The 51,533-nt window shown below is 30.7% G+C and carries 61 protein-coding genes, 1 rRNA gene and 2 pseudogenes; 46 read left to right on the top strand and 18 right to left on the bottom strand.

Annotation, left to right across the window (positions count from 1 at the left end; all coding sequences use genetic code 11):
• The first annotated feature begins 85 nt into the window (after positions 1 to 85).
• Together rrf and J3477_RS19160 are read left to right on the top strand one after the other, a co-directional pair.
• Positions 86 to 203 (top strand): 5S ribosomal RNA (gene rrf, locus J3477_RS19165).
• Positions 204 to 358: 155 nt separating this feature from the next.
• The gene (locus J3477_RS19160; protein WP_228731315.1) at positions 359 to 1,768 is read left to right on the top strand and encodes an MFS transporter; all 1,410 of its coding nucleotides are present in this window, start codon (positions 359 to 361) and stop codon (positions 1,766 to 1,768) included.
• A gap of 330 nt (positions 1,769 to 2,098) precedes the next feature.
• Here the strand turns inward: J3477_RS19160 and J3477_RS19155 are convergent, their stop codons facing one another.
• Positions 2,099 to 2,983 carry an AraC family transcriptional regulator gene (locus J3477_RS19155; RefSeq protein ID WP_206871541.1) on the bottom strand — a complete coding sequence of 295 codons (885 nt, stop codon included), beginning with the start codon at positions 2,981 to 2,983 and terminating at the stop codon, positions 2,099 to 2,101.
• Between the two features lie 523 nt (positions 2,984 to 3,506).
• On the opposite strand from J3477_RS19155, the gene ccpM reads away from it, so the two are divergent.
• The 8 genes from ccpM to J3477_RS19115 all read left to right on the top strand — a co-directional run bounded on the left by ccpM (position 3,507) and on the right by J3477_RS19115 (position 11,821).
• Complete coding sequence (gene ccpM, locus J3477_RS19150; RefSeq protein ID WP_206871540.1) at positions 3,507 to 4,937, top strand: Cys-rich peptide radical SAM maturase CcpM; 1,431 nt, start codon at positions 3,507 to 3,509, stop codon at positions 4,935 to 4,937.
• A 123-nt stretch (positions 4,938 to 5,060) separates the two neighbouring features.
• Positions 5,061 to 6,203, top strand: coding sequence for a TIGR04066 family peptide maturation system protein (locus tag J3477_RS19145; protein WP_206871539.1), 1,143 nt, complete (start codon positions 5,061 to 5,063; stop codon positions 6,201 to 6,203).
• Positions 6,203 to 6,496 (top strand): peptide maturation system acyl carrier-related protein, encoded by a 294-nt coding sequence (locus tag J3477_RS19140; RefSeq protein WP_206871538.1) that lies wholly within the window; start codon positions 6,203 to 6,205, stop codon positions 6,494 to 6,496. The genes J3477_RS19145 and J3477_RS19140 overlap by 1 nt, the downstream gene beginning before the upstream one ends.
• A 114-nt stretch (positions 6,497 to 6,610) precedes the next feature.
• Positions 6,611 to 6,808, top strand: a complete 198-nt coding sequence (locus J3477_RS19135) for a CLI_3235 family bacteriocin precursor (protein WP_206871537.1) — start codon at positions 6,611 to 6,613, stop codon at positions 6,806 to 6,808.
• Positions 6,809 to 7,073: 265 nt separating this feature from the next.
• Positions 7,074 to 7,271: a CLI_3235 family bacteriocin precursor gene (locus tag J3477_RS19130; protein WP_206871536.1), complete on the top strand. Its 198-nt coding sequence runs from the start codon at positions 7,074 to 7,076 to the stop codon at positions 7,269 to 7,271.
• A 131-nt stretch (positions 7,272 to 7,402) separates the two neighbouring features.
• Positions 7,403 to 9,217 (top strand): ABC transporter ATP-binding protein, encoded by a 1,815-nt coding sequence (locus J3477_RS19125; protein ID WP_206871535.1) that lies wholly within the window; start codon positions 7,403 to 7,405, stop codon positions 9,215 to 9,217.
• Positions 9,218 to 9,321: 104 nt separating this feature from the next.
• Positions 9,322 to 10,887, top strand: coding sequence for a S8 family serine peptidase (locus J3477_RS19120; protein WP_206871534.1), 1,566 nt, complete (start codon positions 9,322 to 9,324; stop codon positions 10,885 to 10,887).
• A 166-nt stretch (positions 10,888 to 11,053) separates the two neighbouring features.
• The gene (locus J3477_RS19115; protein ID WP_206871533.1) at positions 11,054 to 11,821 is read left to right on the top strand and encodes a nucleoside phosphorylase; all 768 of its coding nucleotides are present in this window, start codon (positions 11,054 to 11,056) and stop codon (positions 11,819 to 11,821) included.
• 478 nt (positions 11,822 to 12,299) lie between these two features.
• Here the strand turns inward: J3477_RS19115 and J3477_RS19110 are convergent, their stop codons facing one another.
• The 7 genes and pseudogenes from J3477_RS19110 to J3477_RS19080 form a co-directional block, all read right to left on the bottom strand.
• On the bottom strand, positions 12,300 to 12,863 hold the full coding sequence (locus J3477_RS19110) for a GNAT family N-acetyltransferase (RefSeq protein WP_206871532.1): 564 nt from the start codon (positions 12,861 to 12,863) through the stop codon (positions 12,300 to 12,302).
• Between the two features lie 83 nt (positions 12,864 to 12,946).
• Positions 12,947 to 13,372: pseudogene (locus J3477_RS19105) on the bottom strand (IS1595 family transposase); the annotation flags it as partial.
• 288 nt (positions 13,373 to 13,660) lie between these two features.
• Entirely contained in the window at positions 13,661 to 13,993 is a 333-nt protein-coding gene (locus J3477_RS19100; RefSeq protein ID WP_206871530.1) for a hypothetical protein, read from the bottom strand.
• Between the two features lie 120 nt (positions 13,994 to 14,113).
• The gene (locus J3477_RS19095) at positions 14,114 to 14,353 is read right to left on the bottom strand and encodes a hypothetical protein (protein ID WP_206871529.1); all 240 of its coding nucleotides are present in this window, start codon (positions 14,351 to 14,353) and stop codon (positions 14,114 to 14,116) included.
• A gap of 59 nt (positions 14,354 to 14,412) precedes the next feature.
• Complete coding sequence (locus J3477_RS19090; RefSeq protein ID WP_206871528.1) at positions 14,413 to 14,937, bottom strand: hypothetical protein; 525 nt, start codon at positions 14,935 to 14,937, stop codon at positions 14,413 to 14,415.
• A gap of 273 nt (positions 14,938 to 15,210) precedes the next feature.
• The gene (locus J3477_RS19085) at positions 15,211 to 15,582 is read right to left on the bottom strand and encodes a VOC family protein (protein WP_206871527.1); all 372 of its coding nucleotides are present in this window, start codon (positions 15,580 to 15,582) and stop codon (positions 15,211 to 15,213) included.
• Between the two features lie 223 nt (positions 15,583 to 15,805).
• Positions 15,806 to 15,988, bottom strand: a pseudogene (locus tag J3477_RS19080) (IS1595 family transposase); the annotation flags it as partial.
• A gap of 216 nt (positions 15,989 to 16,204) precedes the next feature.
• Here J3477_RS19080 and J3477_RS19075 point away from each other — a divergent pair.
• From J3477_RS19075 to J3477_RS19060, 4 genes are all read left to right on the top strand, one after another.
• Positions 16,205 to 16,402 carry a DUF5808 domain-containing protein gene (locus J3477_RS19075; RefSeq protein WP_228731314.1) on the top strand — a complete coding sequence of 66 codons (198 nt, stop codon included), beginning with the start codon at positions 16,205 to 16,207 and terminating at the stop codon, positions 16,400 to 16,402.
• A gap of 181 nt (positions 16,403 to 16,583) precedes the next feature.
• Entirely contained in the window at positions 16,584 to 17,072 is a 489-nt protein-coding gene (locus J3477_RS19070) for an RNA polymerase sigma factor (RefSeq protein WP_228731313.1), read from the top strand.
• Positions 17,069 to 18,001, top strand: a complete 933-nt coding sequence (locus J3477_RS19065; RefSeq protein WP_206871556.1) for a hypothetical protein — start codon at positions 17,069 to 17,071, stop codon at positions 17,999 to 18,001. Before J3477_RS19070 ends, J3477_RS19065 begins: the two co-directional genes overlap by 4 nt.
• 338 nt (positions 18,002 to 18,339) lie before the next feature.
• Entirely contained in the window at positions 18,340 to 18,807 is a 468-nt protein-coding gene (locus J3477_RS19060) for an NUDIX hydrolase (RefSeq protein ID WP_206871525.1), read from the top strand.
• Between the two features lie 75 nt (positions 18,808 to 18,882).
• Here J3477_RS19060 and J3477_RS19055 read toward each other — a convergent pair whose 3' ends face one another.
• From J3477_RS19055 to J3477_RS19045, 3 genes are all read right to left on the bottom strand, one after another.
• Entirely contained in the window at positions 18,883 to 19,164 is a 282-nt protein-coding gene (locus J3477_RS19055; protein WP_206871524.1) for a hypothetical protein, read from the bottom strand.
• A 371-nt stretch (positions 19,165 to 19,535) separates the two neighbouring features.
• Positions 19,536 to 19,874, bottom strand: coding sequence for a hypothetical protein (locus tag J3477_RS19050; protein WP_206871523.1), 339 nt, complete (start codon positions 19,872 to 19,874; stop codon positions 19,536 to 19,538).
• A 1-nt stretch (position 19,875) separates the two neighbouring features.
• Positions 19,876 to 20,391 (bottom strand): HTH domain-containing protein, encoded by a 516-nt coding sequence (locus tag J3477_RS19045; protein WP_206871522.1) that lies wholly within the window; start codon positions 20,389 to 20,391, stop codon positions 19,876 to 19,878.
• Between the two features lie 268 nt (positions 20,392 to 20,659).
• On the opposite strand from J3477_RS19045, the gene J3477_RS19040 reads away from it, so the two are divergent.
• The 3 genes from J3477_RS19040 (at position 20,660) to J3477_RS19030 (ending at position 21,993) form a co-directional block, all read left to right on the top strand.
• Entirely contained in the window at positions 20,660 to 20,809 is a 150-nt protein-coding gene (locus J3477_RS19040; RefSeq protein ID WP_206871521.1) for a hypothetical protein, read from the top strand.
• Positions 20,790 to 21,065: a conserved phage C-terminal domain-containing protein gene (locus J3477_RS19035; RefSeq protein WP_206871520.1), complete on the top strand. Its 276-nt coding sequence runs from the start codon at positions 20,790 to 20,792 to the stop codon at positions 21,063 to 21,065. Before J3477_RS19040 ends, J3477_RS19035 begins: the two co-directional genes overlap by 20 nt.
• 97 nt (positions 21,066 to 21,162) lie before the next feature.
• Positions 21,163 to 21,993, top strand: a complete 831-nt coding sequence (locus J3477_RS19030) for a DnaB-like helicase C-terminal domain-containing protein (protein WP_206871552.1) — start codon at positions 21,163 to 21,165, stop codon at positions 21,991 to 21,993.
• A gap of 284 nt (positions 21,994 to 22,277) precedes the next feature.
• Here J3477_RS19030 and J3477_RS19025 read toward each other — a convergent pair whose 3' ends face one another.
• Positions 22,278 to 22,859, bottom strand: a complete 582-nt coding sequence (locus tag J3477_RS19025) for a TetR/AcrR family transcriptional regulator (RefSeq protein ID WP_206871519.1) — start codon at positions 22,857 to 22,859, stop codon at positions 22,278 to 22,280.
• 40 nt (positions 22,860 to 22,899) lie between these two features.
• A complete protein-coding gene (locus J3477_RS19020) occupies positions 22,900 to 23,670 on the bottom strand; it encodes a flavodoxin family protein (protein WP_206871518.1) in 771 nt (256 codons plus the stop codon).
• A gap of 428 nt (positions 23,671 to 24,098) precedes the next feature.
• Here J3477_RS19020 and J3477_RS19015 point away from each other — a divergent pair, with 428 nt between their 5' ends.
• Positions 24,099 to 24,524: a GNAT family N-acetyltransferase gene (locus tag J3477_RS19015; RefSeq protein WP_206871517.1), complete on the top strand. Its 426-nt coding sequence runs from the start codon at positions 24,099 to 24,101 to the stop codon at positions 24,522 to 24,524.
• A gap of 72 nt (positions 24,525 to 24,596) precedes the next feature.
• Here the strand turns inward: J3477_RS19015 and J3477_RS26450 are convergent, their stop codons facing one another.
• On the bottom strand, positions 24,597 to 24,764 hold the full coding sequence (locus tag J3477_RS26450; protein WP_443092731.1) for a hypothetical protein: 168 nt from the start codon (positions 24,762 to 24,764) through the stop codon (positions 24,597 to 24,599).
• A gap of 13 nt (positions 24,765 to 24,777) precedes the next feature.
• Complete coding sequence (locus J3477_RS26445; protein ID WP_443092730.1) at positions 24,778 to 25,077, bottom strand: VOC family protein; 300 nt, start codon at positions 25,075 to 25,077, stop codon at positions 24,778 to 24,780.
• A gap of 274 nt (positions 25,078 to 25,351) precedes the next feature.
• Here J3477_RS26445 and J3477_RS19005 point away from each other — a divergent pair, with 274 nt between their 5' ends.
• From J3477_RS19005 to J3477_RS18960, 10 genes are all read left to right on the top strand, one after another.
• Complete coding sequence (locus tag J3477_RS19005) at positions 25,352 to 25,924, top strand: GNAT family N-acetyltransferase (protein WP_206871516.1); 573 nt, start codon at positions 25,352 to 25,354, stop codon at positions 25,922 to 25,924.
• Positions 25,925 to 25,968: 44 nt separating this feature from the next.
• Positions 25,969 to 26,694, top strand: coding sequence for a CPBP family glutamic-type intramembrane protease (locus J3477_RS19000; protein WP_206871515.1), 726 nt, complete (start codon positions 25,969 to 25,971; stop codon positions 26,692 to 26,694).
• 224 nt (positions 26,695 to 26,918) lie between these two features.
• Positions 26,919 to 27,785, top strand: a complete 867-nt coding sequence (locus J3477_RS18995) for a DUF4261 domain-containing protein (protein WP_206871514.1) — start codon at positions 26,919 to 26,921, stop codon at positions 27,783 to 27,785.
• 41 nt (positions 27,786 to 27,826) lie between these two features.
• The gene (locus J3477_RS18990) at positions 27,827 to 28,291 is read left to right on the top strand and encodes a hypothetical protein (protein ID WP_206871513.1); all 465 of its coding nucleotides are present in this window, start codon (positions 27,827 to 27,829) and stop codon (positions 28,289 to 28,291) included.
• A gap of 166 nt (positions 28,292 to 28,457) precedes the next feature.
• Positions 28,458 to 29,153: a tyrosine-protein phosphatase gene (locus J3477_RS18985; protein ID WP_206871512.1), complete on the top strand. Its 696-nt coding sequence runs from the start codon at positions 28,458 to 28,460 to the stop codon at positions 29,151 to 29,153.
• Between the two features lies 1 nt (position 29,154).
• A complete protein-coding gene (locus J3477_RS18980) occupies positions 29,155 to 29,682 on the top strand; it encodes an O-acetyl-ADP-ribose deacetylase (protein ID WP_206871511.1) in 528 nt (175 codons plus the stop codon).
• Between the two features lie 87 nt (positions 29,683 to 29,769).
• Entirely contained in the window at positions 29,770 to 30,231 is a 462-nt protein-coding gene (locus J3477_RS18975) for a DUF6882 domain-containing protein (RefSeq protein WP_206871510.1), read from the top strand.
• A 9-nt stretch (positions 30,232 to 30,240) separates the two neighbouring features.
• Entirely contained in the window at positions 30,241 to 31,335 is a 1,095-nt protein-coding gene (locus J3477_RS18970) for an alkaline phosphatase family protein (RefSeq protein ID WP_206871509.1), read from the top strand.
• A gap of 127 nt (positions 31,336 to 31,462) precedes the next feature.
• Positions 31,463 to 31,843 carry a nuclear transport factor 2 family protein gene (locus J3477_RS18965; protein ID WP_206871508.1) on the top strand — a complete coding sequence of 127 codons (381 nt, stop codon included), beginning with the start codon at positions 31,463 to 31,465 and terminating at the stop codon, positions 31,841 to 31,843.
• A gap of 105 nt (positions 31,844 to 31,948) precedes the next feature.
• The gene (locus tag J3477_RS18960) at positions 31,949 to 32,797 is read left to right on the top strand and encodes a cell division protein (RefSeq protein ID WP_206871507.1); all 849 of its coding nucleotides are present in this window, start codon (positions 31,949 to 31,951) and stop codon (positions 32,795 to 32,797) included.
• Between the two features lie 134 nt (positions 32,798 to 32,931).
• Here J3477_RS18960 and J3477_RS18955 read toward each other — a convergent pair whose 3' ends face one another.
• The 3 genes from J3477_RS18955 to J3477_RS18945 form a co-directional block, all read right to left on the bottom strand.
• On the bottom strand, positions 32,932 to 34,179 hold the full coding sequence (locus tag J3477_RS18955; protein WP_206871506.1) for a UTP--glucose-1-phosphate uridylyltransferase: 1,248 nt from the start codon (positions 34,177 to 34,179) through the stop codon (positions 32,932 to 32,934).
• Between the two features lie 473 nt (positions 34,180 to 34,652).
• Entirely contained in the window at positions 34,653 to 35,762 is a 1,110-nt protein-coding gene (locus J3477_RS18950; RefSeq protein WP_206871505.1) for an alpha/beta hydrolase, read from the bottom strand.
• A 650-nt stretch (positions 35,763 to 36,412) separates the two neighbouring features.
• The gene (locus J3477_RS18945) at positions 36,413 to 36,709 is read right to left on the bottom strand and encodes a hypothetical protein (RefSeq protein WP_206871504.1); all 297 of its coding nucleotides are present in this window, start codon (positions 36,707 to 36,709) and stop codon (positions 36,413 to 36,415) included.
• An 834-nt stretch (positions 36,710 to 37,543) separates the two neighbouring features.
• On the opposite strand from J3477_RS18945, the gene J3477_RS18940 reads away from it, so the two are divergent.
• From J3477_RS18940 to J3477_RS18850, 18 genes are all read left to right on the top strand, one after another.
• Positions 37,544 to 37,705, top strand: a complete 162-nt coding sequence (locus J3477_RS18940) for a polynucleotide phosphorylase (RefSeq protein WP_206871503.1) — start codon at positions 37,544 to 37,546, stop codon at positions 37,703 to 37,705.
• Positions 37,706 to 37,838: 133 nt separating this feature from the next.
• Positions 37,839 to 38,771, top strand: coding sequence for an ABC transporter ATP-binding protein (locus J3477_RS18935; RefSeq protein WP_206871502.1), 933 nt, complete (start codon positions 37,839 to 37,841; stop codon positions 38,769 to 38,771).
• Between the two features lie 9 nt (positions 38,772 to 38,780).
• A complete protein-coding gene (locus J3477_RS18930; protein ID WP_206871501.1) occupies positions 38,781 to 39,941 on the top strand; it encodes an ABC transporter permease in 1,161 nt (386 codons plus the stop codon).
• Complete coding sequence (locus J3477_RS18925) at positions 39,938 to 41,047, top strand: ABC transporter permease (RefSeq protein ID WP_206871500.1); 1,110 nt, start codon at positions 39,938 to 39,940, stop codon at positions 41,045 to 41,047. The genes J3477_RS18930 and J3477_RS18925 overlap by 4 nt, the downstream gene beginning before the upstream one ends.
• 284 nt (positions 41,048 to 41,331) lie before the next feature.
• A complete protein-coding gene (locus tag J3477_RS18920) occupies positions 41,332 to 41,838 on the top strand; it encodes a GNAT family N-acetyltransferase (protein ID WP_206871499.1) in 507 nt (168 codons plus the stop codon).
• A 38-nt stretch (positions 41,839 to 41,876) separates the two neighbouring features.
• The gene (locus tag J3477_RS18915) at positions 41,877 to 42,362 is read left to right on the top strand and encodes a GNAT family N-acetyltransferase (protein WP_206871498.1); all 486 of its coding nucleotides are present in this window, start codon (positions 41,877 to 41,879) and stop codon (positions 42,360 to 42,362) included.
• 125 nt (positions 42,363 to 42,487) lie between these two features.
• Positions 42,488 to 43,588 carry a sensor histidine kinase gene (locus J3477_RS18910; RefSeq protein ID WP_206871497.1) on the top strand — a complete coding sequence of 367 codons (1,101 nt, stop codon included), beginning with the start codon at positions 42,488 to 42,490 and terminating at the stop codon, positions 43,586 to 43,588.
• A complete protein-coding gene (locus J3477_RS18905) occupies positions 43,569 to 44,192 on the top strand; it encodes a response regulator transcription factor (RefSeq protein ID WP_206871496.1) in 624 nt (207 codons plus the stop codon). Before J3477_RS18910 ends, J3477_RS18905 begins: the two co-directional genes overlap by 20 nt.
• A gap of 219 nt (positions 44,193 to 44,411) precedes the next feature.
• A complete protein-coding gene (locus tag J3477_RS18900) occupies positions 44,412 to 44,882 on the top strand; it encodes a flavodoxin family protein (protein ID WP_206871495.1) in 471 nt (156 codons plus the stop codon).
• Between the two features lie 156 nt (positions 44,883 to 45,038).
• Complete coding sequence (locus tag J3477_RS18895; RefSeq protein ID WP_206871494.1) at positions 45,039 to 45,803, top strand: SDR family NAD(P)-dependent oxidoreductase; 765 nt, start codon at positions 45,039 to 45,041, stop codon at positions 45,801 to 45,803.
• A gap of 126 nt (positions 45,804 to 45,929) precedes the next feature.
• On the top strand, positions 45,930 to 46,520 hold the full coding sequence (locus J3477_RS18890; RefSeq protein ID WP_206871493.1) for a sugar O-acetyltransferase: 591 nt from the start codon (positions 45,930 to 45,932) through the stop codon (positions 46,518 to 46,520).
• A 30-nt stretch (positions 46,521 to 46,550) separates the two neighbouring features.
• On the top strand, positions 46,551 to 46,955 hold the full coding sequence (locus J3477_RS18885) for a GNAT family N-acetyltransferase (protein WP_206871492.1): 405 nt from the start codon (positions 46,551 to 46,553) through the stop codon (positions 46,953 to 46,955).
• Between the two features lie 21 nt (positions 46,956 to 46,976).
• Positions 46,977 to 47,270 carry a hypothetical protein gene (locus tag J3477_RS18880; protein WP_206871491.1) on the top strand — a complete coding sequence of 98 codons (294 nt, stop codon included), beginning with the start codon at positions 46,977 to 46,979 and terminating at the stop codon, positions 47,268 to 47,270.
• 32 nt (positions 47,271 to 47,302) lie between these two features.
• The gene (locus J3477_RS18875; RefSeq protein ID WP_206871490.1) at positions 47,303 to 47,770 is read left to right on the top strand and encodes an NUDIX domain-containing protein; all 468 of its coding nucleotides are present in this window, start codon (positions 47,303 to 47,305) and stop codon (positions 47,768 to 47,770) included.
• A gap of 146 nt (positions 47,771 to 47,916) precedes the next feature.
• Positions 47,917 to 48,780, top strand: coding sequence for a metallophosphoesterase family protein (locus J3477_RS18870; RefSeq protein ID WP_206871489.1), 864 nt, complete (start codon positions 47,917 to 47,919; stop codon positions 48,778 to 48,780).
• A 55-nt stretch (positions 48,781 to 48,835) separates the two neighbouring features.
• Positions 48,836 to 49,531: a class I SAM-dependent methyltransferase gene (locus J3477_RS18865; protein WP_206871488.1), complete on the top strand. Its 696-nt coding sequence runs from the start codon at positions 48,836 to 48,838 to the stop codon at positions 49,529 to 49,531.
• Positions 49,532 to 49,624: 93 nt separating this feature from the next.
• On the top strand, positions 49,625 to 50,806 hold the full coding sequence (locus tag J3477_RS26165) for a GNAT family N-acetyltransferase (RefSeq protein WP_228731312.1): 1,182 nt from the start codon (positions 49,625 to 49,627) through the stop codon (positions 50,804 to 50,806).
• Between the two features lie 141 nt (positions 50,807 to 50,947).
• Complete coding sequence (locus J3477_RS18850; protein ID WP_228731311.1) at positions 50,948 to 51,346, top strand: hypothetical protein; 399 nt, start codon at positions 50,948 to 50,950, stop codon at positions 51,344 to 51,346.
• The last annotated feature ends 187 nt before the right edge of the window (positions 51,347 to 51,533 follow it).

Here is a 51,533-nt window from a genome sequence, read left to right as displayed (position 1 = left end):
CGATACTAATAGGTCGAGGGCTTGACCAATACAAATTATTACAAAGTTAACTTAAGTGCAATTTTGAAAGAATAATCTTTCAAGATCTAGTAATGATGCGTCTAAGGGTTACACCCGTACCCATACCGAACACGAAGGTTAAGACTTAGACGGCTGATGGTACTGCATGGGCGACTGTGTGGGAGAGTAGGTGGTTGCTAGGTAATTAGTATCTTAATGATACGGAAAAGACTTCATGAATGTGAAGTCTTTTTTATTTTTTAAGAATTATTTTCTATATATTTTAAATCCAAGTATTGGTATCAAAATAGTAAATTTTTAATATTATAGTACTGAACAATTTATGGAGGTCTTCAAAGTGAAGGAAGGAAAGTGGAAGACTCTAATAGTAATATTGGTTGGTTCCTTTATGACTACCTTGGATATTAATATAGTTAATGTAGCGTTACCAAAGATGGCAGCCTCTTTGTCAGTAGATTTAGGAGCAATACAGTGGGTGGTAACTAGCTATCTTTTAGTTATTTCAACTCTTGTGCTTATGTTTGGAAGACTTGCTGATATGAAAGGCAAGAAAAATATATATCAAAATGGATTTCTTATATTCTCGCTAGGATCATTGTTATGTGTTTTTTCAAAAACCATGTTTTTTTTAATTGGAGCTAGAATGATACAAGGACTTGGAGCGGCTATGATGATGGCTTGCAATTTTGGCATTATTACAATGGTATTTCCACTGAAGGAAAGGGGAAGGGCAACAGGGATTCTAGGAACAGTAGTTGCAATAGGTACTATGACTGGGCCTCCTCTAGGTGGATTTCTTGTTGGAACCTTTAACTGGCAAACTATATTCTTAATTAACATCCCAATTGGTATAATTGCCTATCTAGCTGGTGTAAGATATGTGCCAAAGGAAGAGCTTAAGAATAATAAACAACCTTTTGATTTTAGAGGCATGATTACTTTTGTACTTACTGTAGCGACACTTTTTTTATCACTTTTAAATGGTGAAGTATTTGGGTGGAGCAGTTTTCCGATAGTTTTAGGATTCGTAGTATGCGTATTAAGTTTTGCAGCTTTTTGCTATATAGAATTAAATACAAAGGTTCCGATGCTAGATTTTACTCTTTTTAAAAATAATCTATTTAGTGCAGGGATATTTTGCGCATTTATTTCCTACTGTGTAATCTATTTTACTAATATAATACAACCATTTTATCTGCAGCATATATTGAGCTTTTCTCCTCAAAAAGCAGGGATTATAATGATGGTTTATCCTGTAACTGCAGCTGTAATGGCACCACTAAGCGGAATCTTATGTGATAAAATAGGCTATAAAATTCCTACCTTTATAGGACTTGCGTTTACTTGTGTTGGAATATTTACAATGTCCTTTTTACGATTAGACTCATCTTATTTTGCTATAATGGTAAGCATGACTATACTAGGCTGTGGTTATGGATTATTTCAGTCTCCAAATAATGCAGGGGTTATGTCTTCAGTTCCTAAAGATAAACTGGGCATATCAGGAAGTATGAACTCTCTTATAAGAAACTTAGGAATGACCAGTGGGATTTCTATTTCAGTAGCTATATTCTATAGTCATATGAGCTCAAAGCTTGGAAGTCATGTATCAGCTCTTTCTTCTGGAAATCCTGAGCTTTTTATAGGTTCAATGAGTTTCACCTATAAGATTGGATCAATAATTGCAATAGCAGGTATCGTGATTGCACTTTTGAGGCTTGTGAAGACGCCTAATATAAGTGAATAGAATAAAAAAGGAAACTTGTTAATAAAAGTAGATTATAAAAGGCTTCAAAAAACTTGGAGTCTTTTTTTACTGTAAAGGAAAGCATAAAATTTTTGAGTTAGATAAATCTAGATATTTAAAGGTATTTATAGTGGACACTTCATTATATTTATTAGTTTTTCATAGGTAATATTTATCTAGATGAAATTATGGAAGTTATTGTAGATTCGGCTGAAGTATATACTAGATTTTATAGAAGGAATTTGAATATTTGCAAAGGATGTGTAGATAGTGAAAAGTAATAAGATTGAGTTCATATGTATAATTAAGATGGTTGAAAGTTTTGTCTGATTAAATACATCTCTTAATTGGAACAAATATATCTACTTCGCAATAATCAGCTCTTAGATTTTCTTCACGAATGCTTTCGTAGTGAAAGGAATGACTTTGCTCATAACCTGAATGACCAAGCCAAGTATTAAAAACATAATCATAAATTTCTATGATATTATTAATTGTTATTTCGCTAATATCGCATAAGTCGATATACTTGAATACTGCATATTTATTGCCGACGATGGTGTCTACTGTCATGCTACTTGGTATTTTTTTATAGTTCTCCACTTCTATAGAAGGTTGATAATAAGAATAATTTTTATCAATATACCTTGTCAGCCCTATATATTCGCCTCCTTTTGCGTTTTTTATATTATGTTTATGATTATAATAAAATTCTGAAGCAACTTTGCTTGCAGTATAGCCTTGGCAGTTATCACCTATATATAATTTATGTAGTTGACCTACTATATAGATTGGTGGTCTAATAACTATCTGAGGTTCCAGAATAATCCCATCTTTTATATAATTAATAGGATTTAGGTCTATTTTGTCTACGATTTTTATTGCCTTTTTTTCCTTTCGAAATCTTGCAGGGCTCACATTAAATTGATTCTTAAAGGACCGAATATAATTTGGTTCATATTCGAAGCCATATTCATGGGCTATATCTATTATCTTCAACTCTGTATTAATAAGCTCACTAGTAGATTCAGATAATTTTCTTCCTATGAAATATTCCATCAAAGGACTGCCGGTTATTGATTTAAAGATTCTGTGTAAATGATATTTTGAGATACCAGCTTTCTGGGAGATGTCATCAAGGGTAATGTTGTTCTTTAAGTTTACTTCTACATAGTCTATAACCGTTTTTATAATCTTAAGAGTTTCTTGTGTCATTAATAAACTCACCTCAAAGCATATTTTGAAAGGTATATCTTTTCTTAGAAAAGATAAACTACTTCAATACGTGATATCGATATAAAGATGTGAAGAAAAATATAAATTTTATTTTGATAGAATTTGACATGAAGGCGTTTATTTATAAATTATATCACCAAAAATACAAAAAGATAGCAATATATGATAATTTTGGTTAACTTCATACATGTAAAATAGTAACATAACATGAATTTTGTGAAAAATAACAATAAATAAAAATATCAATATGTGTTTAACTGTATAACGTGAGTGAATAAATGAAACAAGTTGTAGATTTTTATGAAAGTTTTTATTCTTTAGAAATTATAATGAAGGAAAATCCGTGAAGTACTAAATTTAAGCAGATATAAAGATAATCATTAAAGATATAAAAATAAAAATATTCGCTTGTGAGATTCCTCACATATGACAAGAAAAAGTCAATAGCAAAAAATAGTGCCTTACTCAAAATATAAAAACTTTAGTTTAGGAGGTTTTAAGCATGACTAATGAAAAACCATTTATTCACCCAATAAAAACTCCTTATGGGAGCTATATATTTGACGTGAATACCAATTCCGTCATTAAGGTTAAAGAAGAGGTTTTTAAAGCTATCAAGGATGGGAGAACTGATGTCTTTGATGAAAACGATGTCAAAAATGAAATTGAAGTAACTATTAGAAATCTAAAAGAGGAAGGACTTTTATCTTCGAAAAGGCCAAAGAAAATTGTTCATCCGGAAGATAGATTTCTTGAGTATAGCTTAGGGCACAAGGTAAAAAAAATAACCTTGCAAGTAACTCAAAAATGTAATTTTAGATGTGCATACTGTGTATATTCAGAGACAGCTAATGGTAAGCAGAGAACCCATTCTTTAAAGAGTATGTCCTTTGAAACAGCAAAGAAAGGTATAGATTTTTTACTAGATCATTCAAGAGATTTAGAGGAAGTTAACATTGGTTTTTATGGTGGAGAGCCACTTTTAGAATTTGAGTTAATTAAAAAATCTGTTGAGTATGCCGAAGATCTGTTTGAGGGAAAAGACCTTTCCTTCACTATAACTACAAATGGGTCCTTGCTTACTGATAAGATAATAGATTTCCTAATAGAGCATGATATTCATACCATGATCAGTCTTGATGGACCAAAGGAAATACAGGATAAAAATAGGATATTCGCAGCTAATGGTTGTGGAACCTTCGATGTAGTAGAAAGAAATCTTCTAAAGATTAGAGAAAAGTATCCAGAATATTTTAAGAAGTTGTCCTTTAGTATGGTTTTAGATCCTAGCAATGATTTTGATTGTATAAACAGCCTTTTTACAGATTATGACTTATTTAAAGAGAATAACATAATGTCTACAGTGATAGATGATGCCTATTCAAATAGAAAAATTCATTTGGAAGAGGATTTTATAAGCAAGAGAGGTTATGAAGTATTTAAAGCATACTTACATTACTTTGGTGAATTAGATAAAGATGCGGTTTCTCCAATTGCAATGAAGGAAGTTGATGAAGTAAAGCAGCTAAAGGACAAACTATCGAAAGGTACTGTAATGTCTGAGGTTATGTCACATGGTGGGCCTTGTATACCAGGAGCACAGAGATTGTTTATTAATGCAGAAGGGAACTTTTATCCTTGCGAGAGAGTAAGCGAGCTTTCTGAAGTTATGGGTATAGGAAATATAGAAGACGGGTTTGACATTGAGAAGTCTAGAAATCTATTAAATGTAGCAAAGCTAACTGGTGATTCCTGCAAGAATTGTTGGGCTATCTCTCACTGTGTGATGTGCGCAAAGCAGGCTGATAACAGCAAGGAGCTTTCGGTAGAACTAAAGAAAAATAGTTGTAGCAGTGTAAGAAATTATGTAGAGAGCTTACTTAGAAACTATTTGATGGTAAGCGAAGTTCAAGAGGTATTTCTAAAAGATTGATGAACCATTTCGTAATTAAATTTATTTTTTCAAAAACTCTTCTCAGAATCCAGAGAAGTTTTGAAAAAGATTTCGCATTGAAGTGTTTCATCCTTAATAACAAAACATGAAAGGAGCATTTTTATGGTAGTAACTAAAAAGAGAGCAATAATTTATCCTTATGGCAGAGAAGCAGCATCACTTGTAAGACATAAAGAACTATTGAAGGATTATGAAGTAGTTTCTTTAGTGTCACCTAAGGGATGGGGAATCATAGAAGAAGATGCTGGACAAGCTGATAAGGGAGAAAATATAGGTATAAAAGTCAGTGGAGATTTTGAAAAGGCATTAGAAGAGTGTGATGCAGTTATTATAATGGATTACAACAATAATGAAAAGTTGAAAAATAGAATCGTTGCTAATATCCATAAAGCAATAGCAGCTGGTAAAGAAGTTGTATGTGCAACAGAACTTGATAAAGATACAATTAAGAAATTGCAAGAAGAATATTGCAGTGAAAACAGTTTCTTTAGATATGTGAAAGAAAGAACATCGAATTTTTCAGTTGGTGCTTATGATGAAACTCTACTTGAAATTGAAACTCCAGTTATTTTTGTAGGTGGATTAACTGAGAATACAAGTAAATTTGAGATTCAATTATCCTTAAGAGAAAAGCTTATAAAGCAAGGTTATAAAGTAAGTCAGGTAGGTACAAAAAGTTATTGTGAATTATTCGATTTTCATTCTATACCTGATTTTATGTTTAAAAGTGATATAGGAGAAAAAGAAAAAATTGTGTCTTTTAACAGATACATAAAAGAAATTGAAAAGACAGAAAATCCGGATTTGATTATTGTTGGAATACCTGGTGGCTTAATGCCGTTTAATAAGAAGCTAACAAACAATTTTGCAGTTACTGCATTTCTTATATCTCAAGCACTCACTCCTGATTTTACAATTATAAGCATTCTATTTGAAATCATGTATCCTAGATATTTTGAAATGCTGAAGACATCTTTTAAGTATAAATATGGTTTTGAGGTAGATTGTTTTAATTTATCCTCTGCGCGCGTTGACTATGGGGCATCTAATGATAGGCGAAAGATTTGCTTAGACTATTTTAGTGCTTTGGATATAGACAAAGTTATAGAAAATGAGTACATGAATACTATTAAGCCAGTATTTAATATACTAAATAGCTCTCATAGCGAGAAAATGCTTGAATATTTGATTGATACTCTATCAAAATATGGAGATAGAGAACAGATAAGTATAGGAGGGATATAATGGAGGCAATATTAGAGAAGACTTTGGACAAGCAACAGGTTCTTGATAAGCTATCAGAGGTTATCGAGAGAAGATTTAATTTTTCTGTGAAAGAGATCTCCCCTAGTTGGGAGAATGAGCTTATTCTTGGAAGTAAGTTTGGATTTACGCCAAGAGAGCTTATATATTTATTTTTTGAAGTACAAAAAGAGTTTAATTTAAGGATACCTCAAGAACATATTTTAGATGGTTCGTTTAAAACACTTGCTGGAATTGCAGATAGCATTTTGCAGGTGTATGAAAGTGAAAACTGAAAAAATTGGTACAATCCTAAGGTTATATTTTATTTTAAGAGAGGGAGGAGATTAATTTAAACTTTAACCTTTGGTTTGATATATATTAAATTTTTTATAGAGGAGAGATATATTATGAAAAAATTAGGTAAAAAAATATCAATGATTGATGAAACTATAGAAGCTTATAACACATGCAACTGCTATTGTAGCTGCTCATGTTCTTGTACATGTACAAGCTCTACACTTTTCAATACTTCATTTAGCCCAAATAGTACTCCAAACAGTGGTAAAACAAGCAGTATGAATCTTGCTAGCGGATACCGTCCATAATATTCTTGATTTAAGTTACAACAAAGAAATATTATCATTATTATGTTGATATATAGATGTATCACTTCATAAATAGAATTTATATTTTTAAATTCTCTCACCAGAAATCGTGAGAGTTTTAAAAATAGATTTCGGATTGAATTGTTACAGCTTTAGCACTTCATTATAGAACTTATATTTTCAAACTTTCCTCCCCGAGATTGTAGAAATCATAAAAATAGGTTTTATAATGAATGGCACAATTTTAGTTAAGGAGAGATGAGAAATGAAGAAATTAGGCAAAAAAATCTATATGACTAGCGAAAGTGTAGAAGCTTATAACACTTGTTTGTGTTCTTGTAGTTGCACATGTTCATGTACTTGTACAAGTTATTCAGGCTTCAGTGCTACATTTAGTCCAGCTAATAGTTCTACTTCTTATAATAACAATACTCCAAATACCTATATGAACAATCGTCCATAAGCTTCTCATTTGAGATTAAGATGGATTTAATGCGGTAAAGGATTATAGTTATAGGTTAGTGTTATCCTCATGGAGGGTAATGCTAACTTTCTCTTATTAAAGGGTTCCTCTATTGAAAGGAGTGAGCATTGATGAAGTTTTCTAAAAAAATAATGCCTATGATAGTTACTTCAGTAAATTCAATTATATTTTGTATGAAGATTTCGTGGCAGGCTTCAAAGGTTTTTACAGCTTTAAGAATAGTTTTAGAGCTAGCGTCTTCTGTAATCCCATTTATCAATATTTATTTAGGTAAAGAAATACTGGATTTGTTGGTAAAACTAGTAAGTGGTGGAGGAGAAGCGGATAGTGTAGAGGGATTTATAAGACTAATAATACAACTTACAGCTGTTCAAGCCTGTTCAAAGGTCATGGAAAAAATAAAAGAATTTTCTTCAGGTTTACATAATGACTATATAACTAATCATGTTAATATCTTGATTGGTAAAAAGTCAATTTCCTTGGATTTATGTTTTTTTGATTCGACCAAATATTACGATGAAATAACAAATGCAAATAGAGACTCAATGTTTGTTCAGATGTATATCTGGAGTATTATGCAGGGAATTAGTTCTGTATTCAAGCTAATTACTTGTTTTATCTTATTATGTAACTTAAATGTTGTCTTTGCCATATTATTGATATTTGCTATTATACCATCGATGATTATAGAGAAAAGATACACAGAAAAAGTGTATAATTGGCAAAGAGATACAGTACCAGAAGAGAGAAAATATAGATATATATTAAATATTTTTTCAAATAGATTATTTGCCAAGGACATGCGTATTTATAATCTCGGAGATGAGATGATAAGCAAATATAAAAAATCTTGGGCAAAATGGTTTGCCGGAAAGAAAAATATAATATCGAAAAAAGCATTTCTTGTATGTGTAGTTTCAACACTGCCTGAAATATGTTATGCCGGAATGATGTATTATGTTGGTATTAATATAATTCATGGGAAACTTACAATAGGAGATTATAATTTATATACTGGATATTTTGGAGAGATGATTGGCGCACTGTTCTTATTGGTTTACACCTTTTCTAGGATATTTGATGAAACTTTAAGAATAGATAATTTTAGAAAATTCTTAGCTTGGGAAAACACAATACAGGATTTAGGAGACAAGAAGGTTGATAAGAGCTTTTTTGTTGAATTTCGCAATGTAGCTTTTAAGTATCCTAACTCCGATAGCTTTATATTAAAAAATCTAAGCTTTACCATAGATTCAAAGGAGAAGACAGCTTTAGTTGGAATTAATGGTGCAGGTAAATCAACTATTATTAAATTAATGTTAAGATTTTACGAGGCAACTGAAGGTGAAATATTAATCAACGGCATTAATATAAAAGAGTACAAGTTAGAAAGTCTAAGAGGTCGATTTAGTGTTATGTTTCAAGATTATGCAAACTATGCTTTTACAGTTAAGGAGAATATAGTTTTTTCAGATCTTAAAAATAAAGATGATGAGAGTAGAATAAAAGATGCATGTAAAAAAAGTGGGTTTGACAGTGTAGTAAACAAGTTTGATGCAGGCCTAAACACCTTTTTAACAAGAGAATTTGAGGAAGAAGGACAAGAGCTTTCAGGAGGCCAGTGGCAGAAGCTAGCCATTGCTAGAACTTTTTTTAAAGATGGTGATGTAATAATTTTGGATGAGCCATCAGCGGCTTTGGATGCAGAATCAGAGCACCATATTTTTAAAATGTTTGCTGAGCTTTGTAAGGGAAAGGGAGCCATCTTTATATCTCATAGGTTATCTAATGTGGTAATGGCAGACAAGATAATAGTTTTAGACGATGGAAAAGTAGTGGAAAGTGGCTCGCATTCAAGTCTTATAAAACTGAAAGGGAAGTACGCATACCTGTTTAATTTACAAGCGGAAAAATATATTAGTTGATAGATATAAATAACTTGATAAAGATGAAGCACTTCAATTTATAAATATAAATTTGATTGCGAAGGGCTGCAATCATATAAACGCAAAATGGGGTTGTTGAAAGTATGGTATCAGAAAAAGTATCCGTTGCTATTATTGATGATGGTATAAACGAAGAGTTTTATAATGTAGGTTATCTAAAACATAATATAGAGATAAAAAGTGATTTGGCTGTAATTGTAAGGAAAGATTATAATAAATACTTACCTAGTCATGGAACTACCTGTGCAGCTATTATAAAAAAATATTCAAAGAGTGCAGAATTAAGTAGCATAAAAATATTAAATGATAGCACAATGAAATGTGAAAAAAAGCAATTAATAAAGGCAATAGAATGGTGTGTAGAAAATCATATAAAGATAATTAATATGAGTCTTGGCACCATTGATTATAGAGATTTTGAAGAAGTGAGAGCTTGTATAAACATTGCTTATGAAAAAGGTATTATCATAATTGGGGCCAGTAATAACAAAAATACTTTTACATATCCAGCATGTCTAACTAATGTTATTGGAGTTCGGGGTAAAGAAGAGTATACAGAACTTCAATATAAGTTTATAAGCTATCCTTTTGATGGGATTGATATACTGGCAAGTTCAAGGCATCATTTATCAGATGTTTTTGGATATGAACAAGATACATTCTTTTGTAATAGCTATGCAGCTCCAGCTGTAACAGCATTAGTATGCAATACAGTCAGTGATAAAAATCATATTACCTTCGAAGAAATAAAAGAAACGCTGCAGCAAGGTGATAAAAGCAATGCTCTAGATAAGTATAACCCATACTTAAAGTTAGACTTAGATTGGATTACGGATAAAATTATAATAAATATCTGCATCGCTGGAGAGGAAGTAAATAATACTTTATGGTACGAAAAAACATCAAGTGTAAATGTAATTGTGGTCAATAAATTAGATTTAATAACATATGTGTTCTATGAGTTCAATAAAAACTTGGATTATTTAAGTGGTTTCAAAAATGTGATATTAGTATTTTCAAAATCTCTGTATATTACTGAGAGATACATTAAAGAGTTGTTTAATTATTTCAAAGAATTAGATAAGAATGTGGTATTTATATATAAAGAAGAAGGTAATTCAATTGGTTTTATAGAAGTAGAAAATTGCAAAAATAGTATTTGGTATACAGAGGCTTACAATAAAATTATAAGCAGGCAGTTGAAGAAGGAAGAAGAACTTGATATACCTTTGGTGTATTTTTACGGAAGTAATTCTTCAGAGCTGATTATTACCATAGCTGAAATAAGTGCTAGGTTTAAGAAAGAAGGGTATAATTCTACAGCTATTTCTAATGAGGCTATTGGTAAATTAAAAGGATTAGAGTATATTCCACAGGGGATTAATTTAAATAGCTATTTGACTACTGTATATAGAAAATATAATTCAGATATTATTATAGTTGGAATTGTTGATGATAATATTGTAAATCGTAAGGATAACAAAAAGGAAGCCTTAGATATAGAGCTGATAGATATCTATATAGAAATAGACGAGAACAAAATCACAATAACAGCTGAAAATCAGCAAGAAGTGATTGAAAAAAAGCAAGGAAATATGGTAATTGAAATACAGAGGATATATGATAAAATAATTGAATATCTAATATAAAACAGTCAGTAGCATTTTATTTCTATTAGGAGTAATGTTACTGACTGTTTTTTGCTGTTCTATGTGATATGTTTTATGTTTTGTAATAATATGGTATGATGTTAAATAAGTAAACGAGGATGATGCAAGTCCAAATTAATATTGATATGAGAATGGAGGATTTATTATGATTAAAAAAGAGTTTCCTATACTTGAATTTGATGGAGTTTCAGCTAATATTATTGAACCATCAAAGTTTATACAGAAGATAGATATGTCTGATAGAGTTGTAATGTGCTTTTATAGTGAAGTAATTGAAAAATTAGTTAGAGACGGGAAACTTAAAGAGATTAGACCCCTTTATTCTCAAATTGGTAAGCATCAAATTTATGAATTAGAGTATGAAAATAAAAGGGTAACAGTATTTCATCCAGGAGTAGGGGCAGCACTTGGAACTGCGCTTATGGAGGAGGTTATAGCTTTAGGTGGTAGAAAGTTTATTTCTTGTGGTAGTGGTGGAGTCTTAGATAAAAATATTGCAGCAGGGCATATCATAGTACCTAATGCAGCTGTTAGAGATGAAGGAACTTCTTATCATTATGTTGAGCCAAGCAGAGAAATTTATGTTAATAGTGAAGCAGTAACAGCAATTGAGAAGGTTTTGAAGGCACACAAATGTAGTTATCTACTTGCTAAGACCTGGAGCACTGATTCTTTTTACAGGGAAACTATAGATAAGATGAAACAAAGAAAAGAAGAAGGCTGCTTAGTTGTAGAAATGGAATGTTCAGCTTTTTGTGCTGTAGCAGAATATAGAAAGGTTGTATTCGGACAGATGATATACGGAGGTGACGATATCAGCTGCGAAGAATGGGATGGGAGAAGTGAAGTTGACAGAAAGTTTGTAAGAGAGGCTTTGTTCTGGTTTTCTGTTGAAGCATGTCTTGAGTTATAATTATGAGACTCAAACTTCAAATATTAACTTAGGTATTCAATAATTCTAGAAGCTTTGATTATCGAATAATTATAAAATGATAGATGAATTTGAATTATTATATAATTCTATAAATACAAATTAAGTAAAGCAAGTATGGATTTACTTAAAAGTATTGATTAGGAGGTAAAATGATATTGGATTTTGCTAGTGCTGCATTTCCTTGGGTTGCAATGGGAATTGCTATTGCAGTTATTATTACACATATGAATTCAAAACAGAAGTTGAAGTTATAAGAATGACTAACCACTTAATTTCAATATAATGATTTAACTTAATAGAATGCTGGTTGAATAATATATCATGTATTAAAAATAGGCTCTGTTTAAGAAAAGTGTTGATAATGACATATATTTTAGGGAACTCTGAAATGAGTTTCCTATATTTGTATATTAAAAATTTTGTGTCATTAGGTATAGTATATATAAGCCATTATGTATTATTTTCTTTTTATATAATAATCACTATAAGGAAAGGTGTTGTTCTCTAATTTGTCAAAACTATTATTCTCCAAGGCTAAAACTCTTTCTCCATCGTCTTTAGTTGCTTTAATGATGATATTTTTAATATCAAAGTCTACATAAAAATTATCAGAAACCATTCTTAAAATTTCAGATAAAACTATTTTATTTTCAAGAGATGAAATGATGTCTATTCTTAATATACCAGTCTGACAAGCACCATCCCAAAATCTTGTTGTATTAGGAACAGGTGCTATTTCGATAGTGCCTACTATCTTATTTGTCTGCTTATGATTAATACTCCATCTTATATAAAATCTATCGTCAAATTCTTGCTCCCATCCCTTAATACCCTTTATTACAGCGTCAATATTGCGTGTATCCCATACACCGCCACAATTATCATTATTCATACGGTTTTTAGTAATCGGGTCAGAATAGCACTCAAATAAGTCTATTGAGTCTTCCACTTTAACTTTTGTAAATATTAAGTTATTGGTTTCATAAACTGGACACTTATCAAATGGATTAATATTACTCATTATTGGATACCCCCATCTTTGTATATATAACTTTCATATAATTATATAGCATATTGTAGTATAATTTCAAATATTTAGCACAATCACACGTAAATTGCTTCTCTAAATTTAAAATTCTTTAATTTTGTATCAATATGAGATGTATGAGATTGTACCAATAGGTTTTTACTCTTTATAGTATCTTTCTCTGTGTTAAAGATTTCAAGCCACTTAAACCAATACATATAGTTAGCGAGGTATTTAGTTGCAACACCATTAAACCTATCCATCCATTTCTTTAATTTGCTATGGAAAGCGTTAATATGCTGTATATGATATATTCCTTCCTTATGTTTACCACGCTTGATTTGTTGAAGTTGAACACTTAAATTTTGTGCGAACTTAATATAACTCTTGTGGGAGTCTGTGCAAAGGATTGCTTCATCCTCAAACCTATCCTTAAAGAGCCTTTCTAAATCTGTATGCTTCATTCTACCTTTACATATAAGTTCAGTAATAAGGTTTCCTTTGAAGGACTCCCTAAAAAACGCTTCGCCTGTTTTCTTTAACCTCATTCGTAACCTATGTAGCAAATGAGCCTAACACAAATACTTCTTCAAGATATTGTAGAATTTCTTCTTTTCCTGCTATTCCCAAAGTCTCTATATCCTTTTTAACAGACTCTACAGTTGGCATAATAAGACCTCCATAATCATTTGTATTGTGTTATTATACCCAATTTTACGGGTCGTAATCAATTTTCAACATAGTTCTTTAACATAGCCTAAAAATAAAATACCATTAACAAAAATGGTATTTTATTTTTTTTCATACACACTTCCTAAATCCATTAGCCCTCTAACAAAGATACGATTATGTTCCTTATCATCTTTAAATTCGCTTATCCAAAATGGCCAGATATAGTCACTTAAAGTCCTCTTTTTGTATATAGCAATACCTATTGTTTTTCCAACATTTTTTATATCAAATGAAGAGGTTGAATCATTACGAATATAAACATTTTCCTTATAAGTTATTGTATTATCATTCATTTTATATTGTGGTAAACAGAATCTAGTATAGATGAACCATGCTGGAATATATAAGACAATTAGAATAATAATAATTGAAATGAGCTTCTTAAATTTCATTGTATCCCTCCAGATATCTAAATTTAAAGTGGAACTATAATTCGTAATATTTCATTAACATATAGATATTGGTTAAAAGCAATAATATAAGAAAATCATGTACCAGTAAGAAAAGTTTCCTTACTTTGAATTTTTCTTATATTTATTTCTATATACTATAAATTGAGTTATACATGCTAGAAATACTGTAACACCACACCAAAACGATGTAATAGCACTACCTGTTGGCTTTCCGTGAGTAATTGAAAATCTTAGGTTCATTAGAGCAATAATAATTCCTAGTAAAGAAATAATGACTGAGGATCCAGAAATGAGTAGAGTTATTTTGGCTTTCTTAGGATTATCTTTTATTTCATTCACCTCCCTATAAATAAAGTATTTTGTGTATACAATTCATGCAATTCATAATTGAAATTATGTCAGTTTTCCAGTTTTTCAACATAGTAAGCATCTTGTATTCTTAATAGTTCTTTTATTTCAGGTATATGCTTTTCTGTAAAATCAAAAATTGATATAAGTTCACTCCCACAGCGATAAACTTTTCTTCCATCTGGATAAATAAAATTGTATCCTTCCGATCCATCACATCTGCCACATCCATAACAACCAGTATATCTCCCATCATATTCTTCAATAACATTTTGAATTCCATTACTGAAAATATCGGAGTATTCCTTTACAGCAAAGAAACGAAGCCTTAAACCGGGGATATTTCTTTCACCAAATTTATATCCATTATGTTTCTGCTCATTAACTTCCATTTTCAAAATTGTCTTTTTAAATTTATTTTTGCGAAAATCAATGCTGACATCACTGGTTTTGTTTCTCACAGGGGTATAGCCAAGACTTATGGCATATTCAGCTAAATCTAAAAACATGCTATTATATTTTAAATCTATGTATGACAACAATTCATTTAAAATAGATCTTTGTTTTTCATTCATAATATTTATATTACCTCCTATTTTACATATTCATAGAATTATGAATTAAACTAAGTATAGTTACATAATGTATGATGTATTTGCTCTATTGGCACAATCATTATCTTTACCATATTGGGAATTTATTTATTGATAAGATATGTGATGCAGCTTTTATAGATATAGGCTATGTTTAAGAATATATTGATAATATGCAATTTTTTAAGGGAACTCATTAAAGTTCCCTTAATGCACATTTTATGAAAATTGTGTATTAGTTTATTCAAGTAATTTCTACCTTGTGCGAGTATAAAAATTTATTAAATTGCCATCTGGGTCTCTAAAATAGAATGAACGATTTCCCCATGGCTGTGTTGTAAGTGGTTTTACTATCTCCACATTCAATTGTTCTAAACGGGCAAAATCATCATCTACATTATCTACGTTAAATTCAAGTTCAAGACATCTATTTGATGATGGTATTGTTGAGCCTTTTGCAAGCTCTTCATGTGCTTTAAAACTGAACAAAGAAAGAACTCCACCATCAGTTGGAAATTCAACATAATCATCTCCATAGGACTGTGGTTCAATCTGTAATGCCTCTTTATAAAAATCGCTTAATTTTTTTACATTTTCAGTAATAATACAACTGTGCGTAAGTTTCATTGTTTTTCTACCTCCTTGGTGTATTAATTCATCATATTCTACAATTGCCAACTTTATATAATTATACAGTATAAAGATACATAATTACAATATTTTACATAATCTACACATAAATTGCTTCTCTAACTCTAAAGCCCTTCAATTTAGTATCAGTATGAGAAGTGTGAGATTGAACTAATAAGTTTTTTCTCTTTTCAGTCTTACTACTAAAACTACCATTTACGCCTCTTTTATGGCATTTTCGTGTCATAGTAAAAGTAGTATTTTTCTTATGGTTGTCTTTAAAAGACTCCCTAAAAAAAGCCTCGTCAACCTCTATAACACCACCAACACTTCCAATACTCATAAATGCTCTAATTGCGTCTAATATTTTATGCCTCCAATAGAATGATGTAGGTATGCTTATTTATAAACATTAGCTTAAAACTGAGGCTAAATTTATATAATTAAAAAATGATAAATTCTTATATTGATATATTTAAAAGAATGTAAGAGTTAAAATTTTACAGGAAGTATGAGGGAGTATTCATGATAATGTAAAAAATACATTCCTATTTGGCTGGAATATTCTTATATAATTCAGTACAATGTTTATAAGCGGGAGATGAAGGGAGATCTTATTATGAGAAGAAAATGGACAAAGGAAGAGATTAAAGATTATAGAGAGCTGCATGGTTCTTTATTTTATTTCAATACAGAAGATTCAAATTTTTTTATACCAAAAGCATATGGGTATGGGTGGACGATGAACTGGGCAAATCCAATCTCTTGGCTTATAGTTGCGTTGGTAATTATAATGATTGTAGTGCGTAGATTCTGATATTAATTTGATATAGCGAAATTTTATGAAGAGGGGGACCTAAGAAGGTTCCCCTTAAAGCATTAACAATAAAATATAATTTTTACTCATCGAACTAATTTTTAAAAAGATGAAAAAATATTTTCAGTTATGTGACCATATTCTATTTTCATTCGTGTTATTGGTGAAAGGAGTGAGGATTTTGCAAAATCCATCTAAACAGTTAACTGATAATTTCTCACAAAAGTATAAACTTTATAGCGATATGCTATTTAAAATTTGCATGATTTATCTTGGAAATAAAGAGGATGCAGAAGAAGCTGTTCAAGAGTCCTTCTTAAAACTAATATACAAAAGCCCACAGTTTAATAATAATGAACATGAAAAGGCATGGCTGATTAGAGTAACTATTAATGTATGCAAAGATATATTGAGAAGTATATGGCGTAAACGTGTTATAAATATTGAGGATATTGAAAGATATTATGATAGCTCAAAGGAAATAGAGATAATGGAGGAAATCATAAGATTGCCGTCTAAATATAAAGATGTTATTTATCTATATTACTTTGAAGATTATTCCATAAAGGATATATCAAAAATACTTAAGGTTACTGAGTCAGCTGTAAAAATGCGATTAAAAAGAGGACGTCACGCATTAAAAATAGAGTTGGAAGGAGAAGAGTTATGAATAGAGATGACATAAAAAATGCTATTGGAAAGCTAGTGCCAGACAATGAAATGGAACAAAAAGTGTTAGATAAAATATCAAAAGGGCAAAATAATAAAATTTCAATTAAAAGAATAGCGGTAATAGCAGCAAGTGTTATGATTATTGTTTCAGTTGGTATATTTACTCAAAATATCACAGATAAAAAGGTTACAACGACTCCTAACACCATAAGTTCAGCAGAGGGAATTAATATACCAAAAATAGAGTTGGGGAAAACTTCAGGTAAAAGTGCAAATATGATAGGGCTTATTGTATATCAAGGCAAAATATACACTCAATCAGGTACTAAAATAAGTCCAGAAAATGCGGAGAAATTACTTGGTGAGAAGCTAGGAACTACGAAAGGAACTATAGATGAATGGAGCGACCAGAAGGATTATGCAGTTGAGCTTGCATCAACCACTGGAATATCAGATGTTTACTCTGTTAAAAATTATGATAAGAGCTTTAGAATAATGACATATGCTAAGCAAGAAGGAACCATATATGCAGAATTTTATGACTGCCTTAACGGAATTACTGTAAAAACCGGTGATGATGTCTTTAGTAAATTAAAAATTGTTAATAATATTAGCTCTGCAAGACTTCAAAAGTTTGAAAGCTGGAACAACAATAAGCAGGAATATAAAGAATTAAAGAATCTAGACTTGTTAAATAACTTTGTGAAGGAATTGAAAAATACTACTCCATATTCACAAGAAAGTTTAAATGACCTTTTTATGCAAGAGGAAGACTCAAATCAGAAGTTTATATATATAAATCTAAAAGATGGCAGTGAGGTCGAACTAAGACTTTTCAAGGATGGATATATATTTTATGGAAATTCTCATATCTTCTTCAAGATGGAAGATAAAGCCTTCAACACACTTTGGGGTGAATTAAAGTAGAAAATAGAATTTAACCTTTTATTGTATTTTGATGAAGTTTTTAATGGAGCTCTTTTTAGGGCTCTTTTTTAAGTTTAGACTATGTCAATAAGATAATTGCAGTAATATTTTTTATAGGCTATCGTCAATTAGTGTTTTAATGATAGATAACTCTAAACCTGAAAATATTATAGAGTTGTAAATCTATAATAAGAATGATATTTAAATTAAGACTTAAAGAGCTATACTGAAAATTCACTACTACATGTAAAATTTGGTATAATAAGGCTATATCAAGAAAGCATGAAGAATTGTATTATATGGCGAAATATTTTGTATTCAATTATAGAGGGGGAAATATGGATAGACATTTTACTGTTTCGGTTTTTATTGTTCATAAAGATAAAGTGTTATTGCACTTACATAAAAAGGCTAAAAAAATACTTCCTTTGGGTGGTCATATAGAAGTTAATGAATTACCCGAAGAAGCATGTATCCGTGAAGCACGCGAAGAATCAGGTTTGGAAATAAGTCTATATAACCCAGCGAATAAAGAACTTAAGAAATCATGTGAATTAGTAGGAGAAAAATTATTAATAAATCCTATATACACAATTTTTGGTGAAATAACTCCAGAACATTGTCATATAGATTTTGTTTATTATGCGATCGCTAAATCTTATGAAACAAGCCCAGCTGATGGAGAATCTAATTTGCTCAATTGGTACTCTAAAGAAGACTTGAAAAATGCTGATAATATTCAAAAAAATATTTTAACAATGGCTTATGAAGCGTTAGAATTAGTAAGTGAAGATAATACTCCTTGAATAATAATTAAGGGGACTTATTAAAAAGTTCCCTTAAAATATAACCTGTTATCAACACTATTCTTTAACAGAGCTTTAAATAAAAATAAAAGAATCTACGAATAAAATGGTAAGCATAATTACTAAAAAGTATATCCAAGACATATTTATACGATTTAATAATTTTATAGGATTTTGTTTTTCATAAGCTTCTAATGTAAATACTATCGTAAAAAAGCCAATAGCAAATAACCCTTCATAAATTATAGCATATTTAAATGGGTATAGTACACGATTTACAGCACAAAGTATAAATCCTAAAGTGATGCTAATAATTATGTTTTTTAATATTTTAAACACAAAATCTACTGTATCCATAAGTATTCTCCCTAAATTTTATTTGTAAATTAACAGTATTTTTACCTAACGGTAAGTAACTATCAATTCAATTATATACTGTATAACTACATATTACATAAATTCATATAATTTGTTTTTTAGAAATCTAGAGCTTTTTACTTTATGTTAAAGAATGCTACAGATAATATTCTAAATACATTTTTTTCAAAAATCATAATTATTTTCATTATCAAACTCTCTTCAAAGCAACTCTATTACATTATCTAAATATTCTTTATGGTCTGCTAAGTGTTTTATAATTAGCATATTAAATTATCTCCTTTATTAGTGTTAAATTTGATTGCTAATTACAATATTAAAGTAGTTTAGAAGAAGCAGTCATATACATTCTAATTAACCTTGAAGTAATCATTAAGTGCAGTCATTTTACTAGAATACTGTTCTTCAGATAAATATCCAATCTCTTTCAATTCTTTTAATGCACATGAATAATTTTCATACTGCTCGTAATCTTTATTTATAAGGTCATTCTTTTGATAAAACTCTATTATTTCTTCCAGCTCAGAGTCACTAAGCACCTCTATATCACGTAACTTAACAAAATCATCACTTTCTTCAGAAGGCTCACTTTGCTTATCAATCAAGGGGCTAATTGCTAATCTCACAGCTGCAAAAATTATAAGAAATAGCATAGCAGACCAAAGTAAAAGTGTATTCATATCATCCATTTCATATCCCCCTAGGAAATTCATAATTAGGCTCTTTTTTTAATAAGTAATGCAAGAATAAAGTAGCTACAGCTAGCTTGTATTTTTTTTCAAAAGGAATTAAATTAACATCTATCATAAAGTTTTCAACATCACTTAGGTCTAGATTAGTATATAGAGCAATACTTTCATAGCTCATGGAATAATCTATATTTAATCCTTCTATAATTGCTTTAACTCTATCATCTTCGTTAATCATAGCTACACCATCACATAACATAGATACGACATGTGAAAACCATAGAGGATTCGGTGCGTTTGGAGTATCGTCAGTATCAGTACAAATCTCTCCTAGATGTATTTTATTGAAAAAGTGAATGTTTAAGTGAACTTTTCTATCCATAAAATCTTTTAGCCAAGTACAATCAACTCCCAGCATTTTACTTAGAGTATTAAGTTCGATTTTATAGTTCTTAGCTAAACCTTGTATATTTTCTCTCAAGACATCATCAGCATAATGTAAATTTGTAAATACCATAGTACCTCCTCAATATAGTCATAGTTTATAAATTAAAAAACTTACGCGAAATAAATTTATTATAACATTTTTTTACACAATATGTATAATTGAACATTGGTTGGTTATTGTGCTTTAAAGTTAAAAAATATAAAATTCTTAAAAGTTTCTTACGTTTTGCAAAATATCAACATAGATGTAAAATAATTGGATATAATGTAGGAAGTTTCATAGATAAAGCGATGTATTTAAATCTAATAAATATTAATAAGATTTTTGGAGGGGTAAGATGAAGTATGTAGTTATGGGCTTTGATCAAGCAAAATTGATTAATTTTGGGCTTGATATGAAAGATGCAGTTATACTAAGATATTTTATTGATTTTAAAGGTACAAATAGAATGAGGACAGAAATCATAGATGGCGAAACCTACTACTAATTTAACTATTAAAAATATAAAAGCTAGATTAAAAGAAGGATTTACACTAGAGGATTTTTATAAGGTTATTGATAATAAGCTTTTAGATTGGAAGAGCACGGATATGGAAAAATTCTTAAGACCTGAAACCTTATTTGGAAATAAGTTTGAAGGATATCTCAATGAAAATAGAACTACTAGGAAAGAGAAAGTTATTAATTCAAAGCTTGAAAGTGCAGGCACAGCAAATGCTGGAATGTATAGATTACTAGATTAGGAGGAGTAGTTATGGATTTATTAAAAGCTATGCCAAGCTCTAAAGAAGCGGAACAAGCTGTACTTGGATGCTTATTAGATAATGGTAGTATGGAGGAATTGTTGGAATATCAACAGGTTATAAAAATCTAGACAGATATACCAATGGACTTCAAAAATCGGACTTTATAGTGATAGCAGCAAGACCATTTATGGGCAAAACTGCTTTTGCCATAAACCTAGCAAATAACATTGCACATGAAGCAAAGGTCGCTATTTTTAGTTTGGAAATGAGCGAAGAACAGTTAGCTTATAGAATGCATGCTTCAGAAGCTTTACTTGAATTTTCTAGAGTAAATAAAGTTTCTATGGATGATGAGGAATGGGTAAAACTGACACAGGCTTCTGCGAGACTAGCTGGAAAAAATATAAAAATAAATGACTGTGGAGAATTAGACATAAACGATATAAAAGCTAGATGTAAGAGACTAAAGCTTAAGCAAGGGCTAGATGTTGTGATAATAGATTATCTACAACAGATCAAATTAAGCGAAAAGGTGCATCTTAGAGAACAAGAAGTTAGCAAAATCTCAGTAGCTCTTAAGAATATGGCAAAGGAACTGGAGATAACAGTAATTGCATTATCCCAGCTGTCCAGAGCACCAGAGAAAAGGGGGGATCATAGACCACATTTAGGTGATTTAAGAGATTCAGGATCAATAGAGCAAGATGCAGATATTATCGTGCTTTTATATAGGGATGAATATTATCACCCAGATACAGAAGAAAAAAATATAAGTGAAGTGATTATCGGCAAAAACAGAAATGGATTAGTAGGTACCACTAAACTAGCATGGCTTGCACAGTATCAGAAGTTTGTGGAATTGGATGCGGTAGGTAAGCGAGGAGTAAGTAGGACAAGCTCTAGCAATGGCAAGTGGGTGAAATGAGATTTATTTTGAGAAAAGTTATGTTTTAAAATAGTATTGAAAGTATATAAGTTTTTAAGGAAAATGACTAAATTTTTGATCGCTTTTTTTACTGGATAGAAAATTATAAAAAAATTCATGCTACCTGAACCTAGTGATTTTAAGTGTTTAGTATAGTTTTATAGGGAATACAGTAAAAACAAAATTTATTCGCCTGTAAGTTTCCTCATATACATTCAGAAAGGCAGATTAGAAAAAAATTTACTGAAGGAGGTCACTTCAGTAAATTTTTTATTGTTAGCATTCTACTTTTTATAATCTGTCAGACCTTTAAGTATGAAATCCGCTAAATAATCTAAAATATGAGGAAAATGTTGAATACCAATTTCTTCTTTATGGGTATCCATATTTATTAAGGAGATAAAAAAGGCCATTATTAGATCACAATCAATATCATCTCTCATTTTACCTTCAGCTTGCCATTTTTTTATTATTTCAGAAAAACTGCCATATATGAAATCAACATTATTATTTCCGTTTTCTTCACGGTATAGTAGTTCAACTTTGTCAAATACATCCCTGTTATACCATTCACTCAGTATGGGATTTGAGTTCATACCGTTGATGTTCAATAACATTAATTGCTTAATTAACTTTAAGGGTTCATCGTTCAAATCAACAGTTTCCATGATGCTCCTTTTAAGCTTTGCATTCTCTTCTAGAAAAAGCTCTAGAAAAAGCTTTTCTTTTGAAGCATAATAATTATAAAATGTACCTACTCCTATTCCAGCCATTTTTGTAATATCAGAAACATTGGTATCTTTGAATCCTTTTGAGCTAAATAAATCTCTCCCTGAAACTAAGATATCTGCTTTTTTATCTCTCAACTATTAGTCCCCACTTTCTAAATAAATTTCAAGTTATTCATTATCTATGTTTAATCATTTGATTCGCTAAAAAATCAAAAAATCCTCCTGCCAACTTCTTGACAAATCCTAATGAAATATTATAGTAATAGTCTGACTCAAACCATCCACTTTCTTTAAAATAGCAATAATCCATGTTGCTATCATCCAAAAGTTCCTTAATGCTTGTACGTGCCATCCTAAAGGACATCAGTCCAAAAAGAGAAGGAGTTGGAGTCGTTGAGCTAGTAAGTTCCTTGTAAAATCGTGAAGATGCTTTTTTAACTTCTTGGGTTATTTTTTGTTGTTGCAGCTCCGTAGTAGGCTCCAGTGTCTTTACGCAGCATCCTTTTGTTACACGAAATCCAAGATTTTTTCCAAGGCTATTTAAATATTTCATAATAGAGGCTCCTCCGAATATACCTTCAGTGACAATAACCGTATAAGTTTTGCCAAAAAAACGTGGTCGATGGAGAAGAAAAGCTGTTCTATCAAAAAAATTTTTCATTATTGCCGCCATTTGAAATGCATAATTTGGGGTAGCAAAAATAACTCCATCAGACTCATAGATTTTATTAAGCAGTAGATTTCGATCATCTTTTAATGGACAATTTTCCTCGCCTTTTTCAAAGCATAATTTACAACCTTTACAATATTCAAGTTTATAGTCTTTAAAAAAAATATATTCAAAATCAATTTCTTCATATGATTTTAAATTTCTTTCAAATTCTTGAACGGCTCGATAAGTTGCCTTCTTTTGCTGACTACCTATAAATGCAGTTACTTTTTTCATTTTACCACTCCTCTCACTATTAGAAAAACTACTTTTTAATCTTTTTAAATAATTATTTGAATAAATGAATGAATTTATTTTTATTCATTCACATTCTAGCATGGATATTTTTTCCTGTCAATGATGAAAATCAAATATATGATAATATTCCTAGGCTTGTTTATGTGGAAAATATATTTAGATTGGAAAAGGAGCTGTATATAACAGTAGTTGCCTTATCACAACTGTCCAGAGCACCAGAACACGTGAAAGTTTTAAAAATAGATTTCGATTCGAACTGGTACATATTTAGATGTATAATGTTTATATGGTGTTACTTGGTAATTATATTTATACTTTTATAGATAGTTTTAAATTGAGAGCAGCCCGTCTTTAATAGTAGAGTTGGATTTAGAAAATCTATAAATTATATTGGGGGGAAAGAAATTATGAAAAATTACGTTATTGAAGAAAGTACAAGAGAAGAATGTGGCTTAGTTGATAATGGTATAGTTGAATATAATTTATCAAAAGTTGCTTTTACTCAAGAACAATCATTTATTCCAATTAATAGAGTAATAAAGGGATTAAATGGAGAGATACTTGCAGGAATAAACAGCGTATTATATTGCTGGAATTGCCTATATGTAGATGTTTTGTGGGTTAAAGAAGAGTATAGAAAAGAAGGATATGGCTCTATACTTTTAAAGGAAGTTGAAAAGGTCGCGAAGGAAAAAGGGTGTAAATTAAGCCACTTAGATACCTTTGATTTTCAAGCAAAAGATTTTTACTTAAAGCATGGATATGAAGTTTTCGGTGTACTAGATGATTGCCCAGTTGAGCATAAACGTTATTATCTGAAAAAGAATTTATAAGCTAGCATATCTTAAAATTATATATTAACAGGTAGTCCAATTGGACTACCTGTTAATGCTTAACCAGTAAATTTATTTGATTAGAAGTTTGTTACGACATTGAATTTTTGGATGTGTTAGAATCTGCATATTAAAAACAAGCATGCCATTATCATCATATTTAAAGTTTGGTCCCCAAGCTACTTCCCAATAGTAACCGTCTAAATCAGCAAAGTACCCATGATAGCTTCCCCAAAACACATCCTGAGGCTCTTTAACTAGCTTTTCTTGCTAATTCTATAATCTTATCAACCTCTTCTTTATGTTCTACATTGTATGCCAAGGTGATTCCAGAAAAGCTGTTAGATATTTTGGGAGTATTTTCTTCACTAATATCTTTTGCTAACAACTCTAAAGGATATAGTTTAAATTTTGTTCCAGGGGTATTAAAAAATATTACATCAGGATTATTACCTTTCTCATCAGTTTGAAATCCAAGTTCATCTCTATAAAATTCTATAGATTTCTCCATACTTCGTACACCTAAACAAATACATGTAATTTTGTTCATCATAAAATCCTCCAGTTAGCTCAACTCTTTTTTCAATCACATAATCCTGTAATATTATGGTATAATTATTATGCATTTAACAAATTGTTTAAAAATATGACGAAATCATATTAATTCTTTGCGCAAGCTCATTAAGGATGAAAAACTTTGAACCTAAAAATGGAGGTTCAATTATAGAGCTATTCATCTAAACAGCGTCGGATGATTAACCAATTAATTTAAATATGGTGCTTTAACAGCACCTAATTTTAATGTTATTAGCGGAGGGACAACATAGATGATAACTTATAGAGAGATTAATGAATCCTATTTCGAGGAATATGACAAAATACCTATGCTTGTTAATGTAAAAAGCATATTGAGAGTGGAAAAGGTAGATAGAGGGCTAGGTGGAATTTTGCTAAAAGAAGTCCCTGTTAAAGAGCATATTAAAGATTTAGGAAAATATGAAAAGGCTACAGAGTATGCTAAGGAATTTGATATCACAAATTGGGCATTTTTCATGGCTTTTGCTGATGAAATACCTGTCGGAGCAGTTACTATTGCTTCAAAAACTGAGAATGTTAATATGCTTGATGGCAGAGATGATATGAGTGTGTTATGGGATATAAGAGTTGATGATAGATATAAAAAACAGGGAGTAGGTACAGAGCTATTTGCAAAAGCTGTTAGGTGGTCTAAAATAAAAGGTTTTAAACAAATGAAGATAGAATGCCAGAATAACAATGTACCAGCTTGTAGATTTTATCATAAACATGGTGCAGTTTTAGGAAAGCTAGATGAATATGCCTATTATAAAGATATAGATATTAGAGATGAAGTGCAGCTTATATGGTATTTGGATTTGTAGTATGGAAAAAGATAGATAGTAGCTAGTTATGAGGAGTTGATTTAATGCAGAAAAAATATCCATTTATATTACCAATATTCAGAAGCATCTTATTTATTATAGCAGGCTTGTTATTTACGATTGTGGCTAATAAGTCGTTAGAAGAAGCAAGTCAGTGGTGGTCAGTAATATGTACAATTTGCAATATTATTACTATTGTTGTATTAGTTGCAGTTTGCAAAAGTGAAGGATATTCCTATAAAAAATTAATTGGGTACCAAAAGCGTCAAAACAATCTAAAATATACATTGTTGATTGTTTTGATAATGCTTATATTAGGAATGGGTGGAATGTATGGATTCGGATTTTTAATTTATGGCTACGTTCCGGTGACTATGGTACAACCTATTCCTGTTTGGATTGCATTAATAAATGTTATATTATTGCCGCTAACAGTAATATTTGCTGAACTACCTTTATATTTTGGATATGCACTAAATGGAATTGAAAAAGTTACAGGTAATAAAATATTATCAATTGTATATCCAATGTTTTTCTATGCACTTCAGCATAGTTTTATACCATTGCTATTTGATTGGAAACATATCCTGTTTAGGTTTTTGTCATTTTTACCTTTGATGTCCGTATTGGGAATTATTTATTACAAAAAGAGAAAACTTCAACCGTTGATGATAGGTCATGCTATTTTAGATTTAGCAACAGGTATTCAGATTCTAATGACTTCAATATCTCCTGCATTATTTGAAATGATGAAGGCAATGAGTAAATAAAGTATAGTAGTTTTTTTTGTTGTTAAAATTTCAAAACTTTATTGATGTTTGGTGAGTTGAATAGCCGAATAGCCTGTTAAAAGATATTATAGACATGATAAAAGTTAATGTATTACTTGAGAAAATATGAAATTATCATAAGTTTACAATTCAATTAGTAGAGAAGGAGTTAGGGAGAATAGAGAACTTTATAATAATTTTCATTAGGAGAGAGGAATTTAATAATGTTTTGGAAAACTAAGAAAAATAAAAAGAATGAAGAGACATTACCAAATTGTTTTGCACGTACATATGGTGTTGAAATATTTACAGAAAACGAACCACAAATACAAGTTGATGAATTATTGATCAAACTAAGAAGGCGTTGTGGAGATGTTGAATTAGTTACAAATAAAGATGAATTAATATTATTTGCATATAAAGATCACATAGTTCAATACTCAGATGGACAAGGTCCGGCACAAATAGCAGTAATGATAACTGACAAAAAGATAAATATGGAAAAGCTAGAGATGTCATTTTATCAGTCGTGGGGCTGGAAGGATGCTAGATCTGCTGCTGAGAAGGCTGCTTATACAATTCTTGTTACAGATATGATGGCATCAGGCTTAGACTATACTATTAGATTAGAATTATTTCAGAAGACTCTATATTCATTTTTAGAGGTTGTACCTTGTTTAGCTATTAACTGGCACTTATCACAACAAATAATAGATCCTGAGAAGTATAAAGAAAATGCTCCAGAAAATGAAGATTATAATTTGCTGTTTGGGTCCCTTAATGTGAGATTATTTAACATTGAAGGAACTGAGAATGAAACCTTAATGGACACTATTGGGTTAGGTGCACTGGGGCTACCTGATTTACAGTGTCATTTTAAAAATATTGATGTAAATAGAATCGCTAATATACTATATACATATGGTGACTATATTTTCAAAAATGGTGATGTTATAAATGATGGTGAGACTATTCAAGGACTTACAGTTAACGATAAATGGAGTTGTCGACACGAAATTTCTTTGCTTGAACCAAAAAGAGTAGTTATAGATATAAATCCTGGAGAAGAGTTCTCTGCAGGAAATAGATAGTTAGATGGCTATAAAGTTATGTTGTTTTAGGAGGATTATTTTTGTTTTATAAATATATCTCGTTAAATGCTTTTGAACATATTGCACTTCATGATTGTGTAATAGATGAAGGCATAGTACTAAACGATAAAGTGAAATTAACGTTCGATAGTATTAATGTTCTTTTTTCTCATCCATTAAACTACTTTAATAGATCTAAGCGTACAGGCAAAGCTGCAATAATTTTTGAAAAGTGCACTTTACTAAAATATTTTTTATCTGAGGTTTCGAATGTTGATGAAGAGAAGGAAATGAATATCTCAGAGGAGGAATTTAATAAACTTGCCAAGAATATGGAAATTATTCGAGTAAGAATAGATACCTCAATGGAAAATATGCTTCAATATAAATTTATAGGATTGAATGATGATGGTGATGGTATACTGTTTGTATTAAAATTTGAGAAGCTTATTATATGTTGGAATAGATTTGAAGGAGATGCATGGCCCGAAAGCTGGGGGAGGTAATTATATTAATAACTATAGGTGTGATGTTATCTTATAACAAGAGTTTAATATAAGAGTGAGAGGTGAGAATTACTTTGAATAGAAATGTTGAATGGATAGAGCCATGGGATGCTTTATAGAGAGACGATAGGTTATTTGAAAAAGACTAGTAAAAGGAAGTGAAAATATGCGCAGATTTTTATTAAGCAGTACTCTTAATACCCGTGATTTAGGTGGATATCCAATAGACTGCAGAAGAGCAACCACGTACAAGACTTTTATTCGTAGTGATGTGCCCTATAAGTTGTCGGATGCAGATATACAGCTGCTTTTATTAAATAATATAGCAACAATTGTTGATCTAAGAAGTGATGATGAGGCTCAAAGTAAACCATGTGCTTTTAAAGATCATAATAATTTTCAGTACTATCATTCAAAAATCCATGGGGACGGATATTTACCTGCAAGTGTAGAAGAAGTTCCTATTTCGTACTTTGAAATGGTGGATGAGCAAAACACTATATTAAACACCATGAGACTATTTTCAAAAGCTAAAGGTGGGGTTCTTTATCATTGCACTGCTGGCAAAGATAGAACAGGAGTAATTTCAGCTTTATTGTTGTTATTAGCAGGAGTTTCTATAACAGACATTTTAGTTGATTATCAGATCTCACAAGTATACCTAAACTCTATGTTACAACAATATAGTAGAAGCAATAAGAATGTAGATATAAATATTATTACGCCTAAAATGGAGTACATGGAAAAGTTTTTGGACATGTTTTTTGAAAAATATAATTCAGTAGAGGAGTATTTTTCGAAAATTGGGTTAGAGGATAGTGAAGTAATGGTTATAAAAGAGAAATTGATTGGAGTTTATTAAAATGAATAAAAATAAGCTTAACATAATTAAAGGGGATATAACTAAGCTAGCAGTAGATATAATAGTAAATGCAGCTAATAAGAGCTTACTTGGTGGCGGTGGAGTAGATGGAGCAATACATAAGGCTGGTGGAAGTGAAATCCTTGATGAGTGTATAAAGATTAGGAATAAACAAGGTGGATGCAAAACTGGTGAAGCAGTAATTACTACTGGAGGAAAGCTTAAAGCTAACTACGTAATTCATACAGTTGGTCCAGTTTGGAATGGTGGTAAAAATCATGAAGAAGAATTGTTATCGAATTGCTATAGAAATAGTTTAACCTTAGCTTACGAACATGGTGCAAAATCCATTGCATTTCCTTGCATAAGTACTGGGATTTATAGATTCCCTAAAGAATTAGCAGCAAAAATAGCGATTGATGAAGCGACAAAGTTTTTACAGAGACAGGAGATAATTAACGAAGTTATATTTGTATGTTTTGATGATGAAACCTATAATATTTACTCAATATTACTTAATGATGCTTAAAATATGTTTAAACAATATATGACTGTTATATATTTATGATTTAATGGTTTATTTACAATAGTTATGATAGTGAAAGATGGTGTTATTATGACAGATGAGCAATTTGAAGAATTTATAGATAATTGTTATGAGGAATTGCAAGAAAAACAAGCTAGATTATTTGATGAGTATGACATAGGATCATATGGCAGTTACTGGTTTGATCAGATAACTAAAACTCTTCAGTTTAAAAATAACGAAATAGTTATGTTGGAATTTAAAATAATATGTATAGGAACATGGGCTCATAAGGTGAATACATGGTTGTGGGGATGGTCTAATGAAAGTTTTACAGATGATATAAGAAATGACGCTGAGGTATTAAAAGGTTTAAAAGATTTAACAGGCAATGACATATTTGAACAAATTGGATTTGATAAGTGTGATGAGACTATGGCATATGAAGCGGTGGCAATGTCTTTAAGTTATTTAAATGCACTAGGGGTATATAGAATTCCTGGAGAGAAGAGTCATCTATTTGTGGCTTTGTTAGAAAAAAACAATCATTAGGGGGAAAATATGTTTATTAATTATAATAATAACATCGTGAATCTTGCTTGCTCTGTCTTAGAATATTTTGGTGCTGAGAGTGAACATAGTACACTAAAAGAAGTGGATGAGCTTTTAAAATATAAATATAAAAATGTAGTTATCTTGCTATTGGATGGATTAGGGGTTGATGCATTACAATATCATTTATCGGAAAATAGTTTCTTCAGAAAGAATTTGATTAAGGAATATTCATCTGTGTTTCCTCCAACTACTACATCAGCAACCACCTCTATTGAAAGTGGGTTAACCCCTTTGGAACATGGGTGGTTAGGATGGAGTTTGTATTTTAGTGAAATAAATAAAATTGTGAACGCATTTATTAATACGGAAAAGGACACAGAAATTCATGCGGCGAATTATCATGTTGCCAGTGAAATCATACCTTATAAAAGTATTTATGCAAAAATAAAAGAAGCTGGTATGGCTAACGCATATAGTGTGTCAAAGTTCGGAAGTAATAAAATAAAAACTTTTGATGAATTGACCCGTGAAGTAGAATGTTTGTGTGCTACCTCCGAGAGAAAATACATATATGGGTATTGGGAAAATCCTGATAGCTTAATGCATGAGGTTGGTTGCTATAATAGTATTGTTACTGAGAATATAAAAGAACTCGAAGAGAAAATAAAAGATATGTGCGAAAGATTATCCGATACATTGGTTATAATTACTGCGGACCATGGACATTGTAATTTGAAGCACTATATTTTGAGTGATTATCCTAAGTTAATTAATATGTTAAAACGTCCAACTTCTATGGAAACAAGAGCTATAGCTTTCTATATAAAAGATGAATATTTAAATGATTTTCCTATTGAATTTCATAATAATTTTGGCGACGATTTCTTATTGTATTCAAAAGAAGAGGTTATCGAAAAGAATATATTTGGTGTTGGAAAAATGCATCCTAAGTTTGAAGAATTCATAGGAGATTATTTAGCAGTAGCAATTAGTGACAAAGGTATTGTTTATTCTGAAAAATCAAAGCAATTTATTTCCAATCATGCTGGGATGACTGAAAAGGAAATGAAGATACCACTTATAGCAATATGTAAAAAATGAGGATTTTCAAAAGTGGTATATTGAAAGTTGATATTAACAGATGAATATAGAGAGTGAAGGGTTAGCACATTTAGTTTTATAAAAAAGTTAATACAAGTTGAATGTAATCAAAAGGGGGGAAATACATATGGATATTAAGAAAAGAGTATTGAGTTTTTGGGAAGATGTGGTTGAGCAAAATCCTATAAAGATTCAAACCTATTTTCAGTCTGATGCAATAATAAATTGGCATAATACCAATGAAAGTTTTACTGTTGAAGAATATATAATGGCAAATTGTGAATACCCTGGCCAGTGGTGTGGAGCGGTTGAGAGACTTGAAATAATTGATGATTTGGCTATTTCAGTTACAAGAGTGTGGCTTACTGATAAAAGTGTCTCGGTTCATGCTACATCATTTATTAGGTTTTGCGGAGAAAAGATAGTGAGTTTAGATGAATATTGGGGGGATGATGGAGCTGCTCCTCAGTGGAGACAAGATAAGAAAATTGGGAAAATGATAAAGTAGTTGATCCTTATAGATTAGTTTGTTGTATAATATTAAAATTGGCTCTGTTAAAAAACTATGATGAAGTAAAAGGTTTAAATATGATGTATAGGAGTAAAAAAACTGATGAAACCAAGGCTAATAAATTTTATCCCATTAATAATCACAATACCTCCAATATTTATTGGTGCGATAGCGATGTACCACAATAAAGTTCCAACTTTGATCTGGGCACAAAATATTGCTTGTTTAGTAATAGCTGGATTGATTTCATATTTTGTAATCTCCAGTAAATCAAATATGAGAACAAGCCGATTTTACATTATTTCAACAGCGATATTACTATCATTCATAATATTGACATTCATTAGTCCAAGCATGAATTGGGTTCACAGGTGGATATCTATTGGAAGTATTAGGTTTAATGTTTCGATGATAGTGCTACCGGTGATAATAGTATTATTATGGGAACTATTGCAAATGAAAGCATTATGGATTGCTATAATTACAACAATTGTTATAGCTATTTTACTTGCAATTCAACCCGATGCTTCTCAATTAACTGGTTTTGCTATTCCAATGATGATTATGCTATATAGTAAGATTAATAAAAAGATTCTTCGTTCACTTATGTTTGGAATACTATCTTTATTAATTATCCTTTCGTGGGTGCATTTAGATAGCCTACCACCAGTAGCCTATGTGGAAAGAATAGTGAGTTTATTAGCAAATATGGGATTAATGTGGCTTATATTGGGAGTGATTTCTCTTATAATATTGCCTGTACCGTTTATATTATTTCCACCAAAAAACTTTAAAATACCTTCTATTTGTGTAGGACTATATTTTATAATAATTTTAATTTCTACACTTTTTGGTAACTTTCCAGTGCCATTAATGGGCTATGGAATTTCACCAATAATAGGGTATTTTATACCAATAACTTGGTATGCAAAATCTAAAGCTAATTCGTAATTTTCTTGTATTACGACGTAAAAACACTGCAAAACTCAATTATGAATAATGCAGTGTTTTAATTAATTATTCATTTTTGATTTACGTGACGTTAAATAAGAATGATATGTACTATTCATAAAGATTATAATCACTCAAAGAGGATATAACATTAGCTGCTCCAGTGCAGCTTCTGGGCTATCTTTTCCTATACTGTTCTTTATTGGTGCAAATTCTCTCTCCCGTTGAACTCTAAGTATACCCATATTGTTAAGATACTTGAACGCATCGAAAATAAAGCTCTCAAATTTATACGCATTTGGTTCTTGAGAAACAATTTTTTTACCGTTTTTATCTATGTAAGAAGCTTTTTTTATTGCCGAATGATACGGTAAGCCCATCTCTGCTATATTAACAATATCATCCAATCTGAAGAGATGGGCGATAATATTTGCGTCTCCAAATAGCAATTGTCCATCATCATTTACTTCTTTTGTAAGTGTTTCAGGAATTTCTGTATATTCGATAATTGAAGGCTTCCCATTTTCTAAACAAAAAACGCCTACTGCTTCATCTGGGCTCTTTTTAGCGACAGATTTACTAGCAGAACTCTTGCCTAACATTGTTGTATATCCAATAAAAACGGGGTCTGCCACCTTTACTAAGGCGTTATCTATCCCATTTATAAATACCCATTCTACACCACGCAAATTCATATCTTGCAACAGTCCATACTTTTTAAGTGAAAGAAAAATGCCTCCATTTCCATCTGGTCCAAAGTAAATTTCATCTTTTTCTTTTAATAGTACTTTCCCATTGAAGTCAACCATTGGTAACATACCTTGCATAAAGAAAAGAATATCCTTTTCCGAATAACCGAAATACTTATTGTCACTAAAATACTTTATTGTATCGTTGTGGTTCTCATTACTTGTCATTATATACCACGGAACCCACTTTCCACATTCCTGATGTATATTTTTTAATTTTTCTACTTGTAACTGAAATAGTGTTTTTTTGATAGGTGGGCCAATCTGGAATGTGCCTTTAGGTCCGTTATATCCTAACCTTGTTCCTTGTCCCCCGGCCATTGTAACAGAGGCTATTCTACCTTCACAGATAGCGTTTATCCCTTTTTTTCTATATTCCATAAGTTTTGATTCGCTAAATTCTTCTATGATATCACAGTTTATTGGGGTAATATTTCTTTCAACAAAAGGCTTGCTTGTAATAGACACAGTTGAGTTGCGAAACAACTCATTAACCAGAGTGAAATTGATTGAGGATATCTGATTAACAAGTTTTTTTCGGTTTGCTAATGATAACTCATCAATAAATTGAAGCAAATGTTCCTGCTTAAAATCTACAAGTATTTTTTTTACTTTCTCAATTTCATTATTCATATAATCAATCCCTTACTTTATTTACTTGTTACTGACTGATGACACATTAATCTACAATGTGGACTTAATTACTTGTAATTATAACACTTATATCCAAGTTATTCCATGTACTATATAATTACTTGAAGGTCTTAATATTATTCTCTACACTGCATTATTCAGTTTACAAAGATCATTGTTCGTATTGTAAATTTCACAAGTTAAGCCGCATTTTTTTAAGAATGCTACGTAACGTTTTGTACTCGAGACGTTACTGAGCCTAGCCAGACTTGACTTGGTGAAGGAATGTGCTTTTGCTACTTTTCAAGCCAAAGCGAACTTGAGTGCATTGTTAGTGGAAGGGCCATATTTGCCTTATTCTTTTATCGGTTCCTGTATCCATTCAATCTTTTGATTTTTCTCCCTACAAAGTTCCTTCCCTTACTCAATATACTCTCCTTTACTTCTGAATATAGAACATAACATAAATAAATTTACTCTATAGTTTTTAAAAACTCGCTAATATCTGACCAACTATTTTCATTGTTATAAATAAACTTATGACCTTCCCCTTTATAAATTTTAACACTACTTTTCCCTTTCCATTTTTCAACAAGTTTTAAAGAGTTTTTTGGCAATGTGTTAGTATCTTTTTCGCCAATTAAACATAACAAAGGGTTATCTATAAATGGTGCTCTAAATATTGTATCAATTGGTTCTCTTCTCATTATGAAACTCATAGGTACTAATTGTAATTGAATAGGTGAACCAATAGAGTTCCTTAAAATAGGAGATGAAAGTATTGTAGCTGCTATTTTACGGTTTTCGGACAAATAAACTGCAACTCCTGTTCCTAAGCTATGTCCCATTGCAACTATTCTATCCTTATCAATATCATTTCTTTTTGAAAAAGTATCATATATAAACAATGCATCACTTAGTACAGCTTCTTGTGTAGGAAAGCCTTCACTAAATCCGTATCCCCTATAACTTACAATAGCAAAAGACCAACTATTTAACTTTTTAGCATGATCGATTATATCTAAAACTTCACCACCAGTTGCCCCAGTGAAATAAATTATCAAAGGAGACTTTTGTTTTTTTGTACTTTTTACTAACCAACCATTTAATCTTACATTATCAGGTGTTAAAAGATTAATTTCCTCAACATTATTCTTAATATATGAATCAGAAAGTTCTTTATTTATTTTAATTGGCTCAAATCCTAAATGGTCCCTATTCCTCAAATCATCTTGGATTATGAATACAAATAAACATAAAATTATATATGCTCCTGCAAATATATACATTAATGGAATAGAAACAGATTTAAGCTTTTGTTTTCTTGTAAAAATAGAAACAATGAAAAGGATAATACTTATGATTAAGAAAAAAACTAATAAAACTGCTGATAAATTTATAATATTTACACTTATATAATTCATTGAAATTTCTTTGTTGCCTAAATGTAATTTAACAACGTCTTGAAGTTTAACTTTGCCTATCTCTGACAAAGTGCTAATTATAAAAACGCATGACAAGCAAAAAACACCAAATAGAATAAATAAAATTTTTTTAACAGACTTTTTTTTAATATTTAACATATAATCCTCCATTGCTATTATTCCTTATATTTTATAACACACAAAGTCATACTCTAAACCGTCATAATTACTGTTTGTCCAACACTTTCATAGCAAATAAATAGAAGTAGCTCCAATATTTCTAGTTTCATACAACTCAACTATATTTATTGTATTTTGCATTTACTTCTTTTGCTAGTTCTCTGTTTCCCATTTTAGCCTATAAATAAATTTTTTTCACAAAAATGAATTTAATACCTCAGGAGTAGTTACACTTTATTATTGCTATTCTAAGTTGACTGCACAATATTATACTATCTCGACTTAATTACTTGTAATTATACCATTTATAACCAAATTATTCCATGCACAATATAGCTACTTGAAGGTTTAAATATTATTATCTACACTGCATTATTCAATTCTCAAAGAACATTATTCGTATTTTTAGTTTCATCAGTTATGTCGCATTATTTTCAATATCTCCTTGACCTGTTGATATGCATGCAATTTCAATGCTATTCAATAATTCTAATTTTTCTAAATCGTTTATTACAAATTCCCTACCTTTTAGAATTACGCATTAAAAAAATCGCAAATTCAATCTCTTGAATAATGCGATTTTACAATACGTTATTTATTTTATAGATTTATAATTTGAGAATAATGTGTTATTCAATATAAATAGTCCATTTCTTGCATTTATTACACAAGTATACAGCGAAATCTAATGTTTCATCAGCGGCATCTAAATCGAAAGTAAAAATGTTTTCTTCTATGACTCCTATATCCCTACGCCAGACACTAAATCTTTCTGTATTACATTCCATACACTCAGAATCACATCTCCCTACGTACTCAAAATCATCAATCGTTATTCCATTATCCTGTAAAAATTGAACTATAACTTCTTCATAACTTACATCTGAATGTCCAATAAAATTCTCTAATTTCAAAAATTCACTCATACAAAACCTCCTATAAAATACTGTACATGCTATAAAAATGATTATAACTAGAGCTATATGCAAATTCAAATTACAATAACTTATTTAATGTCTATCAGAATATATTAAAATTAATATCGTAGAAATTTTATGGATTTTCAAAGTATATATTGACTACCTATTATTTTTAGGATATTATATATTGCCTCTTTTAAATATAAATCTAACAATTCACAATGTTTTACATATTATAAATATCGCATTATTCAGTTTTCAAAGAACGTTTTGCAATTATAATCTACGTCGTCTTTTTTTCACATTCTGAATTAACTGTTTGTAATTATATAAGTAACTATACAACTTTAGGCGAATATAGATTCTAAGATATAGTTGTATTATTTCAATTCTTAAATTCAATATAATCTAATCAGTATAAGTAATCTTAAATATAATTACTCAAATATTGATATTTCACGGGTTGTAACCTGTGGGGAAATATTTTTACCCTAAAAGCTTATGTATTAAATAAATGTTGATATTTTATAGCTTGTCCTTTTACATATAAGTACCAACATTTATTTAATACATAATATAAGGCCTTTTTTAGATTAGTATATAGTTCAATTACAATTGTGTCTTAAGTTAATTATCAATGTTGGCTATAATTAATAATATTGAATTTAAAAGCTATTCTTTTACAGAACCTTTATTAAAAGAGTTAATGATGGAAATCAAATAACTAAATGGCTAAAATTAACATCAGTTTTGCATTCAAATTTGAGATCGTCCCCCTTGAAAACAAAGCCACATAGAACTATAATTTCTCCATATTAAATTTCAAGGGAGGTTTTTTTTATGGAGCAACAATATTTAGAAAAGCTTAAGCCTATGGAATATGCAAATATGCAAGGCGAACAAGTTAGCCGTTTAAGAGAACTAGAACTAAAATTTAATGAAGAATTTGGTACTGACTTCTATTTCATGGTTATGGAGAAGGAAGGAAGCTTTAAAAGCTAAAAAGACACTTAGGTGTCTTTTTTTTCTGCATCAAAATGACATTTGTCATATTGGAAAGTAATTTAACTCACTATTTTCATTACCTCTATTAGCGTATTATAAGATTAGAAAAAGATGTTGGGGGTATAAAAAGATGATTGTTGAGATTAATAATCTTGTTAAAAGATATAAGGATTTTATTGCAGTAGATAATTTAAGTTTATCAATAAAAGAAGGAGAGATATTTGGACTTCTTGGACCAAATGGCGCAGGTAAAACTACAACTATCAATACTATTTTGGGACTAAGCAAAATAGATAGTGGAGAGGTAAAGATCTTTGGGAAAAGTTTAGATAAGGATGAGATGGAGATTAAGAGGAATATTGGTATAGTTCCTCAGAATATTGCTATTTTTAATGATCTTAAAGCTTATGAAAATGTAGAGTTTTTTGGCAAGCTTTATGGACTTAGAGGTAGTATATTAAAATCAAGAGTTGAAGAAGCTTTAGAATTCACAGGACTTTTAGATAGAAAAAAGGATTATCCAGATAAATACTCTGGTGGTATGCAAAGAAGGCTCAATATAGCCTGTGCCATTGTTCATAAGCCAAAGCTTATAATAATGGATGAACCTACTGTAGGAATAGATCCACAATCAAGAAATCACATATTAGATTCAGTAAGGCAGCTTAATAAAAGCGGATCAACAGTTATCTACACCTCTCACTACATGGAGGAGATAGAGGAGCTGTGTTCTGATATAACTATAATGGATCGTGGAAAGGTCATAGCAAAAGGAACCAAGGATGAGTTAAAGTCACTAATAGATGTAGATGAAAAAGTAACTGTTACTCTTTCAAATGTCAATTATACTATGATCGAGCAGATTAAAAGAATATCAGGTGTTATGGACTGCGTACTTGAGGATAGAAAACTTACGGTGATATCTCAAAAAGGCAGCAAAAACTTGAGCAGGATAATAGATTCCATTAACAATTCAAGTAGTGAAATAGTAGGAATAGATGTTGATAAGCCAAGCCTTGAAGGGGTATTCTTAACTCTTACTGGAAGAAAGTTAAGGGATTAGGGGGGAATCATGAATATATTCTATATAGCACTAAATACAATTGAGCGAAATTTAAGGGACAAGAAAGCTTTACTCAGTTCTATATTGATGCCGATTCTTATGATTATTGTACTTGGAACTGCTCTTGATAGCCGTTTTCAGAGTACAAAATTAGATAAGCTTGATATTTGTTACCTCAATCTTGATAGTGGAGCTTTTGGAAAAGAGTTTGAAGGATTCCTTGAAAATGATGAGATTAAAGAATTACTAAATGTTAAGGTGGTAGCTTCAATAGCTGAAGGAGAAAAATTAGTTAATGATAAAAAGGCACTTTCTCTAATATATGTACCACAGGATTATTCAGAAAAAATAAAGTCTGGAGAAGAAACAAATATTAAAATTTATAATACAAAATATGCTGATTTTAAAAATACAATGATTGAAAATATAATAGATGCCTACAACTCTGCAGGGAATACAATAATGGCTGTGTCTAAGATTAATTCAAGTAATAGCCTTAGTTATACTAGGTACAATGCAGTGGATGAAAATATACTTTCTACTGAAGGAAATTCTCCAAGAGGCATAGATTATTATGCAGTAGCTATGCTTGTGTTAGCAATAATGAGTTCTTCAGGCTTTGCTGGTGAGGTGATTTCGGAGGATTATTTTTATGATGTGGCGGTGAGAATTAAGGCAACTCCTATAAAGCCTTATGAAAGGTTAGCAGGAAAGATACTAGGCTGTGTGTTTGATATATTTATCAAAGCTGTGATTATCATAGTATTTAGTAAACTTGTTTATAAAGTAAACTGGGGAAATAACTTTGGTATGATTGCAATTATTATTATAAGTGCAGCAGTATTTTCTACTGTATTTGGAATGTTTGTCGCTATGGTTGTGGGCAACGGAAGTAAGGCCTCAGGAATATTAAACATTTTAAATAATGTTTTTACTTTCGGTGCAGGTGGCTATGCGGTGCTTTTGACTAGGGATTTAGGTGAATCAGTGTTTATGCATCTTTCACCAAACTTCTATCCTCAAGCTGCTTTGTTCAATGTGATATATTCAAATCACTACAGTGTAAATATTCACTTCTTTAATACTTTTGGGTATATAGCAATGCTTTGGGCATTTTCAGCGCTGTTTTTCCTATGTTTTATCACAGTTGAAAGGAGGAGTGTAAGATGACAATCTTTCTTACAAATTTAAAAAGGATATTTAAGAGAAGATTAAATAGAGTAATAATATTTGGGGCGCCAATAATTTTTATAATTGTTGCTTTTAGCTTAGGTACAAAGGGAGTCACCGTAGATGTAGGAGTTGTAGATAAGGACAATACAGAGTTTACTCAGAGCTTTATAAAAGGGCTTCAGGGAAAAAGTGATGTAGACATTATGTCTGAAGATATTATGAAAACAGCTATTATGAATAAATCCTTAGCCTATGGAATTGTGATAGATAAAGGTTTTACGGAAGATATGTTAAGTGGTAAGGATGTGAAGCTTAAAACCTACAGAGCTGATGAGGTAAATGTAGCTTCTGCAGTTAAGCTATATATAGAAAATTATATTAGTGCAGCTAAGAATATTTCTAATAATACAAAAGGAAACAAAGAACTATTTTACTCTTCAATGAAGGAATATGAGAAAGGTAATTTTAAAACTGAAACAATTATCTTTGGGGCTCAGGGTGGAGATGGTCAAAAAGAAAGGATTGCATTAGGACTGTTAGGTTATACCATGCTTTTACTTGCAACCTTCTCAACTAATCTTATTCTTGAAGACAAGAAAAATAATACCTATATTCGAATGTTTGCTTCGCCTCTAAAAAACTTAAGCTATATGCTGCAAAATATTTTAAGCTTCCTATTTGTATTACTTGTGCAAATAAGTGTAGCTTTTCAGTTCATGACAAGGGTATATAAGGTTCAGCTTGGAGCAACAGAAATAAATATGTTTCTTATTTTTGCACTTTATGCTGCTACCTGTGTTGCATTGTCCCTTGCTATAGGAAGCATTTCAAGAAATGTTAAACAAGCTGCAGCTTTAGGAATGGTTGCAACAACTTTAATAGGCATGTTGGGTGGTCTTTTCTGGCCAAAGGAATATATGCCTGATGTGCTACTAACAATAGGAAAGTTTACGCCAGCATATTGGCTTACAGATGGTATAAATAAACTACTTACTTCCTCATCAATAACGTCTGTAACTATGGAACTTGGAGTGCTTCTGTTGTTCACAATAGTATTTTTCATGATTTCTTCCTGGGGAAAGGTATACTCAGAAAATGTTTAATGAAGCTATATTCCAATGACCGATGCAGGGGTTGACTTATAGTAAATTATTACAGCTAAGCATTGTAGATTAAACTGAAGTATATCATTGATAATAGTTGGTATTGGAATAAAATAAATTCAAGCATAATTTGACCTACGTGTTTTTAGCTTTTGTTTCATTTACAATAAACTAAAACATAAGGTGATTTTATGCTTTTTTTATTAGACAAATTCGATATAAATAAGTAAAATAATTACATAATTAAATAATCATAGGATATGTTGAATAAATGGGGGGCTATTATGATTAGAATTCGTTATGCTGAAATAAATGATGCTAAAATATTAGGAGAAATACATTCAAGATCATGGAAGATTGCATATAAAGGTATAGTACCAGATGAAGTATTAGAAAATATTACTGCTGAAAAGAGAGAAAAATACTTTGAAAAGGCACTGACAAATAGGCAGGAAGAAGACGCTATTATACTTAAGGATGATGTAGCAGCTGGATTTATATGTATTGGAAGATGCAGAGATACAGATAAAGATGATGCTTGTGGTGAAATATGGGGTATATATTTACTACCAGAACATTGGAGTATTGGAATAGGTTCTGAATTAATTAAATGGGGTCTAAATGAATTAAAGAAAAGAAATTATAAGCGAGTTACCTTATGGGTTCTTGAAGAAAATATAAGGGCAAGAAAATTCTATGAAAAAATTGGCTTTAGACATGATGGAACAGTCAAGGAAATAACTATTGGTAAAAAACTAGATGAATATAGATACGAGATGGCTATTGAATAATTTTATATTACTTTATTTTAAATAATGGGAGATTTATTATGAAACTAAATATAAAACAAATGAATTATGAGGAAGCAAAACAAATTTCAAAATGGATTTATAAAGAACCTTATTCAATTTATAGTATGGATGAAAGTGAGAATTGTATAAAGGAACTTCTTAATGGTTATTATTATTCAGCTTTAGACATAGAAAATAATCTTGTAGGGTATTATTGCTTTGGTGAAGCTGCTCAAGTACCAGCAGGAAATCAGTTTGGTGCTTATGATTTGAAAGATATTACAGATATTGGTTTGGGAATAAAACCGAACTTGTGTGGTCAAGGGTTAGGGGAAAAGTTTTTTAATAGTGGGTTAAATTTTGCACGAAATAAACTATCAGCAAAAAAATTTCGTTTGACAGTAGCAAATTTTAATCAACGTGCAATAAAAGTATATCAACGAGTAGGTTTCAAAAAGGTATATTCTTTTGAAAGTATATCGGAGTTTGGAAAAATTGAATTTGGGGTTATGATTCTATATTAAGAAAAATAATTAAATATACAATTTTCGTAAAGTATATATAAAATTATCAACACTATACAATATCATAGCCTAAGATAAAGTTATGCACCAATATGAATAAAGAAGATCTTAAAAAGGTGAGGAATATGGAGTACTTAATTAGGATATTAATTTTTGCAGCAGTCATAGGCAAGTTTATAATTCAAAGAAATGCATCAGCTCTTGAAGTTTCAGTGCTTCTTTTAATAGCTGCTGTTAATATATTTAAGCATAAATACAAGGTTACTTGGCAGATTCTTATAATAGAAGCTATAGTTATAACAGTTGGATGTACATACAGTTATAATTTTACCTTTTTATATTCCCTCATTGCATATGATGCAGGAAGTAAAGACTTTAGGTACTTTGCTTTGCCAACAGCATTGCTCGCTATTTACTTTTCAGGGCTCAATAGTAGTATAGAGATATTAGTTCTAATCTTTATGGCTTTCATAGTTGGATATCTCACCTTAAAGTTTAGTAATAATATAAGTTCTTTTAAAGAAACTTATGATAATGAAAGAAGATATAGGTATGAGCTTGAAGCTGCAAAGCAAAAGCTTTTAAACTCAGCTAAAGAGGCGGCTTATATCGCAGAAATTAGAGAGAGAAATAGGATCGCAAGGGAGATTCATGATACCGTAGGACATAGTCTTGCAGGGATTTTGCTTCAACTACAGGTAGTGCAAAAACTGAAGACTAGGGATGAGGAAAAGTCTGATAGCCTTCTTGAGGACTCCATCAGAAGATTATCTGATTCCTTAGATGTTATGAGAAATACAGTTCATAACATTAAGCCAAGCAGTCCAATGGGACTGGAGTATATAGAAAGCATTATTAATAATTTTATTTATTGCACAGTAAACTTTAAACATTCAGGAGATTTTAAAAGCCTTCCAGCAAATGTTCTTGAAACTATAAGTTCAGATATTAAAGAAGCGCTAACAAATGCCTATAAATATTCAAAGGCAACTGCTATAGATATTAAAATTGATGTTATGGATAAGGCTGTAAGAGTGTATATAAAAGATGATGGAGAAGGGTGTGCAAGCCTTAAAGAGGGCTTTGGGCTAATGGGTATAAGAGAAAGGATCAAAAACCTTGGAGGGACAGTTTCCTTCAGCGGAGAAAATGGTTTTATAATACTTTATGTAATTCCACTTGAAAAAGATAAGGGGGAAGAATTAAATGAAGGTAATAATAGTTGATGATGACGGTTTAATCAGAGACAGCTTAAAGCTGCTTATAGATCTTGAAACAGACATGGAGGTAATCGGGACAGCAAAAAACGGCATGGAAGCCTTTGAACTTTGTAAGGTAGAGCAGCCAGATATCGTACTTATGGACATACGAATGCCTATTATGGATGGAGTCCTTGGAACAAAGCTTATAAAAGAAAGCTTTCAGGATATAAAAGTAGTAGTGCTGACTACTTTTAAGGATGATGAATATATAAGAGAAGCTGTGGTAAATGGAGCTGAAGGTTACATACTAAAAAATCAATCCTCAGATAGTATTATTGATAGCCTTAGGACTGTGTTCAAAGGAAATGCAGTGTTTGAAAAAGATATAATTAACTCAATTACAGGCATGCTTAAAGAAGAAAAGAAAAACAAGCCTTCAAGCTTTGGACTGTCTGAAAGAGAATTTGAGACCTTAGCTTTAATCGCTGAAGGAATGTCCAATAAGGAAATAGCAGAAAAGCTTTTTCTAGGTGAGGGAACTGTAAGAAATTATATAACCAATATTCTAGAGAAGCTGAGCCTTAGAGATAGGACGCAATTGGCTATATTTTATTTGAAGAATTTTTAGGATTAATGAGATATATTTAAATATAAATGAGCAGTATAAATACTATTTGAGGTAGTGGTTATACTGCTTTTTCGTTTGTACAATTCTTCTAGATATTTGAATAATTCTATAGGTGTAGTATATAATTAAATAAATGCATATTTGTAAATAAATGTGAGATAAGGATTGTTTATTTAATTTGTAGTGTGAGGTCAAAAATGCAAGATAAGGAGGAGTAAGATGGAAGGTAGTAAAGCTTTGATAGTTTGTACTTCAATACATCACAAGAATACCATTAAAATTGCAAATGTAATTGGAAATATATTGGTGGCAGAAGTCATAGAGCCAAAAGATTTTAGTATTGAAAATATAGATGAATATGACTTGATTGGTTTTGGCTCTGGCATATACGATGGAGCACATCATAAAAGTATATTAAATTTAGTTAATAAAATTAATAAACAAGTTGATAAAAAAGCCTTCATTTTTTCAACAGCTACTGTTCCAGTAGAAAATTTTCATAAAACTCTTTATAAAATGTTAGTTGAAAAAGGCTTTGAGGTAATTGGACATTTTTGCTGTAAGGGCTTTATGGACTATCATTTTACAAAGTATATATTTGGTGGATTAAATAAAGGAAGACCAAATGATACGGATTTAAAAAAAGCCGAAGAATTTGCTATGAAAATAAAAAATAGTCGTAAAGGTTAAGTGGTTATGAGTCTAAATATCCGTCTATGTATAATTGAAATATATATTCCAATTTGTTAAATTGTAGCTTATTGGTCTTTATAAATGATTGTAAAATTATATTCGTTAAATATTGTATCATATGATATTAAAAACTAATTATGTGGGGAGAAGGGTATGGAAAAGAGAATTGCAATTGTTACAGGAGCAAGTGGTGGTATCGGAAAAGAATTTACCAAATTATTGATTCAAGAAAAAGTAGACGAAGTCTGGGCAATAGCGAGAAATCAAGAAAAGCTTGCTGCTTTAAAGGGTGAATTAGGAAATAAAGTAGTCACTATTTCAAAGGACTTATCTAAAACAGAAGAGTTAATTTCCATAGGTAAAATGTTAGAACAACAAAAACCAGTTATAGCATTTTTAATAAATAATGCTGGAGTTGCAAAAATGGGAACTTATGATGATTTTGCGATAAAAGAAATTGAAGATACTATTAAGATAAATTGCAGTGCACTAGCTATTCTATGTAACTTATGTATTCCATATATGAAAAAGGAAAGTAGGATACTTAACATATCCTCTGCATCATCTTTTCAGCCATTACCATATCTTAATTTATATGCGTCAACTAAGGTGTTTGAAAGAGCTTACTCTAGAGCATTAAATATAGAATTGAAAAAGACTGGTATTACAGTAACAGCGGTGTGTCCGAGCTGGGTTGATACAGAGTTATTGATGAAAGAAATAAACGGCATTAAGGTGAAGTTTGATGGTATTGTTTCAGCAGAAAGGGTTGCAATAAAAGCTATGAAAGACGCAAAAAGAGGAAAGGATATGTCAGTTTGTACATTGTGTGTAAAGTACCTGCATCTTCTATCTAAAGTACTTCCACAAAAATTTATTATGAGTATTTGGGTTAAGAGAATTGAAAAGTATATTTAGGAATATTAGTATTTTCCTACTTTGGGATGAATGGAATCCCTGAAAGGTATATATGATAAATATTTAATAAATTCTAATATGAAGTAGTTTATCTATAAATAGTAATTTGAGAAGGAGCGAATTGACTTGAATCTAGAAGAGCAAAGACAATTTATTCTAAGCGGAGCAATGTATAATGATTTAACAAGAGAACTGATAGAAGCAAGAGAAAAAACTGTCTTTATTACAAATGAGTATAACAATAGCTTTGGAAAATCATCAAAAGAAAGGGAGGCTATATTAGAAAAGTTATTAAACAAGGTAGGAAAAGGAGTACACTTTGAACCTACTTTTAGATGTGAATTTGGCTATAACATTTCTATTGGCGATAATTTTTATGAAAACTTTGATTGCGTAATGCTCGACGGTGGTGGTATTGAGATAGGAGATAACGTGTTATTTGGTCCGAGAGTTGGAATCTATACCTCAAATCATGCGATGAATGCACAGGAAAGAGCTGCTGGAGCTTGTTATGCGAAGAAAGTTAAGATTGGAAATAATGTATGGATTGGGGCAGGTGTTCATATAAATCAAGGGGTTATTATCGGGGATAACACAATTATTGGTTCAGGAAGTGTTGTAACAAAAAGCATTCCAGCAAATGTAATAGCAGCAGGTGTTCCATGTAAAGTGATTAGAGAAATTACTGAAGACGATAAAACGGATTTTCTGCTATAAGTTTCAGTTTGAAGGGGAGAAATTAAATTGATGATTGGCTATAAGGAAATTGACTCATCCATGATTGAATCTATAAAAGATATTTACAAAAAAGAATCTTGGAATGCTTATTTGAAAGATGATGAAAAACTAATAAGAGCATTTGATAATTCATTATATATTCTGGGAGCCTTTGACGAATGTAAACTTATTGGCTTTATTAGATGTGTTGGTGATGGGGAACATATTTTGATAGTGCAAGATTTAATCGTTGAACCAGAGTATCAAAAGAATGGAATTGGTACATATCTTTTTAAAACAATAATGGAAAAATACTCAAAGGTAAGAATGTTCATGGTTGTAACAGATATAGAAGACATAGTAGATAATAAGTTTTATCAATCCTTCAAGCTTAAAAAACTAGCAGATATGAACATGGTAGGATATATTCGATAAATTGATTTGGAAGGTGAATAGATGAGAATAAAAATAAGCGAAGATTTTAAAGATAAGGTAAGAAAGATACATTTGATGTCCATGGCATTCGCATTAATTGCTATTACAGCTCTATTATATATTTTTACAGTTGGATCTACTGAGCAATACAAATTTGTTTTTATATTTTGTATAGTAATAGCAGGATTTTTCTTTATATGCGATGTGATATACAACTACGTAATAAAATTTCTTGAAGAAGGGATTTCTAAAGAATTAATAATTAATATAATAAGAGAGATATTGGTTTTATTGATTATTGTTCATTTTATATAGTTGAATTTAAGTTTTAGAGAGAAGGGTGAACCTTGATAAAGTTAAGAAATACTGCCAAAGCCATAATAGTTGAAGATAATAAAATATTATTTGTTAAATATCTTTCAAAGAGAACTGGAATTGTATATTATGTTTTGCCTGGAGGTGGACAAGTAGCCGGGGAAACATATGCAGAGGCGTTAAAAAGAGAATGCCTGGAGGAACTTGGAGCAGAAGTAGAAGTAAAGGACGTTGCACTTGTTAGTGAGTATATTGGGAAAAATCATAAGTTTGCTGATTTACATTCTGAAATACATAGAATTGAATGCATGTTCTTTTGTGCATTAAAAACACAACTTGATTTATCAAAAGCTACTAAAATTGACCCTGACCAAATAGGATTTCAGTGGTTAAAGTACGAAGAGCTTAAGGAGAAAACAGTATATCCTGAGGCATTAAAAAGAGTTTTTGATGAACATGGTAATGTTATATCTCCATTATATTTAGGGGATGTGTTTTAAGCGGCAGAAACTAAACTAGTTCTTTGAGCAAGCCTATTAAAGTATAAGAGATATTGTGCTTGAAGTCTCAACAATGCCCTCGAGTGTAAGAAGAATAATAAGTTAATATAATAAAATTATATTAATAGGATAGAATTGGAGAAAAAATGGACATAGCAGTTTTATCTGATATTCATGGCAATCACATTGCATTGGAGCGCTGCCTTGAATATGCATTTTCAAGAAATATTGATACGTTTATATTTCTGGGTGATTATATTGGAGAATTAGCTTACCCAGAAAGGACAATGAAGATAATATATGATGTTAATGAACGGTATAAATGTTATTTTATAAAGGGAAATAAGGAAGATTATTGGCTTAAATATCATGCTGATGGTGAAAAGGGCTGGAAAGACAAAAATTCTGCCAGTGGCTCATTGCTATATGCATACAAATCTCTTATAGACATAGATTTGGATTTTTTTGCTAAGCTCAAGCAAGTAGAGGAAATAAAGTTTAGTGATATGCCAGAAATAACTATCTGCCATGGCTCACCATATAAGATAAATGAAAAAATGTTACCAGATGATGCTAGAACTTTTGAAGTAATTGATAGTGTAAAGACATCCATCATTTTATGTGGACATTCCCATGTACAAAGGAAGATAGTACATAACAATAAATGTGTCCTAAATCCTGGAGCTGTAGGGGTACCTCTTTTTAGTGAAGGAAAGACACAGTTTTTGATATTGCATGGAAATGATGGAATATGGTCAGAGGAATTTATAAGTCTTGAGTATGACACTTCACGAGTAATCAGAGAAATGCATGAAGCTAAGCTTTACGAACATGCGCCTTTCTGGAGTAAGGTAACTGAAAATATACTTCGAGGAAGTAATATATCTCATAGTAGAGTTTTATCAAAAGCAATGGAGTTATGTAGAGAAGAAACTGGTGCTTGTGTTTGGCCTGATATATCTGAAAAGTATTGGGAGAAGGCCGTAAAAGAACTAGGGGTGTGTAGATAAATATAAAACCATAAATAATAATTTTATATATAGTATAGTGAGGAGGCTTAATATAGTGGCAGATCAGTTGGAATTAGTTGCAAAATCTTATGATAAAGCTATTGATTTAGGGCGAAGAGGCGTTGATTTGTATAAAGAACTTCCAGAGTATATTACAAATGATCCAAATTATCCTTTGTTCGAAAGAATGCGAAAGGATGTAACATTTTCAGATAGTGGAAGGCGAGAGATTATAGATTATTTATCTCCAGCTATAGATATGAATTTTATTGATCTTGGATGTTGCTTAAACCTAATGTTTCGTGGATACGATAATTGGCCATCAACATATCATGGAGTTGATATAAGTAGCAAAACCATTCAGTTGCTACATGAATTTGCTGAAAAGAAAAAATTGTCTATTGGTTCATTATATTGCGGCAGTATGCATGAAACACCATATGACACAAACTTTTTTCACATAGGAGCATGTATTGGTTCTCTGGAATATTTTGAAAAAGACTTTGTTGAAAAAGCTATTATTGAAACACATAGAATCTTAAAACCTTATGGGAAGTTTGTTCTTGATGTTCCGGATATTGGAAGCCCTGAACATCGAATCACGATGCTTATAGAAGGATATCTAGGTAGAACTGATAAATTTGATATGTCATCTCAAGAATTTGAAGATATATTAGTGAATTACTTTGAAATAGAAAAAAAAGAAAAAGTAGGACCTATGATTCAATATTTCTTGATTTGCAAAAAATAATATAGCGGATTTTGATTAAATGAAAGATATGAAAAATGAGCGCATCTATATCATGTTAAGATAATAACTAACAAAAAGAAGAGGGTAATGAATATGGAATATGAAATTATACATTTACAAAAAGAGAAATGGAAGGGAACTTTAATTCCAATTAAGTATACAACAGAGAAATATTATGATGTTATTGTAAATAAAACAGACAAAGGATTTGCTATTGACATAGAAAAGAAAGACTTTAAAGAGCCAGTGAGCCATTCACCAGAAGAATGTGATTTTCCAGATAAGCTATATCAAGATCACTGGGAAAATGCTTATGCTTGGGGAGTGGTAGTTGACGATGAATTAGTTGCTGCGATTGAAACTGATCAAGAATTATGGTCTAATCGTCTAAGAATTACAGAACTTTGGATAGCCGAAAAATATCAAAAGCAAGGAATAGGCCATGCCTTAATTGAAATGGCAAAAGAGCAAGCAAGAAGAGAACGAAGACGAGCTATTATACTAGAAACTCAATCTTGCAATGTTAATGCTGTAGATTTTTATCAGCATGAAGGCTTTGCTTTGATTGGTATGGATACATGCTGCTACAGAAATAATGATCTACAAAGAAAAGAAGTTAGGTTAGAGTTTGGTTGGTTTCCAGAAGAAAAGAAGAGCTTAAATCCTGAAGAAGTAGAAATTAGAATGGAGACAAAGGATGATTGGCACAATGTAGAGCTAATGACACAGCATGCATTTTGGAACAAACATCATCTTGGATGTGACGAACACTACCTAGTGCATAAATTACGACAAGATAAAGATTATCTTCCAGAGCTAAGCAGAATAGCAGTAAAGGATGGGGAAGTAATAGGATGTATAATGTATTCAAAGGCACGAGTTATTGATGAGGAAAATACACATGAAATCATAACCTTTGGACCTCTTTGTATAGAACCTAAATGGCAGGGCTGTGGAGTTGGTGAGCTGCTACTTCGGGAAACAATGAAAGTAGCTGCAGATAAAGGGTACAAAGGAATCGTGATTTTCGGTGAACCGGATTATTATCCTAGAATAGGCTTTAAAACCTGTGATAACTTTGATATTACAACTGCTGATGGCAAGAACTTTGATGCATTTATGGGATTTGAGCTTGCAAAAAACGGCATGAAAGATATTAAAGGAAAATTCTACGAATCAGAGGTTTTTGTAGATCTTCCAAAAGAAGAAGTGGAAGAATATAATAAAAAGTTCCCTAAGCTACAAAAATTAAGATTTCCAGGACAATGGGATTAATAAAATATTGGAATTAGCTTAAATATTTTTACTTTATCAAGGACTAATTAAAGTGGGGAATAATATGAAAACAATATTAGCATTAATCTGTCTTATTGTTATTTCATTTCAATTTCTTGTTGGCTGTTCAGCAAAAAAAGTTTGCAATTTACAGAATTTTATTCTCAAGTAATAGGCTTTGATGAAAATGATGAAAAATCAAAGCCTATACCACAAGATGCTATTCTTATGATCAATGATGAGGATTTTCAAAAATTTAAGGATAAATACTTTACACCAAGAAAAATTCCTATGGGGTCACCTGATAAAGAAAAAGCAGTTTTATATTTGCAAATACCTTCACCTACTTCCCTTGTAAATCAATATAGTGTTGAAAGCATAAACGTAAGCAATAAAACTTTAACAGTAAACCTAAAAAAATCATCAGAGGCACAAATAGATGGTAAAAATGGAAATAATGGCACATGGAAATGGGTTATGTTTATAGAAATTGATAAGGAAAATCTAAAAGATAATATGAAAGTCATTGTGAAAGAATAGTAACATTAATTTGTGAAACTTTTACTATAATCCAGCATAATAATGTTAATATACAGTAACAAGTTATTGTAAAAATTAAGATTGATGGGGATGGAAATAGTAAATGAAAAATAAATATGTATTCATAATAAGTTTGATTATAATGATAATTTCCATATTAATCATGAGTGTAAATCGCTTTGTGTCG

It is taken from the genome of Clostridium zeae (assembly GCF_017312485.1).
GTDB lineage: Bacteria > Bacillota > Clostridia > Clostridiales > Clostridiaceae > Clostridium_AR > Clostridium_AR zeae.
The sequence above is the reverse complement of the archived record's forward strand: the minus strand, read 5'-3'. Positions and strand labels throughout refer to the sequence as shown.

Bases quoted from the DNA above. Each gene is read 5' to 3' on its own strand.
- J3477_RS19155 (WP_206871541.1), bottom strand. From the start codon at position 2,983: ATGACACAAGAAACTCTTAAGATTATAAAAACGGTTATAGACTATGTA.
- ccpM (WP_206871540.1), top strand. From the start codon at position 3,507: ATGACTAATGAAAAACCATTTATTCACCCAATAAAAACTCCTTATGGG.
- J3477_RS19145 (WP_206871539.1), top strand. From the start codon at position 5,061: ATGGTAGTAACTAAAAAGAGAGCAATAATTTATCCTTATGGCAGAGAA.
- J3477_RS19140 (WP_206871538.1), top strand. From the start codon at position 6,203: ATGGAGGCAATATTAGAGAAGACTTTGGACAAGCAACAGGTTCTTGAT.
- J3477_RS19135 (WP_206871537.1), top strand. From the start codon at position 6,611: ATGAAAAAATTAGGTAAAAAAATATCAATGATTGATGAAACTATAGAA.
- J3477_RS19130 (WP_206871536.1), top strand. From the start codon at position 7,074: ATGAAGAAATTAGGCAAAAAAATCTATATGACTAGCGAAAGTGTAGAA.
- J3477_RS19125 (WP_206871535.1), top strand. From the start codon at position 7,403: ATGAAGTTTTCTAAAAAAATAATGCCTATGATAGTTACTTCAGTAAAT.
- J3477_RS19120 (WP_206871534.1), top strand. From the start codon at position 9,322: ATGGTATCAGAAAAAGTATCCGTTGCTATTATTGATGATGGTATAAAC.
- J3477_RS19115 (WP_206871533.1), top strand. From the start codon at position 11,054: ATGATTAAAAAAGAGTTTCCTATACTTGAATTTGATGGAGTTTCAGCT.
- J3477_RS19110 (WP_206871532.1), bottom strand. From the start codon at position 12,863: ATGAGTAATATTAATCCATTTGATAAGTGTCCAGTTTATGAAACCAAT.
- J3477_RS19100 (WP_206871530.1), bottom strand. From the start codon at position 13,993: ATGAAATTTAAGAAGCTCATTTCAATTATTATTATTCTAATTGTCTTA.
- J3477_RS19090 (WP_206871528.1), bottom strand. From the start codon at position 14,937: ATGAATGAAAAACAAAGATCTATTTTAAATGAATTGTTGTCATACATA.
- J3477_RS19085 (WP_206871527.1), bottom strand. From the start codon at position 15,582: ATGAAACTTACGCACAGTTGTATTATTACTGAAAATGTAAAAAAATTA.
- J3477_RS19075 (WP_228731314.1), top strand. From the start codon at position 16,205: ATGAGAAGAAAATGGACAAAGGAAGAGATTAAAGATTATAGAGAGCTG.
- J3477_RS19065 (WP_206871556.1), top strand. From the start codon at position 17,069: ATGAATAGAGATGACATAAAAAATGCTATTGGAAAGCTAGTGCCAGAC.
- J3477_RS19060 (WP_206871525.1), top strand. From the start codon at position 18,340: ATGGATAGACATTTTACTGTTTCGGTTTTTATTGTTCATAAAGATAAA.
- J3477_RS19055 (WP_206871524.1), bottom strand. From the start codon at position 19,164: ATGGATACAGTAGATTTTGTGTTTAAAATATTAAAAAACATAATTATT.
- J3477_RS19050 (WP_206871523.1), bottom strand. From the start codon at position 19,874: ATGGATGATATGAATACACTTTTACTTTGGTCTGCTATGCTATTTCTT.
- J3477_RS19045 (WP_206871522.1), bottom strand. From the start codon at position 20,391: ATGGTATTTACAAATTTACATTATGCTGATGATGTCTTGAGAGAAAAT.
- J3477_RS19040 (WP_206871521.1), top strand. From the start codon at position 20,660: ATGAAGTATGTAGTTATGGGCTTTGATCAAGCAAAATTGATTAATTTT.
- J3477_RS19035 (WP_206871520.1), top strand. From the start codon at position 20,790: ATGGCGAAACCTACTACTAATTTAACTATTAAAAATATAAAAGCTAGA.
- J3477_RS19020 (WP_206871518.1), bottom strand. From the start codon at position 23,670: ATGAAAAAAGTAACTGCATTTATAGGTAGTCAGCAAAAGAAGGCAACT.
- J3477_RS19015 (WP_206871517.1), top strand. From the start codon at position 24,099: ATGAAAAATTACGTTATTGAAGAAAGTACAAGAGAAGAATGTGGCTTA.
- J3477_RS26445 (WP_443092730.1), bottom strand. From the start codon at position 25,077: ATGATGAACAAAATTACATGTATTTGTTTAGGTGTACGAAGTATGGAG.
- J3477_RS19005 (WP_206871516.1), top strand. From the start codon at position 25,352: ATGATAACTTATAGAGAGATTAATGAATCCTATTTCGAGGAATATGAC.
- J3477_RS19000 (WP_206871515.1), top strand. From the start codon at position 25,969: ATGCAGAAAAAATATCCATTTATATTACCAATATTCAGAAGCATCTTA.
- J3477_RS18995 (WP_206871514.1), top strand. From the start codon at position 26,919: ATGTTTTGGAAAACTAAGAAAAATAAAAAGAATGAAGAGACATTACCA.
- J3477_RS18985 (WP_206871512.1), top strand. From the start codon at position 28,458: ATGCGCAGATTTTTATTAAGCAGTACTCTTAATACCCGTGATTTAGGT.
- J3477_RS18980 (WP_206871511.1), top strand. From the start codon at position 29,155: ATGAATAAAAATAAGCTTAACATAATTAAAGGGGATATAACTAAGCTA.
- J3477_RS18975 (WP_206871510.1), top strand. From the start codon at position 29,770: ATGACAGATGAGCAATTTGAAGAATTTATAGATAATTGTTATGAGGAA.
- J3477_RS18970 (WP_206871509.1), top strand. From the start codon at position 30,241: ATGTTTATTAATTATAATAATAACATCGTGAATCTTGCTTGCTCTGTC.
- J3477_RS18965 (WP_206871508.1), top strand. From the start codon at position 31,463: ATGGATATTAAGAAAAGAGTATTGAGTTTTTGGGAAGATGTGGTTGAG.
- J3477_RS18960 (WP_206871507.1), top strand. From the start codon at position 31,949: ATGAAACCAAGGCTAATAAATTTTATCCCATTAATAATCACAATACCT.
- J3477_RS18955 (WP_206871506.1), bottom strand. From the start codon at position 34,179: ATGAATAATGAAATTGAGAAAGTAAAAAAAATACTTGTAGATTTTAAG.
- J3477_RS18950 (WP_206871505.1), bottom strand. From the start codon at position 35,762: ATGTTAAATATTAAAAAAAAGTCTGTTAAAAAAATTTTATTTATTCTA.
- J3477_RS18945 (WP_206871504.1), bottom strand. From the start codon at position 36,709: ATGAGTGAATTTTTGAAATTAGAGAATTTTATTGGACATTCAGATGTA.
- J3477_RS18940 (WP_206871503.1), top strand. From the start codon at position 37,544: ATGGAGCAACAATATTTAGAAAAGCTTAAGCCTATGGAATATGCAAAT.
- J3477_RS18935 (WP_206871502.1), top strand. From the start codon at position 37,839: ATGATTGTTGAGATTAATAATCTTGTTAAAAGATATAAGGATTTTATT.
- J3477_RS18930 (WP_206871501.1), top strand. From the start codon at position 38,781: ATGAATATATTCTATATAGCACTAAATACAATTGAGCGAAATTTAAGG.
- J3477_RS18925 (WP_206871500.1), top strand. From the start codon at position 39,938: ATGACAATCTTTCTTACAAATTTAAAAAGGATATTTAAGAGAAGATTA.
- J3477_RS18920 (WP_206871499.1), top strand. From the start codon at position 41,332: ATGATTAGAATTCGTTATGCTGAAATAAATGATGCTAAAATATTAGGA.
- J3477_RS18915 (WP_206871498.1), top strand. From the start codon at position 41,877: ATGAAACTAAATATAAAACAAATGAATTATGAGGAAGCAAAACAAATT.
- J3477_RS18910 (WP_206871497.1), top strand. From the start codon at position 42,488: ATGGAGTACTTAATTAGGATATTAATTTTTGCAGCAGTCATAGGCAAG.
- J3477_RS18905 (WP_206871496.1), top strand. From the start codon at position 43,569: ATGAAGGTAATAATAGTTGATGATGACGGTTTAATCAGAGACAGCTTA.
- J3477_RS18900 (WP_206871495.1), top strand. From the start codon at position 44,412: ATGGAAGGTAGTAAAGCTTTGATAGTTTGTACTTCAATACATCACAAG.
- J3477_RS18895 (WP_206871494.1), top strand. From the start codon at position 45,039: ATGGAAAAGAGAATTGCAATTGTTACAGGAGCAAGTGGTGGTATCGGA.
- J3477_RS18885 (WP_206871492.1), top strand. From the start codon at position 46,551: ATGATTGGCTATAAGGAAATTGACTCATCCATGATTGAATCTATAAAA.
- J3477_RS18880 (WP_206871491.1), top strand. From the start codon at position 46,977: ATGAGAATAAAAATAAGCGAAGATTTTAAAGATAAGGTAAGAAAGATA.
- J3477_RS18870 (WP_206871489.1), top strand. From the start codon at position 47,917: ATGGACATAGCAGTTTTATCTGATATTCATGGCAATCACATTGCATTG.
- J3477_RS26165 (WP_228731312.1), top strand. From the start codon at position 49,625: ATGGAATATGAAATTATACATTTACAAAAAGAGAAATGGAAGGGAACT.